Annotated in this window: 54 protein-coding genes, 2 tRNA genes and 1 riboswitch (1 of these 57 cut by a window edge); of the genes, 36 read left to right on the top strand and 20 right to left on the bottom strand. The window is 48.4% G+C overall.

The window, feature by feature from the left end:
• Positions 1–331: 331 nt before the first annotated feature.
• Together ACTHR2_RS00005 and ACTHR2_RS00010 are read left to right on the top strand one after the other, a co-directional pair.
• Positions 332–619 (top strand): ComEA family DNA-binding protein, encoded by a 288-nt coding sequence (locus ACTHR2_RS00005; protein WP_440375215.1) that lies wholly within the window; start codon positions 332–334, stop codon positions 617–619.
• 181 nt (positions 620–800) lie between these two features.
• A complete protein-coding gene (locus tag ACTHR2_RS00010) occupies positions 801–1,295 on the top strand; it encodes a type IV pilin protein (protein ID WP_440375216.1) in 495 nt (164 codons plus the stop codon).
• A gap of 75 nt (positions 1,296–1,370) precedes the next feature.
• On the opposite strand, the gene ACTHR2_RS00015 is transcribed toward ACTHR2_RS00010, so the two are convergent.
• The 6 genes from ACTHR2_RS00015 to metK form a co-directional block, all read right to left on the bottom strand.
• Positions 1,371–2,195: an undecaprenyl-diphosphate phosphatase gene (locus ACTHR2_RS00015; RefSeq protein WP_263340703.1), complete on the bottom strand. Its 825-nt coding sequence runs from the start codon at positions 2,193–2,195 to the stop codon at positions 1,371–1,373.
• A 44-nt stretch (positions 2,196–2,239) separates the two neighbouring features.
• Positions 2,240–2,881, bottom strand: coding sequence for a thiol:disulfide interchange protein DsbA/DsbL (locus tag ACTHR2_RS00020; RefSeq protein ID WP_263340706.1), 642 nt, complete (start codon positions 2,879–2,881; stop codon positions 2,240–2,242).
• An 11-nt stretch (positions 2,882–2,892) separates the two neighbouring features.
• On the bottom strand, positions 2,893–3,960 hold the full coding sequence (locus tag ACTHR2_RS00025; protein ID WP_263340710.1) for an SPOR domain-containing protein: 1,068 nt from the start codon (positions 3,958–3,960) through the stop codon (positions 2,893–2,895).
• Between the two features lie 154 nt (positions 3,961–4,114).
• On the bottom strand, positions 4,115–5,611 hold the full coding sequence (locus ACTHR2_RS00030) for a YifB family Mg chelatase-like AAA ATPase (protein ID WP_263340712.1): 1,497 nt from the start codon (positions 5,609–5,611) through the stop codon (positions 4,115–4,117).
• Positions 5,612–5,624: 13 nt separating this feature from the next.
• Positions 5,625–5,945, bottom strand: coding sequence for an accessory factor UbiK family protein (locus tag ACTHR2_RS00035; RefSeq protein ID WP_003684455.1), 321 nt, complete (start codon positions 5,943–5,945; stop codon positions 5,625–5,627).
• Positions 5,946–6,054: 109 nt separating this feature from the next.
• Positions 6,055–7,224 (bottom strand): methionine adenosyltransferase, encoded by a 1,170-nt coding sequence (gene metK, locus ACTHR2_RS00040; protein ID WP_070583688.1) that lies wholly within the window; start codon positions 7,222–7,224, stop codon positions 6,055–6,057.
• Positions 7,225–7,397: 173 nt separating this feature from the next.
• Positions 7,398–7,508, bottom strand: a riboswitch (SAM-I-IV-variant riboswitch).
• A 108-nt stretch (positions 7,509–7,616) separates the two neighbouring features.
• Here metK and ACTHR2_RS00045 point away from each other — a divergent pair.
• Entirely contained in the window at positions 7,617–8,495 is an 879-nt protein-coding gene (locus ACTHR2_RS00045) for a lysophospholipid acyltransferase family protein (protein ID WP_311476218.1), read from the top strand.
• Between the two features lie 48 nt (positions 8,496–8,543).
• Here the strand turns inward: ACTHR2_RS00045 and ACTHR2_RS00050 are convergent.
• Positions 8,544–8,620 (bottom strand) — tRNA-Pro (locus ACTHR2_RS00050).
• 199 nt (positions 8,621–8,819) lie between these two features.
• Between ACTHR2_RS00050 and recC the strand changes: the two genes are divergently transcribed.
• Positions 8,820–12,119, top strand: coding sequence for an exodeoxyribonuclease V subunit gamma (gene recC, locus ACTHR2_RS00055; RefSeq protein ID WP_440375217.1), 3,300 nt, complete (start codon positions 8,820–8,822; stop codon positions 12,117–12,119).
• A 3-nt stretch (positions 12,120–12,122) separates the two neighbouring features.
• Complete coding sequence (locus ACTHR2_RS00060; protein WP_263340727.1) at positions 12,123–12,629, top strand: thioredoxin family protein; 507 nt, start codon at positions 12,123–12,125, stop codon at positions 12,627–12,629.
• A 114-nt stretch (positions 12,630–12,743) separates the two neighbouring features.
• Here ACTHR2_RS00060 and lapB read toward each other — a convergent pair whose 3' ends face one another.
• Complete coding sequence (gene lapB, locus ACTHR2_RS00065; protein ID WP_003745547.1) at positions 12,744–13,913, bottom strand: lipopolysaccharide assembly protein LapB; 1,170 nt, start codon at positions 13,911–13,913, stop codon at positions 12,744–12,746.
• A gap of 25 nt (positions 13,914–13,938) precedes the next feature.
• Positions 13,939–14,262, bottom strand: coding sequence for a LapA family protein (locus ACTHR2_RS00070; protein WP_263340732.1), 324 nt, complete (start codon positions 14,260–14,262; stop codon positions 13,939–13,941).
• A 213-nt stretch (positions 14,263–14,475) separates the two neighbouring features.
• Between ACTHR2_RS00070 and ilvE the strand changes: the two genes are divergently transcribed.
• Positions 14,476–15,474 carry a branched-chain-amino-acid transaminase gene (gene ilvE / locus ACTHR2_RS00075; protein ID WP_101755255.1) on the top strand — a complete coding sequence of 333 codons (999 nt, stop codon included), beginning with the start codon at positions 14,476–14,478 and terminating at the stop codon, positions 15,472–15,474.
• A 1,093-nt stretch (positions 15,475–16,567) separates the two neighbouring features.
• Positions 16,568–18,808 carry a right-handed parallel beta-helix repeat-containing protein gene (locus ACTHR2_RS00080; protein WP_107723679.1) on the top strand — a complete coding sequence of 747 codons (2,241 nt, stop codon included), beginning with the start codon at positions 16,568–16,570 and terminating at the stop codon, positions 18,806–18,808.
• 92 nt (positions 18,809–18,900) lie between these two features.
• On the opposite strand, the gene metE is transcribed toward ACTHR2_RS00080, so the two are convergent.
• The 3 genes from metE to iscX form a co-directional block, all read right to left on the bottom strand.
• Positions 18,901–21,177, bottom strand: coding sequence for a 5-methyltetrahydropteroyltriglutamate--homocysteine S-methyltransferase (gene metE / locus ACTHR2_RS00085; protein ID WP_263340738.1), 2,277 nt, complete (start codon positions 21,175–21,177; stop codon positions 18,901–18,903).
• 89 nt (positions 21,178–21,266) lie between these two features.
• Complete coding sequence (gene metF / locus ACTHR2_RS00090; RefSeq protein ID WP_049323818.1) at positions 21,267–22,148, bottom strand: methylenetetrahydrofolate reductase; 882 nt, start codon at positions 22,146–22,148, stop codon at positions 21,267–21,269.
• Positions 22,149–22,319: 171 nt separating this feature from the next.
• Complete coding sequence (iscX, locus tag ACTHR2_RS00095; protein ID WP_049349676.1) at positions 22,320–22,517, bottom strand: Fe-S cluster assembly protein IscX; 198 nt, start codon at positions 22,515–22,517, stop codon at positions 22,320–22,322.
• A gap of 311 nt (positions 22,518–22,828) precedes the next feature.
• On the opposite strand from iscX, the gene ACTHR2_RS00100 reads away from it, so the two are divergent.
• Positions 22,829–23,449: a hypothetical protein gene (locus ACTHR2_RS00100; protein ID WP_263340749.1), complete on the top strand. Its 621-nt coding sequence runs from the start codon at positions 22,829–22,831 to the stop codon at positions 23,447–23,449.
• A 74-nt stretch (positions 23,450–23,523) separates the two neighbouring features.
• Here ACTHR2_RS00100 and fdx read toward each other — a convergent pair whose 3' ends face one another.
• The 3 genes from fdx to hscA form a co-directional block, all read right to left on the bottom strand.
• Entirely contained in the window at positions 23,524–23,865 is a 342-nt protein-coding gene (gene fdx / locus ACTHR2_RS00105; RefSeq protein ID WP_003745561.1) for an ISC system 2Fe-2S type ferredoxin, read from the bottom strand.
• 92 nt (positions 23,866–23,957) lie between these two features.
• The gene (locus ACTHR2_RS00110) at positions 23,958–24,320 is read right to left on the bottom strand and encodes a TIGR02328 family protein (protein ID WP_263340754.1); all 363 of its coding nucleotides are present in this window, start codon (positions 24,318–24,320) and stop codon (positions 23,958–23,960) included.
• Positions 24,321–24,399: 79 nt separating this feature from the next.
• Positions 24,400–26,259, bottom strand: a complete 1,860-nt coding sequence (hscA, locus tag ACTHR2_RS00115) for a Fe-S protein assembly chaperone HscA (RefSeq protein WP_263340757.1) — start codon at positions 26,257–26,259, stop codon at positions 24,400–24,402.
• A gap of 245 nt (positions 26,260–26,504) precedes the next feature.
• Between hscA and rpsF the strand changes: the two genes are divergently transcribed.
• The 5 genes from rpsF to mltB all read left to right on the top strand — a co-directional run bounded on the left by rpsF (position 26,505) and on the right by mltB (position 29,169).
• The gene (rpsF, locus tag ACTHR2_RS00120; protein WP_004519252.1) at positions 26,505–26,876 is read left to right on the top strand and encodes a 30S ribosomal protein S6; all 372 of its coding nucleotides are present in this window, start codon (positions 26,505–26,507) and stop codon (positions 26,874–26,876) included.
• Complete coding sequence (gene priB, locus ACTHR2_RS00125; RefSeq protein ID WP_191620531.1) at positions 26,873–27,175, top strand: primosomal replication protein N; 303 nt, start codon at positions 26,873–26,875, stop codon at positions 27,173–27,175. Before rpsF ends, priB begins: the two co-directional genes overlap by 4 nt.
• 6 nt (positions 27,176–27,181) lie before the next feature.
• On the top strand, positions 27,182–27,412 hold the full coding sequence (gene rpsR / locus ACTHR2_RS00130; protein ID WP_003678863.1) for a 30S ribosomal protein S18: 231 nt from the start codon (positions 27,182–27,184) through the stop codon (positions 27,410–27,412).
• A gap of 16 nt (positions 27,413–27,428) precedes the next feature.
• A complete protein-coding gene (gene rplI / locus ACTHR2_RS00135) occupies positions 27,429–27,881 on the top strand; it encodes a 50S ribosomal protein L9 (protein ID WP_003678862.1) in 453 nt (150 codons plus the stop codon).
• A gap of 208 nt (positions 27,882–28,089) precedes the next feature.
• Complete coding sequence (mltB, locus tag ACTHR2_RS00140) at positions 28,090–29,169, top strand: lytic murein transglycosylase B (protein WP_263340776.1); 1,080 nt, start codon at positions 28,090–28,092, stop codon at positions 29,167–29,169.
• Between the two features lie 57 nt (positions 29,170–29,226).
• Here mltB and ACTHR2_RS00145 read toward each other — a convergent pair whose 3' ends face one another.
• A complete protein-coding gene (locus ACTHR2_RS00145) occupies positions 29,227–29,940 on the bottom strand; it encodes an aldose epimerase family protein (protein ID WP_254321551.1) in 714 nt (237 codons plus the stop codon).
• A 198-nt stretch (positions 29,941–30,138) separates the two neighbouring features.
• Here ACTHR2_RS00145 and dnaX point away from each other — a divergent pair, with 198 nt between their 5' ends.
• From dnaX to ACTHR2_RS00160, 3 genes are all read left to right on the top strand, one after another.
• Positions 30,139–32,142, top strand: a complete 2,004-nt coding sequence (gene dnaX, locus ACTHR2_RS00150; protein WP_263340780.1) for a DNA polymerase III subunit gamma/tau — start codon at positions 30,139–30,141, stop codon at positions 32,140–32,142.
• 90 nt (positions 32,143–32,232) lie between these two features.
• The gene (locus ACTHR2_RS00155) at positions 32,233–32,568 is read left to right on the top strand and encodes a YbaB/EbfC family nucleoid-associated protein (RefSeq protein WP_003678854.1); all 336 of its coding nucleotides are present in this window, start codon (positions 32,233–32,235) and stop codon (positions 32,566–32,568) included.
• A gap of 280 nt (positions 32,569–32,848) precedes the next feature.
• Positions 32,849–33,415, top strand: a complete 567-nt coding sequence (locus ACTHR2_RS00160) for a hypothetical protein (RefSeq protein ID WP_263340785.1) — start codon at positions 32,849–32,851, stop codon at positions 33,413–33,415.
• Positions 33,416–33,676: 261 nt separating this feature from the next.
• Here the strand turns inward: ACTHR2_RS00160 and ACTHR2_RS00165 are convergent.
• Together ACTHR2_RS00165 and ACTHR2_RS00170 are read right to left on the bottom strand one after the other, a co-directional pair.
• Positions 33,677–33,752, bottom strand: a tRNA-Asn gene (locus ACTHR2_RS00165).
• 139 nt (positions 33,753–33,891) lie between these two features.
• The gene (locus ACTHR2_RS00170; protein WP_003678851.1) at positions 33,892–34,383 is read right to left on the bottom strand and encodes a hypothetical protein; all 492 of its coding nucleotides are present in this window, start codon (positions 34,381–34,383) and stop codon (positions 33,892–33,894) included.
• Between the two features lie 180 nt (positions 34,384–34,563).
• Between ACTHR2_RS00170 and dapF the strand changes: the two genes are divergently transcribed.
• From dapF to ACTHR2_RS00190, 4 genes are all read left to right on the top strand, one after another.
• Positions 34,564–35,415, top strand: coding sequence for a diaminopimelate epimerase (gene dapF, locus ACTHR2_RS00175; RefSeq protein ID WP_263340789.1), 852 nt, complete (start codon positions 34,564–34,566; stop codon positions 35,413–35,415).
• Entirely contained in the window at positions 35,412–36,014 is a 603-nt protein-coding gene (locus tag ACTHR2_RS00180) for a hypothetical protein (RefSeq protein WP_440375218.1), read from the top strand. The genes dapF and ACTHR2_RS00180 overlap by 4 nt, the downstream gene beginning before the upstream one ends.
• 106 nt (positions 36,015–36,120) lie before the next feature.
• Positions 36,121–37,053, top strand: coding sequence for a cysteine synthase A (cysK, locus tag ACTHR2_RS00185; RefSeq protein WP_440375219.1), 933 nt, complete (start codon positions 36,121–36,123; stop codon positions 37,051–37,053).
• Positions 37,054–37,207: 154 nt separating this feature from the next.
• On the top strand, positions 37,208–37,708 hold the full coding sequence (locus ACTHR2_RS00190; protein WP_371444493.1) for a membrane lipoprotein lipid attachment site-containing protein: 501 nt from the start codon (positions 37,208–37,210) through the stop codon (positions 37,706–37,708).
• 822 nt (positions 37,709–38,530) lie between these two features.
• Here the strand turns inward: ACTHR2_RS00190 and ACTHR2_RS00195 are convergent.
• On the bottom strand, positions 38,531–38,914 hold the full coding sequence (locus ACTHR2_RS00195; protein WP_440375220.1) for a YkvA family protein: 384 nt from the start codon (positions 38,912–38,914) through the stop codon (positions 38,531–38,533).
• Between the two features lie 462 nt (positions 38,915–39,376).
• On the opposite strand from ACTHR2_RS00195, the gene sdhC reads away from it, so the two are divergent.
• The 16 genes from sdhC (at position 39,377) to ACTHR2_RS00275 (ending at position 55,353) form a co-directional block, all read left to right on the top strand.
• Positions 39,377–39,754, top strand: coding sequence for a succinate dehydrogenase, cytochrome b556 subunit (gene sdhC / locus ACTHR2_RS00200; protein WP_004519263.1), 378 nt, complete (start codon positions 39,377–39,379; stop codon positions 39,752–39,754).
• Positions 39,748–40,089, top strand: a complete 342-nt coding sequence (gene sdhD, locus ACTHR2_RS00205) for a succinate dehydrogenase, hydrophobic membrane anchor protein (protein WP_003678837.1) — start codon at positions 39,748–39,750, stop codon at positions 40,087–40,089. Before sdhC ends, sdhD begins: the two co-directional genes overlap by 7 nt.
• 2 nt (positions 40,090–40,091) lie before the next feature.
• Complete coding sequence (gene sdhA / locus ACTHR2_RS00210) at positions 40,092–41,855, top strand: succinate dehydrogenase flavoprotein subunit (RefSeq protein ID WP_004519265.1); 1,764 nt, start codon at positions 40,092–40,094, stop codon at positions 41,853–41,855.
• Between the two features lie 119 nt (positions 41,856–41,974).
• Positions 41,975–42,682, top strand: coding sequence for a succinate dehydrogenase iron-sulfur subunit (locus ACTHR2_RS00215; RefSeq protein WP_003678833.1), 708 nt, complete (start codon positions 41,975–41,977; stop codon positions 42,680–42,682).
• A 3-nt stretch (positions 42,683–42,685) separates the two neighbouring features.
• Complete coding sequence (locus ACTHR2_RS00220; RefSeq protein WP_003678830.1) at positions 42,686–42,934, top strand: FAD assembly factor SdhE; 249 nt, start codon at positions 42,686–42,688, stop codon at positions 42,932–42,934.
• A gap of 124 nt (positions 42,935–43,058) precedes the next feature.
• A complete protein-coding gene (gene gltA, locus ACTHR2_RS00225) occupies positions 43,059–44,342 on the top strand; it encodes a citrate synthase (protein WP_440375221.1) in 1,284 nt (427 codons plus the stop codon).
• 209 nt (positions 44,343–44,551) lie between these two features.
• A complete protein-coding gene (locus ACTHR2_RS00230) occupies positions 44,552–47,380 on the top strand; it encodes a 2-oxoglutarate dehydrogenase E1 component (RefSeq protein ID WP_263340819.1) in 2,829 nt (942 codons plus the stop codon).
• Between the two features lie 99 nt (positions 47,381–47,479).
• The gene (gene odhB, locus ACTHR2_RS00235; protein ID WP_002217383.1) at positions 47,480–48,661 is read left to right on the top strand and encodes a 2-oxoglutarate dehydrogenase complex dihydrolipoyllysine-residue succinyltransferase; all 1,182 of its coding nucleotides are present in this window, start codon (positions 47,480–47,482) and stop codon (positions 48,659–48,661) included.
• 259 nt (positions 48,662–48,920) lie between these two features.
• On the top strand, positions 48,921–50,354 hold the full coding sequence (gene lpdA, locus ACTHR2_RS00240) for a dihydrolipoyl dehydrogenase (protein WP_263340824.1): 1,434 nt from the start codon (positions 48,921–48,923) through the stop codon (positions 50,352–50,354).
• Positions 50,355–50,478: 124 nt separating this feature from the next.
• Positions 50,479–50,766, top strand: coding sequence for a hypothetical protein (locus ACTHR2_RS00245; RefSeq protein WP_004519272.1), 288 nt, complete (start codon positions 50,479–50,481; stop codon positions 50,764–50,766).
• Positions 50,767–50,837: 71 nt separating this feature from the next.
• Positions 50,838–52,004, top strand: coding sequence for an ADP-forming succinate--CoA ligase subunit beta (gene sucC, locus ACTHR2_RS00250; protein ID WP_003675098.1), 1,167 nt, complete (start codon positions 50,838–50,840; stop codon positions 52,002–52,004).
• Between the two features lie 10 nt (positions 52,005–52,014).
• On the top strand, positions 52,015–52,905 hold the full coding sequence (sucD, locus tag ACTHR2_RS00255; protein ID WP_002221113.1) for a succinate--CoA ligase subunit alpha: 891 nt from the start codon (positions 52,015–52,017) through the stop codon (positions 52,903–52,905).
• Between the two features lie 192 nt (positions 52,906–53,097).
• A complete protein-coding gene (locus tag ACTHR2_RS00260) occupies positions 53,098–53,532 on the top strand; it encodes a DUF883 family protein (RefSeq protein WP_049349055.1) in 435 nt (144 codons plus the stop codon).
• Between the two features lie 110 nt (positions 53,533–53,642).
• Positions 53,643–54,050, top strand: a complete 408-nt coding sequence (locus tag ACTHR2_RS00265; protein WP_070632098.1) for a phage holin family protein — start codon at positions 53,643–53,645, stop codon at positions 54,048–54,050.
• Positions 54,031–54,297, top strand: a complete 267-nt coding sequence (locus ACTHR2_RS00270; protein WP_036491527.1) for a hypothetical protein — start codon at positions 54,031–54,033, stop codon at positions 54,295–54,297. Before ACTHR2_RS00265 ends, ACTHR2_RS00270 begins: the two co-directional genes overlap by 20 nt.
• Before the next feature lie 225 nt (positions 54,298–54,522).
• Positions 54,523–55,353 (top strand): phosphatidylserine decarboxylase, encoded by an 831-nt coding sequence (locus tag ACTHR2_RS00275; protein ID WP_263340850.1) that lies wholly within the window; start codon positions 54,523–54,525, stop codon positions 55,351–55,353.
• Positions 55,354–55,437: 84 nt separating this feature from the next.
• Here the strand turns inward: ACTHR2_RS00275 and znuD are convergent, their stop codons facing one another.
• Positions 55,438–56,530: the end of a TonB-dependent zinc receptor ZnuD gene (gene znuD / locus ACTHR2_RS00280; protein ID WP_440375222.1), read on the bottom strand. Its footprint extends 1,196 nt past the window's final position; 1,093 of the gene's 2,289 nt are visible here — the last part of the coding sequence; its start codon lies off the right edge, out of view — the gene reads right to left on this strand; it ends in the stop codon at positions 55,438–55,440.

A 56,530-nucleotide genomic window follows, 5' to 3' on the forward strand; every position in this document is an offset into this window, starting at 1 on the left:
TGTGGTTCTTCCATGTGAAAGTAGGTCACCGCCAAACACCCATTCCGAAGCCCCCGACTGATGTCGGGGGCTTTTTACATGCCTGTCGTTTCTATCGGTTTGGCGATAGGGGGATTATGATTACCTGTTGTTATTCTTGCACAAAAGTACCGAAAGTTACGGTTAACCGTTTGGAATGTTTGAAATCGAACGGTATTTGCGTTATTATGTCGTATGCATTTATATGGAATAGGGCCGTGTTTTACTGTTGTGTGGCAGTGTCTGCGGGGAGGTAAAACCGTCCTGCAGACGGCTCGGTTTATTTAATCCAACACGTTATAGGAAAACCCTGATGAAGAAATTTTTATTTGGTGTAGTTGCCGCCGTGTGTACGGCATTCTCTTTAGCCGCCGTGAACATCAATACCGCGTCTTCTGCTGAACTGGAGGCTTTGCCGGGTATCGGCCCGGCTAAGGCGAAGGCGATTGTGGAATACCGTCAGAAGAACGGTGCGTTCAAATCGGTGGAGGAGCTGAAAAACGTGAAGGGCATCGGTGATGCGGTGCTGAACAAGTTAAAGGCGGAGGCGACGGTTTCTCCTGCTGCGCCTAAGGTCGCCCAGCCTGCCGTGAAAAAATAACCTGACGGACGATCGTGCCGTATACGCCGCCCCGAGGCCGAACTGCTTGCCGGTTCCGGTTGACGGGCGGCTTTGTTTGGGGCCGGGAATGAAGACTTGGACCAATGGGGGCCATTGGGTAAAGGGATAAACGGATAGCCTCTTGTTGGATAGGGATAGAAAAGATAAAGGGAATAAAGATATGTACTCAAATGCATTTGACGGAAAACGGAATAGGGCAACTGTGCAGAGGGGGTATTCTTTGATACAGCTGTTGGTGGTGATGCTGTTGGTTTCGATATTGGCGACGGCGGCATTGACTGCCTATCGGGAATCGGTCCGCTCGGCGAACCTGCGTGCGGCGCATGCCGCCCTGCTGGAAAATGCGCGCTTTATGGAGCAGTTCTACACAAAAAAGGGCAGCTTTAAGCTGACGTCGACGAAGTGGCCGGAATTGCCGGTGAAGGAGGCGGGCGGTTTCTGTATCAGGATGAGCGGTCAGGCTAAGGGCATCCTGGAGGGTAAGTTTACCTTGAAGGCGGTGGCGCTGGACAGGGAGGCGGAGCCGAGGGTGCTGCGCTTGAACGAGTCGTTGACGGCGGTGGTGTGCGGGAAGATGAAGGGGAAGGGCAGTTGTACGGACGGTGAGGAGATATTTAAGGGCAATGATGCGGAGTGTCGGCCTTTTATGGGGTAACAATCGGGTGGAAAGGGAGAAGCGGATAAAGAAAAAGGACGTACATAGGCACGTCCTTTGGTGAATGAAGATGGATTACTCGCTCCAGCTAACCCAGCCCAGCATCCAAGTAAGGAGAATCAGACCGCCAAATACAATACGGTAGTAGGCAAAAGGAACATAGTTTTTACTGGAAACAAATTTCAGCAAAGCTTTTACTGCTAATAAACCGGCGATAAATGCTGCGATAAAACCGATGGCAATTTGTCCGATATCCTGCAAGGTAAAGAGTTTGTAGTTTTTTAAGATGTCGTAACCTGTGGCCGCAATCATCATTGGTACAGCAAGGAAGAATGAAAATTCGGTAGCCGTTTTACGTTCTAATCCCCACAGCATACCGCCCATGATGGTACTGCCTGAACGTGATGTCCCAGGGATAAGGGCACAAATTTGGGCGCATCCTACAACAAATGCGTCGATTGGGCGCATATCATCTACATGATTGACTTTAGGTTTGGCTGTTGTTTGGCGTTTTTCAACCCATAAAATGAAGAAGCCACCCAGCACCAGCATGGTAGCAACAGTAATTGGGTTGAAAAGGTGTAATTTGATTTGTTTGCTGAACAAGAGACCCACAACCGCAGCCGGTATGAAGGCAATAAATAAATTCAGTACAAAGCGATTGGCTGTTCGTTCTTTACCCAGCCCTTTTATGATATGGGTAAATCGTTGGCGATATTCGAATACGACGGCTAATACGGCACCGAGTTGGATAGCAATTTCAAATACTTTTCCGTTGCTTTGAAAGTTCATTAAGTCACCGAATACAATTAAGTGACCGGTACTGGAAATAGGGAGAAACTCGGTTAAACCTTCGATAATACCGAGAATAAGTGCTTTGAATAAAATCAGAATGTCCATAAGTTTTCAGACGGCCTTGAGGCCGTCTTTCTTTTGTTGAATAGTTAAAGTGGTTTTGAGGATTGTTCGCGACGGACTTTGACGATGAGGTCATCTATGGTTTTCATACCGACTTTCCAGTCGCTACCATTGAAATTGACTTTGTATTTACCACCGACAATGACAGTTGGTGTGTTTTCAATTCGATAAGTTTCCGTCAATTGCTGCATTTTTGCAGCAGCCGATGCGGCAGCAGGACTGTTGTAGGCTTGAAGCAGTTTTTTACTTTCAAAACTCGTTTGTTTACCCACCCATGAGCGGAATACATTGGTATCGGCCAGGTTGATTTTTTGTTCGTAAACTGCTTTGAAGATGACTGGATTGGCTTGATATTTCAAACCTGAAAGATTAACGGCTGCGGCAACCTTGGCCAAACCCAACATTTCAGGCATCCAAACGACGTGCTCTGTCCGTAAGGAAACATCTTTAGCGAAGGTTTTGCTGTGTTGCAACAAAACCGGATCGAGATGGTAACAATGAACGCAGAAGTAGCCGAAAAACTCAAGCACTTCAATTTTGCCGGCTTGTTGCTGCGGGATAGGGCGACTGAGGACAGTATAGTCCACGCCTTCGGTAGCAGCCTGTGCACTCAGACTGAGCAGGCTCAGGCTGAGTGCGGCAATAGTTTGTTTCATACGCTGCTTCATCAGTGATTCCATTATTTGGTAGAACGAATCAAGCTGTTGATATTATGGCCTTGCAGGTTTTTTTGCAGTTTTACAGCGGCTTCCTGAGGCATGGTGTTACTTTGAACTCGGTAAATGGTTTTGTCGCCGTTTTGCGATTCAACCACTTTGGAAGAAACACCTAAAATAGCCAATTTCGCACGTTGTGAATCTGCGCTGGAACGGTCTGCATATGAACCAAGTTGCAGGAAGGCTTTTTTACCGCTGTTGGCAGTTGCTTCGGCTTTTTCTGACGATTGTTTGCCAGCGGCGTTGCTGCTTTCTTTTGTTGCAGAGGCATTTGCGGCTTTACGTGCTTTTTCGATGCTGCCGCTGTTGAGGATTTGCTCAGGTGTCGGCTTGTTTTGTTTTTTGGCTTCGGCGGCTTTTTTCTCAGCCAATTTGCGCTCGGCACGCTCTTTTTGTTTGTCGGTCAGTTGGTCGGCCGCTTTTTTATCTTTTGCAGTTTTATCAGCAGCTTCTTTTTCAGCTTTGGCTTTTTCTGCGCGTTTTTTTTCTAATTCGGCTTTTTTCTCGGCCAGTTTTTTCTTAGCGGCTTCTTTTTCTGCTTCCGCTTTTGCGGCTTTTTCTTTGGCTTCACGTTCGGCTTTGTCGGCGGCAGTTTTGTCTGCTCTTTCTTTGGCTTCGCGTTCGACTTTTTCTGCTTCAGCTTTATCCGCTTTTTCTTTGGCTTCACGTTCTGCTTGTTCGGCTTTTTCCTGAGCTTCTTTTTCCGTTTGAGCTTTTTCTTCAGCTTCTTTGGCAGCCTTTTCAGCCTCTTCTTTAGCTTTGGCTTCTTTCTCAGCAGCTTCTTTTTCTGCTTTGGCTTTTTCTTCATCTGCTTGGGTAGATGAAGTGTCGGTGGTTGGGCGTTTCTCTGCTTTGTCCTGAGGTTTCAGGATTTCAGGTTCTTCGCTTTGTTTAGGCTGAGTCAGCTCTTTGAAAACGTTTTGGTTGCCTTGGTTCAAGAAGAACAAAATACCGGCAATAATACCTGTCGCCAGTATCAGGCCGAAAAAGAAACCGGCCAAGCCTTTGCCATATTGTGTAGATTTTTTCATGACTTACCTTGTAATAATGTGTTCAGACGGTCTGAAGGGAGACTGTCTGAGTTTGGATTCGATATTTTATCAATAACCGTTATGGACGGCAAAATCCTGATGCTTTGTTTACTCTAGTTTTACTTAAACATAAAGATTCAGGCCGTCTGACAAGTTAAAGGGCGCGACGGAAGCCGATGGCCTTCATCACATGGGTTTTGCTGACTTCTTCATCGCCTGCCAAATCGGCCAGCGTACGGGCGACGCGCATGATACGGTGGAAACTTCGGGCGGAAAGGGACAGTTTTTCAAGCATGGTTCCCAAGGCTTCTTGCGCTTCTTTTTGGATGCGGGCTTTGCAATCGAGCTCGCTGACACTCAATTCGGCATTAACTTTGCCTTGTCGGCCGTATTGGATTTTGCGCGCTGCGGTAACTCGTTCCAATACGGTGGCACTGGATTCGCCTGCTTCTTGTTGCATTAACTCGGCAGCGGAAAGGCTGGGTACTTCGATGGTTAAATCAATACGGTCGAGCAATGGCCCTGAAATTTTGTTGCGGTAGCGGGCAACGCTTTCAGGCGTGCAGCGGCAAGGTTTGGACGGATGGCCAAGATAGCCACAAGGGCAGGGGTTCATGGCGGCGACAAGTTGGAACTTGGCCGGATAAACTGCTTGGCGTGCGGCGCGGGAAATATGGATTTCGCCGTTTTCCAAAGGTTCGCGCAATACTTCTAATACTTTACGGTCAAACTCGGGTAATTCGTCTAAAAACAACACACCGTGATGCGCCAATGAAATTTCGCCCGGACGCGGGTCTGAACCGCCACCTACCATGGCAGCCGAGCTGGCGCTGTGATGAGGGCTGCGGAAAGGACGGTTGCTGTCGAGTTGCTGTTGATGGTTGGGCAGGAGCGAACGCAATGCCCATACTTCGACTAATTCGTCTTCGGTCAAAGGCGGAAGGATGCCGGGCAAACGTTGCGAAAGCATGGATTTGCCCGTACCCGGAGGACCCATCATCAGCAGGCTGTGTCCGCCTGCCGCTGCGATTTCCAAAGCAAGGCGAGCGGTATGTTGGCCTTTGACATCGGCTAAATCAGGTATTTTACTTTGTTCAGACGGCCTGTGTGTCAGTTTGCATTCAGTTTGTGTCAACGGTTCGATACCGTTTAAATGTGCGGCCACTTCGCCTAAAGAACGCGCACCATAAACCGCGATACCGCGCATAACGGCAGCCTGTTCGGCATTTTCTTGCGGCAATACGAACGAACGGCCAGCCTGCATTCCCTGCCATGCCATAGCCAGCGCGCCGCGTACGGGACGCAGCAGGCCGGACAGTGCCAATTCTCCGGCAAACTCATATTGCGCGAGTTTTTCAGGATTGATTTGTCCCGATGCGGCAAGAATGCCTAAGGCAATCGGCAAATCGAAACGGCCGGATTCTTTTGGGAGGTCGGCCGGTGCGAGGTTAACGGTAATTTTCTTGGCGGGAAAGTCGAAGCCGCTTTGGATGATGGCGGCACGCACACGGTCGCGGCTTTCTTTGACTTCAGTATCGGGCAAACCGACAATATTGAAATGTGGCAAGCCGTTGGCAAGGTGGGCTTCCACTTCGACCAACGGCGCATTCATGCCGCTTAAGGCGCGGCTGTAAACCAAAGCAAGCGACATGTTTCAGACGGCCTTATTCGGCAGCTTCGGTTTGTTGTTTGATTTCGGCAACAGCTTCTTCCGCAGCGGCTTCGGCAGCTTTCAAAGCAGCTTCTTCAGGCTCTTGAGCGGCTTCGAGTTTGGCCAAACGGGCTTCCAATTCGGCAAGTTTGGTACGGGTTTTAATCAAAACCTGTTGTTGGATGTCGAATTCTTCGCGGGTCACCAAATCCATGCGGTTGAACGCGCTGCCGAGCATGGCTTTAACGTTTTTCTCCATGTCTTTGGCAGGGCTGTTGGCGATGGTTTCGCTTATTTTGGAGCTGACTTCTTCGAAAAGTTGTTTGCCGAACATAATCCGTATCCTTTATTCAGAATGTATATAGAAATTCAAGTGGCTATTGTATAAGGAAAAAGGCCGTCTGAAAACGTTTTGCTTTTCAGACGGCCTCAAATGCGGAAGTTTACACGCCTGCGGCTGCTTTCAATGCGGCTGCTTTGTCGGTGCGCTCCCAAGTAAATTCAGGTTCTTCGCGACCGAAGTGGCCGTAGGCGGCGGATTTTCCGTAAATCGGGCGCAGCAGGTCGAGCATTTGGACGATGCCTTTAGGACGCAGGTCGAAATGTTCGCGAACCAGGGCAATCAGTTTTTCTTCGCTGATTTTGCCTGTGCCGAAAGTATCGATGGAAATCGAAGTCGGTTCGGCAACGCCGATGGCGTAGGAAACTTGGATTTGGCATTGGGTTGCCAAACCGGCGGCGACGATGTTTTTCGCAACGTAGCGGCAGGCGTAAGCGGCGGAACGGTCCACTTTGGACGGGTCTTTGCCGGAGAATGCGCCGCCGCCGTGCGGAGCTGCGCCGCCGTAGGTATCGACGATGATTTTGCGGCCGGTCAGACCACAGTCGCCTTGCGGGCCGCCGATAACGAAGCGGCCGGTCGGGTTGATCAGGTATTTGGTTTCGTCGGTCAGCAGTTCAGACGGCAGAACCGGTTTGATGATGTGTTCGATCACGGCGTTTTTCAGCTCTTCGTAACCGATAGACGGATCGTGCTGGGTAGACAGGACGACGGTGTCGATGCGTTTTACTTTGCCGGTTTCGCTGTCGTAAACCACGGTCAGTTGGGCTTTGGCATCAGGGCGCAACCAAGGCAGGCGGCCGTCTTTGCGCAATTCGCTTTGGCGTTGCATCAGGCGGTGGCTGTAATAGATGGCAAACGGCATCAGGGTAGGGGTTTCGTCGCAGGCATAGCCGAACATCAAACCTTGGTCGCCCGCGCCTTGATTCAGGTCGATGCCTTCGCCTTCGTTCACGCCTTGGGCGATGTCCGGAGATTGTTGGTCGTAGTACACGCCGACTGCGCAGCCGTTGGCGTCAAAGCCCAGCTCGGAGGAGTTGTAGCCGATGCGTTTGATGGTTTCGCGGGCGACTTTGATGTAGTCCACTTGGGCAGTAGTAGTAATTTCGCCTGCCAATACACACAAGCCTGTGTTGACCAAGGTTTCTGCGGCGACACGCGCTTTTGGGTCTTGCGCCAAGATGGCATCCAAAATCGCATCGGACACTTGGTCGGCAACTTTATCCGGATGGCCTTCGGATACCGATTCGGAAGTAAACAGATATTCGCTCATTGCTATTCTTTCATTAAAAACAGGCTGCTGTGTTTTCAGACGGCCTTTTATTTCGGACAGCGGAAATCATAACAAAAACTCCGCTTTTTCTCTATACAAGTGAGAAACATTCGCACTTGCCTGCTGTTTCGGAATCCTGTTGCACGTTTCTTACAGGCAAAAAAATTCCCGCATTAAGCGGGTTTGGATTGCTCTGGCGAGCCACATCGGTTTTTCAACCGTCCACCTTACCTTTCCGTTTGAAAAGCAGGTTGGCATGGAATTCCCAACTCTTAATGCAGCGCGGATAGTAGCAGAAAAGCAGGTGTGCCGCAATATATTTGCCCGAAGTCTGTTTTGTTCAGACGGCCTGTTTCGTTTACAATCTGTCCACTTCATTTTGGTAAAACCTTATGCAAACGCTTGTTACCTTTGTTTTTAAATTTTTGGCCGCGCTGCCTTTGGCTTGGTTGCACAAATTAGGCAACCTGCTGGGCGGTTTGGGTTTCCGCGTGCTGTCGAAAGATCGCCGGCGGGTATTCGAAAACATGAAACTTGCCGGATTGAACCCGACGGACGAGGCGGTAAAAAAAGTTTTTCGTGAAACGGCAAAAGGCGGCTTGGAATTGCCGGTGGCGTTTTTCAGACGGCCTGAGGAAATTGAAAACCTGTTTGTCAGCGTCAACGGTTGGGAACATGTTCAGACGGCCTTGAGCGCGGGCGAGGGTTTGCTGTTTATCACGCCGCACATCGGCAGCTACGATTTGGCGGGTCGCTACATCAGCCAGCAACTGCCGTTTCCGCTGACGGCAATGTACAAACCGCCGAAAATCAAGGCATTTGATGCGGTAATGCAGGCAGGACGCGTGCGCGGTAAAGGCAAGACTGCGCCGACCAGTATTCAGGGTGTCAAACAAATTATCAAAGCGCTGCGCGGCGGCGAAGCGACCATTGTGTTGCCGGACCATGTGCCGTCTCCGGAAGAAGGCGGCGACGGCGTGTGGGTAGACTTTTTCGGCAAACCTGCCTACACCATGACGTTGGCGGGCAAGCTGGCGCAAGTCAAAGGCGTAAAGGCTTTGTTTTTCTGCGGCGAGCGTTTGCCCGACGGCAAAGGCTTTGTCCTGCACATCGAGCCTTTGCGCGGCGAATTGAACGGCGATAAGGAGAACGACGCGCGCGTGATCAATGAAAATACCGAATATTGGATACGCCGTTTTCCGGAACAATATTTGTTTATGTACAACCGCTACAAACATCCCGAAGGCGCGCCTTTCCCGCCGGAAATATAGGCTTGCCGAATGTAAAAAACCTGCTTGGACTCAAGCAGGTTTTGTATTTGGTCGGAATGAGAGGATTCGAACCTCCGACCCCTTCGTCCCGAACGAAGTGCGCTACCGGGCTGCGCTACATTCCGAATGTGGGAAATTATAGGATAGGGGAAGCCGGTTTGTACAGGGGTCGATAAATAATTAATAATTGGCTGCCGATGGGTTTGTTTTAGGCCGTCTGAAGCGATGTGTTTCAGACGGCCTGTGTTTTTGTTTGCTGCTTCTGCTGAAGCATTTGTCCTAATGGCATTATAATGTGGGCAATTGTTTTTTAGATTGTCTGCTATGTTTTATCTTTATCAGTCCGACCGTTTGGAAGCGCTTACCGAAATGTGCGCGCATATTCATCAGGCCTTGCCTTTGGATGTGGTATTGGCACAGGAAGAAGTGGTGGTGCAGAGCCAGGGGATGCGGCGTTATCTGAATGTGTTTTTCGCGCGCAAACTCGGCGTGGCGGCGAATTTGAAGTTCAGCCTGCCGGCCGGTTTGGCGTGGCAGCTGATGCGTAAATTGGTTCCCGATGTGCCGCCACTCAGTCCGTTTTCGCCTGAAGTTATGCGCTGGCGTTTGCTGGATTTGTTCCGCAGCGAAGCGTTTCAGACGGCCCCAGAATACGAAAACGTGCGCTTGAAGCTGGAAAGTTATTTGCATAGCTCGGCCTCGGCGGATTATCAGCTTGCCGGACAGATGGCGGATATTTTCGACCAATATTTGGTGTACCGCCCGGATTGGATTGATGCGTGGCAGGCTGGGAAGCTGCTGGGTTTGGGCGATGATGAGGATTGGCAGGCGCGGCTGTGGCGTTATTTGGATGATGGCAGCCAATCTGCGCCGCACCGCGTGGCCTTGTGGGAAAAGCTGTTGGCGCAGTTGGATAAATCGGTCTTGCCGCAAAGGTTGTTTGTATTCGGCATTTCGACAATGGCGCCGATGTATCTGCAACTGCTGCATCAAATTTCCAAGCATTGCGATGTGTTTGTGTTTGCACTCAATCCGAGCAGCCAATATTGGGGCGAGGTCATCGACGAGGCGCAGATTTTGAAAAGGGGCGATGAGGCGGATTTGTCGCAGGCAGGGCATCCGCTGTTGGCTTCTTTGGGCAAGCAGGGGCGCGATTTCTTTGATTTTCTGTCGGAAGTGGAAACCGAGCAGGATATTCAGGTTTATGAAGAAGGAAAAGACGATACCTTGTTGCATTGCCTGCAAAACGATATCCAAAACTTAATCATGCCGTCTGAACGCTTATATCAACAGGAAGAAGGCGAAGCAGGCGCGCAGCCGGCTTTGGTTCAGGTTCACGATGCGGACGGCAATCCAGTGTGTGTCGAGCCGGACAAGCTGTTGAATGACGGCTCCGTCAAAATCGTTGCGGCACACAGCCCTTTGCGCGAATTGCAGATTTTGAAAGAAGAGCTGTCGCTGGTGTTGCAAAATAATCCCGATTGGCAACCGCACGATATTGCCGTGTTAACACCGAACATCGAGCCGTACAGTCCGTTTATCGAAGCCGTTTTTGGACAGGAGCATGCAGGCAGTCAGGCTTTGCCGTATTCGATTTCGGATGTGAAGCTCAGCCGCCGTCAGCCGTTGCTGTATGCTTTGGCTCAAACTTTGGACTTGCTGGAGAGCCGGTTTGAAGTGGACAAGGTTTTGCCTTTGCTGGAAAGCCGGTTGGTGCTGCAACGCTTCGGTTTGAGCGAGGAAGATGTGCCGCTGCTGCATGAGACTGTTGCAGGATTGAATGTGCATTGGGGTTTGGATCAAACCATGCGCGAGGGCAAAGACAACCTCTTTACTTGGCAGCAGGCGATAGAGCGTTTGACCTTGGGCTGGATGCTGCCTGAAGGCAGCAACGGCATGTGGCAGGGCGTGAGTGCGTGGCATAGCAACGTCAACCAGTTGGACGTGTTCAGCGGTTTTGCCGAATTTATCCGTACTTTGGCCGATATGGCGGCGCAATGGCAAGAGCCTGCCGATGTGGAAAGTTGGGTGCAGCGTTGCCGTGATTTACTGGAGAAACTGTTTGCTCCGGATATGGACGACCAATACGCCAAGCAGCAGTTCGAGCAGTCTTTGGCGAAATGGCAGGAAGAGGCGCAGTTGGCCGAATTTGACGGATTGTTGCCGTGTGAAACCGTTATCCGCCATATCCGCCGCTTCTTGGACAGCGAAAGCCAAGCCGGATTTTTGAGCGGCGGCATCACTTTTTGCAGTATGGTGCCGATGCGCAGCCTGCCGTTTAAAATGGTTTGCCTGTTGGGTTTGAATGACGGCGATTTTCCACGCAATACCAAAGCGGCGGTGTTCGACCTGATTGCCAAACATCCGAAAAAAGGCGACCGTGCCCGCCGCGACGACGACCGTTATCTCTTCCTCGAAGCCTTAATTAGCGCACGCGAAATGCTGTATTTGTCTTATATCGGCCGCGATATACGCAATGATGCCGAGTTTGCGCCGTCTTCGTTAATCAGCGAGCTGCTGGATACCATTGCCGCCATGACAGGGAAAAGCGGGCGCGAGTTGACGGAGAAATGGGTGAAATATCATCCGTTGCAGGCCTTTTCACGCCGTTATTTCCAAAAGGACGCGCTTTCAGACGGCCTCTTCAGTACGCGCCAAGATTACGCTGATGCGTTGAACCAACCGCAAGCGGAAGCGCAGCCGTTTTTCCTTGAGGTATTAAGTCAGGAAGAGCCGGACAAGACCATTCATCAAGACGAGCTCATCAGTTTTTGGCGCAACCCTGTCAAAGTTTGGCTGAAGAAAAATTTAAGCTGGGATCAGCCGTATCTGGACGGCGCATGGGAGTCTGCCGAACCGTTTGAGCCGCAACATGGAGGTCGGATTGCCGATGCCTATTTGGATGCGCGGCGCAAAGGGGAAGATTTTGAAGATACGGCCATTCGGCTGAATGTAGAAAGTCTGATGCCGGTAGGCGAGTTGGGCGGTTTGTGGCAGAAGCAGTATCAGATATCTGCGAAAAACGTGGATGCCGAGTTGATACGCAGCAACAAAAGGCCGTCTGAACCTTATGAAGAATCCTTTGACGACTTGGTGTTACAAGGCACCATCGGCAATCTTTACGAATGCGGCCGCATTGTGTTCCTAAACCAAAAAGACAATGCACCCAACCGCATTGCTCGTTTATTGGAGCATTTGATTTTTTGCGCCATTGCCCCTAAATCCGTTGCAAACCGACAAACCTATATGGTCAGCTTGGGGCAGACCGAAACCTATGCCGCCATCGAGCAACAAACAGCAAAAGAACTTTTGAAAGAATGGCTGGTATATTTCCGAATCGGACAAAATACCCCCTTGTCATTTTTTGCCAAAACCAGTCTTGCCGCTGCGGAGGAGTACAACAAGAAAGAGGATTGGGATACTGCCTTGAGAAAAGCCTATGATGTTTTTAACGGCAATAAAATGAGCAAAGCGCAGAAAGAATATACCGAAGTGAAGCTGGTGTTTGGTCATTCGGAAGAATCGCCTCTTGATGAGCCGTTATTTGAAAACCTTGTCGTCAATCTGCTTGTGCCGCTTTTGACTGGCGTGGCAGGGAAAACCGATACAACAGAACAGGAGTAAAGCATGGCCAATTATGCAGAATATTTGGATTTTGATACTGAAGAAGACAAATTGAAACAGCAGCAACTCTATCAGGCAACCGAGCTGTCGGCGCAAACGGTAGCGGCGGTTGAAAAGATCAGCCGTCCGCAAAACTGGCTGCTTGCCGCTGCGCCATATTGCCCTGATTGCCGCGTGTTTGTGCCATTTATTCAAAAAATGGCGGAGTTGAACCCCAATATCCGCGTCAACTATATTGCCCGAAACGATTTTGACGACAGCAGTCGTTTTGAGAATCCGCGCCAACAGGAAATCGTCCGCGCCAATCAAAAAATTCCTGCGCTGTTTTTGATGGGTCGTGAAGAGGAAGGGCCTGTGTTTAACGAGTTTCCGCAAGTGGTGTTAAACCAAATTGCGGCAGATGAAACCCGTCGCACAGAATTGCGCGATGCGTACCGTGCAGGCGAGTTTAATGCCGATATTGAGGCTCAGATTGTAGCGGCGTTGGCATGGGCAGAGCAGCGTTGTTGACAGATATTGCTGGTGTGTACAGCCATGTTTTGAACCGCTTTGATATTTTGTTTCGTAATAAAAAGGCCGTCTGAAAAGATTTCAGACGGCCTTTTTTTAATGCTTAACGCTTTATCAAATCTCGATTTTATTCGGCGTAAAGGTTTGCCATTTATTGCAGGCTGGGCAGTGCCAGAAGAAGACTTGGGATTTGAAGTGGCAGTTGCGGCAGCGGTACATAACGCTTTTTTGCAGCTGGCGGCCGATAATGGAACGAATCATATCGGTATCGGCTTTCCACTCCGGATTCATACTGCTGAGTTTCAAGCCAAGCAGGCGGTACACGCCGTTGAGATCAGGTTTTTGACGGACGAGTTCGACAGCGATTTGCGCCGCTTCGGTTTCGCCTTTGAGCAGTAGGGCCTTCTCGTAGATGACGTTGATCAGGTCAAGATCGGGGAAGGTTTGCATATAGCCGATAAGGCGGTTGAGGCCTTCTTCCTGCTTGCCTTGCGCGGCATAGGCTTCATAGAGTTTCTCGCCGACCATGCTCAGATAGGCGTGGTTTTGCTGCTCGATGGCGGAATACGCTTCCACTGCGGCAGGGAAATTGCCCTGACGGTATTCGATGTCGCCAAGAATGATGTTGGCACGCGTACATTTTTTGTTGGCTTCGAGTGCTTTGCCGATGTTGTATCGGGCGGTGTCGAAGTTGGATTTAAACAGCGCGGCTTGGGCGATTTCGCAATAGAACTGGGCGATTTCAAACTGGTAGGTCTGTTCGTCATGGCTCAAGAGTTGCGCCATTTCGATGGCTTTTTCCCAGTCGCGGTCTTGTTGGTAGATGCTCAAAAGGTGTTGGCGGGCTTCGCGTGCCATATCGCCTTCCTGCAAACCGAGGAAGATTTGTTCGGCACGGTCCACCAAGCCTGCGCTTTGGTAGTTTTGCGCCAATTCAAAAAGCACGCGCGCGCGTTTTTCGTTGACGGTGTCAGGCGAATCGAGCAGGGCGCGGTGCATATTGATGGCTTTGTCGTTTTCGCCGCGTTGGCGGTAGAGCTTGCCTAAGGTCAGGTTCAAGTCGTATGACTGCGGCTGCTGGTCGATGACTTCTGCCAATTCGCGTGCGGCGCGGCCGCTGTTGCGGTCAACGAGGGCGTCAAGGCTTTTGTAAAACCCTGCCGGTATGCTTTTGGCCTGTTTTAGGACGGTCTTCATATCGACACGCGCGGCAAACCAGCCCATAGCGAAGAAAACGGGGAGGAGGACGATGGGTAGTAAGATGACCCACAATTCGTTGTCCATGGTATTCCTTTATTGATTGGTGGCGTTACGCTTTGGGAGCGGTGTCGGAAGCCGTTGCCGGTGTTTCGGTTTTGACCGGAGTCAGGTCTTTTTCGGAAATGTGGGCGTATTTTTTCACTTCGGCACGCAGGCGGTTGTTTTCGCTGCGCAGGGTCAGCAGACGGCCGAAGAGGGCAAACATACCGAACACGATGCCGATAATAAAGGCACCGAAAAGCACGACAATCAGCGGCAGATTGACGTTTTGGCCGGGCAGGTAGAAGAAGGATACGGTGTGGGTATTGGTGATGGCCAGCAGGAGGAAAACAAGAAGAATCAGGATTTTGATGATGGTATAGATGAGTTTCATGGGTTGCTCCGGGTGGGCCGCGGTTGGGGCAGGCCGTCTGAAAAATGGTATCAGTTTAAACGATTTGCCGGATTTCGGATAGGACGGCATGTTTCAGACGGCATGGGAAGAGTGCCTTTAATGCTGACGGGTACTTGTCAAACCCATATTGAAAGGCGTATTGTTCAGTCTTTAGTTATTATCTTACAAATCAGAATAAGAAAGGCAATCATCATGAGCAGACCAGTCCCAGCCGTATTCGGCAGCGTTTTCCACGCTGAAATGCCCGTTATCGCTTATCGTGAAGGTAAATGGCAACCGGTAGAATGGCAATCTTCCAAAGACCTGACACTCGCCCCGGGCGCACACGCCCTGCATTACGGCAGCGAATGTTTTGAAGGTTTGAAGGCATTCCGTCAGGCAAACGGCAAAATCGTGATGTTCCGCCCGACCGCCAATATCGCGCGCATGCAGCAAAGCGCAGATATTCTGCACCTGCCGCGTCCTGAAACGGAAGCTTATTTGAATGCTTTGATCGAATTGGTCAAACGCTCCGCCGAGGAAATCCCTGATGCGCCAGCCGCTTTGTACCTGCGTCCGACTTTGATCGGTACCGACCCTGTGATCGGTAAGGCCGGTTCTCCTTCCGAAACTGCTTTGCTGTACATTCTGGCTTCTCCTGTCGGCGACTATTTCAAAGCCGGTTCGCCCGTTAAAATCTTGGTGGAAACCGAACACATCCGTTGCGCCCCGCACATGGGCCGCGTGAAATGCGGCGGCAACTACGCTTCCGCCATGCCTTGGGTATTGAAAGCCAAAGCAGAGCACGGTGCAAACCAAGTATTGTTCTGCCCGAATGGCGACGTTCAGGAAACCGGCGCGTCCAACTTTATCCTGATTAACGGCGATGAAATCATTACCAAACCGTTGACCGACGAATTCTTGCACGGCGTTACCCGCGATTCCGTACTGACTGTTGCCAAAGATTTGGGCTACACCGTTACCGAACGCAACTTTACCGTTGATGAGCTGAAAGCAGCTGTGGAAAATGGCGCAGAGGCGATTCTGACCGGTACGGCTGCTGTCATTTCTCCGGTAACTTCTTTCGTGATTGATGGCAAAGAAATCGAAGTGAAGAGCCAAGAGCGCGGTTACGCAATCCGTAAGGCGATTACCGACATTCAATACGGTTTGACAGAAGACAAACACGGCTGGTTGGTCGAAGTTTGTTGAATAGAACGCATTTAATAAAAAAAAGGCCGTCTGAAATATTTTTTCAGACGGCCTTTTTTTATTGGTTTTTAGATGGTGGAAGCAATAATAAAATACTAAATTTTGCAAATAAACGGTAGTATTTTAAGATAATCGGTATATAATGAATAGTCATGTTGTAAAAATACATATTGGAAATATCGAATTTTATTGATTTTTCGATGAAGTTAAAAACAGTTATAGATATTTATTCTGTATATTTTGTAAATTTAGTTAAATAGGGAATGCTAAAAGCATATCGTGTTAGAATTTCCCTCCTTTTTGGCTTCGCGGGATTCACTCTGTCAAGTCAAAAAGGAAAAAGATGCAAGATAAAACCATTTTTATTTTGCTATAAAAATCAAAAATAACTTAACTTTGGATGAACTAATCAATTAAAAAGGGACTCTGATACATTTCCGTCAAAAATAACCGGATACATGGTGCGCGGACAGATTGCCTATAAAAGTCATCCAAGGGTTCTGTCTAAACACCATTACCGTTTCCAATTAGAAAACCGGCAGAAGGGGAAACGCTGCCGAGTTTCTCAAAGTGGCCAGCTTCAGTTTGGCCTTTATACAGGCAATTGCTGTTACGACAGAATCCGTCTTACCTCTTTATTCAATCGAACTTTTTTGTTGCACGCTTGTGCGGTGGGAAAGAACGATATTTGATACAAGGAAATACGCTGATTATGTCACATAAACTTGCTCCTCTTGGCCGTACCCATATCCGTCACGGCTCCTCAACTCCTGAAACCACTTCCAAATCATCTTCTCCGCTAAAAGAATGGATACACACTCAAAATTGGGGGGATAGTCCGTCGGTTTTTCCAGAACCCAAGCAATTAAGCGGTAAAAATACTGTAACGAGAGAGGCGGTTCATGTAGCTGAGGCAGAAAGATTGGACAGCACTTCATCATCTTCAGACGGTCTTGTGACAAAAATGCATGTCGCACGAGCCAGCGTTGCTTCTGTAAGCAGCGTTTCCAGTAAAAACACCATTGCGCCTAAAGTAACAAATAAACCTGCCGCTACCGATAAAGCAACGGCAGCCAAACCAGTCAATAAATCGATGGAAAAAGTCCTGGCTGAAAGGCAAAAAATTTACGAAGAGGCTAAAGCAAAAAAAATAGCCGAAGCCGCCGCAGCTAAAGCAAAGGCGGTTGAGCGCGCAAAAGAAGCGCATAAAGCGGCAGTCGAAAAAGCGATTGAAGAGCGTAAAGCCAAACAAGAAGCCGCCCGCAAAGAGAAAGAGGCAGAAGACAGAATTGCCGAAGGAAAAGAAACAGTTGAAATTGCGCATAAAAAGAATCTGAAGGATTCAGACGGCCATGACAAAATAGCGGGCGTTTCTTCCGGCAAAAAAGCAATCAATAGTCACGACGGACACCTCAGTTCGGGTAAAGCAAACAAAATTGACGATCATGCCGAAGGCAGGGTAAGTCTATCTGGAAAATACCGCGTGTATGAATCCAAAGAGTACGGTAATTACATCCGCGTGAATGATTTTGGTGCCGATGCACAGGGTAAGAAAGACAGCCTTCAGGCATTTAAAGCAGCTTTAGAGGCGGCGCACAAAGAAAAAGCCATGGTTTTCTTGGATGGTACTTACTATATTTCCAATCAGATTGTGATGGATAAAACCGTCTCCGGCGCGCGTGGCTTGTTTGGTTCGGGGATGGGCAAAACCAAGGTAACGTTTGATAAGGCGCAGACGGGTGTGTTCAATCCGGACACCAACCATGATGACATTCGCCAATTTGCCGGTATCTTGATTGATGGGCAAAACAATAAAACCATTGCCGACTTGTCGGTTCAATATACCAACCCTGATTTTTACCGCAAAGGCTTAAGCTATTTTGGCAAGGTAAACGGCATTTTAGTGAACGATGCGGACAATACTTTAATCAGCAAAGTAGAGGTTTCCGGTGCCAATCGTGCTGGTGTGATGTTTACGTCAACCGCTTCTTTGGAAACGGAAAAAGGTCAAAAACTGACCTTTAAAGCACGCGTACAAAGCGGCGAAATTGATGAAAAATACGAAGCGCTGCCTTTGGGTGAAAACAACCGTATTGTTGATTCGTATCTACACCACAACCGCGTTGCCGGTGCGCTGATCGGTTTCCAACAAAACTTTATCGGCGAGGGCAACCGTTTGGATTGGAACGGCCACGAAGCGGATGGCGGGACAGGGTACGGTATGGCCGTGGCTGCCGGTAGCTACAATTACGGCATCACATACCGTAAAAACACGACCGACCATAACTACCGCAAGGGTTTGGATGTGCACGATGGTACAGGCATTGTCATTGAAAACAATGTGTTAACGGGTGACCGGCTATATGGTATTGTTGCCTACAACCGCCAGTTTTCTATGGATAAAGTCAAAATTACCGGCAATACCATTATTCAAGATCCGAGCTTCCGTTTGAATGTTGATGATGACTTGGGCAAGTACTACCACATGTATTCAGGTATTCAGGTGCAAACCAATACCCAATACAGAGATTTGCACTCGGCTGACAAAGGCTATTTTGATATAAGCGATAATGTCATTAAAAATCTGACGGTTTATCAAAACAATATTCAGACCTACGCGATTGAGTTCCGTAACCATGAAAGCAAAATGGATTACACGCTCAATATGGCAAACAACAAGATCAGCGGCGAATCCACCAAATATCTGATTGCCGTCATCAACGATACCTATGACCGCGTTTTATCTAAAAACGGCATGGGCAGCGGTACCATTACCATCAGCGGCAATGACGCCGATATCGGCAAGATCATGAAAGGCGCAGTACCGGTTTATGTGGAAGAACACCATGGTAATGTCGCTATGCATGGGGCGGTAACGATTCACAACAACAAAATTTCCGTGCGTGAAGAATCTGCCGGCTATGTCGAATTTGCTTATTTAAAGAGCAATGCTAAAGAGTACAACATCACCAATAATACATTGAAACTTGGCGGTAATTTGAATGATGCTTTGATAGACGTACACAGTACCAACCCTAAGGGTAAGGCATCTTTAAATGTGGCCAACAACAAAATCCTGACGGACATTAAAGGCAAGTTGTATGATTCATGGCTGCGCTTTGAAAATGACATCAACACGTATTCTGAAGGCAATAGCCATAACGGCGCAGCACTGAAAAAAGTGAATACGACCGACAGTAAAGTGGCATTGAGCGATATTTTGTCAGAAGCCAACCATATTGTTGAAACGACTAAAGAGACTGTGTATCACCATACTCAGAACGTGTATACATCAGGAGTGGAAGAACATCATACAACGACAGGGATTTTGTAAGTTGTTGAAGTCGTAATCTTTATGTTTTAAATATTGATAAATAAAAAAAGGCCGTCTGAAAATTTTCAGACGGCCTTTTCATCTAACTCACATTATTTAGCCAGTTCGGCACGCAATTTGTGGGTTACGTTCATCATCACTTGGAGTTGTTCCAGAGTTTCTTTCCAGCCACGTGTTTTCAGGCCGCAGTCTGGGTTTACCCACAGACGTTCAACCGGTACAACCTCGATGGCTTTGCGCAACAGGTGCTCAACTTCAGCTTCAGTCGGTACGCGTGGGCTGTGGATGTCGTAAACGCCCGGGCCGATGTCGTTCGGGTATTTGAACTCGCCGAATGCAGTCAAGAGCTCCATGTCGGAACGTGAAGTTTCGATGGTGATGACGTCAGCATCCATAGCGGCGATGGCAGGCAGGATGTCGTTGAACTCAGAGTAGCACATATGAGTGTGGATTTGGGTGCTGTCTTCGCAACCGGTAGAGGACAGGCGGAACGATTCGCCGGCCCAGTTCAGGTAGGCATCCCAATCGGCACGTTTCAAAGGCAGACCTTCGCGGATGGCAGGTTCGTCGATTTGGATGACTTTGATGCCTGCTTTTTCCAGATCCAATACTTCGTCGTTCAGGGCCAGTGCGATTTGTTTGCACACGGTAGAGCGAGGAATATCGTTGCGGACGAAAGACCATTGCAGAATGGTGACAGGGCCGGTCAACATACCTTTCATCGGGCGTTTGGTCAGGCTTTGCGCGTAAGTAGACCAAGCGACAGTCATGGCTTCAGGACGGCTTACGTCACCGAAGATGATAGGTGGTTTCACGCAGCGTGAGCCGTAGCTTTGTACCCAGCCGTATTGGGTGAATGCAAAACCGCTCAACAATTCGCCGAAGTATTCGACCATGTCGTTACGCTCGGCTTCGCCGTGTACCAGTACGTCCAAGTCCAGTTTTTCTTGTTCTTCAACCACCAAGGCGATTTCTTTTTTCATCGCGGCTTCGTAATCAGCGGCAGACAGTTCGCCTTTTTTGAAGGCTGCGCGTGCTTGGCGGATTTCGGTAGTTTGTGGGAAAGAACCGATGTTGGTAGTCGGTAGCAGAGGCAGGTTCAACCATGCTTGTTGCGCTTTGATACGGTCGGCAAATGGAGATTTGCGTTGGTCCGCGTTGGCAGGCAAATCGGCCAGGCGTTTGGCAACGTCTGCACGGTTGATTTCGCTGCTGTTGGCACGGGAGTCGGCAGCAGCTTGGCTGGCGGCGAGTTCTTCGGCAACGGAATCGCGGCCTTCGTTCAATGCGGCTTTCAGAACGCGCAATTCTTGGGTTTTTTGCAGGGTGAATGCCAACCAAGAGTACAGGTCAGGTTTGTTGGCTTTCAGTTTTTCTTCAACTGACAAGTCAAATGGAGTGTGCAGCAGAGAGCAAGAGCTAGAAATCCACAAACGGTCGCCCAGTTTGGCTTGCAGAGGCTCGACAGTTTCCAAAACTTTGTTCAGGTTGGCACGCCAAATATTGCGGCCGTCGATAACGCCGGCAGACAGAACTTTGTCGTAGTCGGCAAATGCGTCCAGTTGTTCAGGAGCGCGTACCAAGTCGATGTGCAGGCCGTCAACAGGCAGGGATTTCAGCAAAGCAGCGTGTTCGGCAACAGAACCGAAGTAAGTGCTCAACAGGATTTTGGCGTTTACTTTGCTCAAAGTGGCGTAAACGTCTTTGTAGGCTTCTACCCATTCTTTAGGCAGGTCAACAGCCAAAGCTGGCTCGTCGATTTGAATCCATTCGGCACCGGCTTCAACCAAAGCGTTCAGGATTTCAACGTAAACAGGCAACAGTTTAGGCAACAGGCTCAGACGGTCGAATTCGACAGCGCCTTTTTCTTTACCTACCCACAGGAAAGTCAATGGGCCGACGATGGTCGGTTTGGCTTTCAGGCCCAAAGCTTGGGCTTCTTGCAGTTGTTGAACGTAGTGTTTGGCGTTGGCTTTGAATTCGGTATCGGCGTGGAATTCAGGCACCAAGTAGTGGTAGTTGGTGTCGAACCATTTGGTCATTTCGATAGCGAATTGGTCTTTGTTACCACGGGCCAGTTGGAAGAATTGTTCCAAAGACAGGTTTTGGCTGTCGAAGCCGAAACGGGCAGGGATGGCACCGGTGGCAACTTGCAGGTCGAGGATGTGATCGTAGAAAGTGAAATCGCCTACGGCAACGTAATCAGCGTTGGCAGCAGCTTGGTGTTTCCAGTTTTTCTCGCGCAAGTCTTTAGCAACAGCCAGCAATTCTTGCTCGCTGATTTCTTTGCGCCAGTATTTTTCTTGTGCGAATTTCAATTCGCGGAAGGCACCGACGCGCGGGAAGCCTGAAAAATGTAATGTTGTCATGTTAACTCTCCTAGTTGGAATTTTGAATCAGGCCGGTATGGCCTGAATGTTCGATATTGTAAATCAGAATGGTGAGGCCGTCTGTTTTATTAACGGGGACGTACACCCAAAATATGGCAGATGGCGTAAGTCAGTTCGCTGCGGTTGAGGGTGTAGAAGTGGAAGTCTTTGACACCTTCGCGCGAGAGGACTTTGACCATGTCGATGGCGATGCTGGCGGCAACAAGGTTGCGCGTGCCTTGGTCGTCATCCAAACCTTCGTACATTTTAGACAGCCAGCTTGGGATTTTGACGTTGGTCACTTGGGCCATTTTGGTCAATTGTTTGAAATTGGTTACGGGCAGGATGCCGGGAACAATTTCAACGTCAATGCCCATCATCACACAACGGTCGCGAAAGCGCAGATAGCTTTCCACGTCGAAGAAGAATTGGGTAATAACGTGGTTTGCGCCCGCATCGATTTTACGTTTTAGATTGATCAAGTCGGCTTGGGCGGATTTGGCTTCCGGGTGCACTTCTGGATAGGCTGCTACGGAAATATCAAAGTCGGCAACGGAGCGCAACAGTTTGACCAAATCTTCGGCATAGAAAGGTTTTTTCTCGTAGCCGGGCGGCTCGTCGCCACGCAGAGCGACAATGCGGCGGATACCGCTGTCCCAATAATCTTTGGCGATTTGGCGCAACTCGTCAGGGCTGGCGTCGATACCGGTCAGGTGGGGGGCTGCGTCAAGGCCGGTTTCTTGTTTGATGCGTTTAACGATACTGTGTGTGCGGTCGCGTTCGCCGGAGTTTGCACCGTAGGTTACGGAAACGAATTTCGGATGCAAGGTTTGCAGGCGATGGATGGAATCCCACAGCATGGTTTCCATTTGTTCGTTTTTCGGCGGGAAAAATTCGAACGAAACATTGATGTCGCCTTTCAAATCAGAAAGGCTGTTGTTTAAAGCAGCGATTTCTCGAGCGTGATTCATGGTTATGCACCTTCTGCATATCTTTTATTTGTTGTCAGGCTGCATAATAAATTTGAGGTTGGTATGAGTCAATTTCGAAATTTTCCGAAATTGTATGAATAGATTTAATAAAGACCTCAGGCCGTCTGAAAAACAGCCTGAGGTCTTGTTTGATAGGGAAGGGAGGAAAGATTATTCTGTTTCATCTATCCATGCTTGTTGCACGGCTTCGAGAATACGCTCGCCGCAACGCGCCGGATCATCGTCAAATTCAGGCAGAGCCATAATCAAATCACGCAGTTGGGTAAAACGCACGGTTTTCGGGTCGATGCTGTCGCCGTGTAAGTCGTAGAGTTCTTCGGCGATGCGTTGGGTATCTGTCCATTTCATGATGTGTTCCTTTATTGGGTTTCGACTATTGCCAATTATTTTAATCAAGAAGAAGTCGGACTGCCAGATTGTTTTACGGAAGATAGGCAGGTAAATGATGACGCTATTTTTTAACAAAATAGCATAGTTGCGTTAAAATACGGCAAGACACTTAAAATTCACGGCATATTCCCTTTGAATCTGCCGTTTTATACTTTCTATTCCGTTTTGAATGATTTGGTTTCCATGCAAAATTTACATTTCGCTATGCAACCAAATTTTTTGGAACGGCTCTTAAGACAATCCATCGCTTAAAAATAAAAGGAAAAAAGATGAATAACGCGCTCAACGCCAAGCTGTCCAAACTGATTTACGCGCTCGCTTCCGATGATTCGGAGTATCTGTCCAAAGCAGGTGCATTCGACCGTTTGCTGTTGTTGGTTCGCGAATTTTATCGGATGCTGGACGAAACAGAAGGTTTGAAGCAGCTGGTGTTCCGTCTGTATTACGGCAAACACTATGGCTTGATTAAACTGGATGCTGCTTCACCCAACGACGATGCAGGCGCATTGAGGTTGAAACGTTGGATGGTTTATTCGCGCATCGCAGAGCGTATCGAAAATTGCGGCAAGCATTTGTCGGTCGTGCTTGAAGATGCGGTGTTGGAAAATGGCGCGGACAAATCGCGTTATATAGATGAAGCCAATGCCATTATCGAGCGTTTCGGTTTGGTAAGGGATGAGGCTGCACTTTCAGCTATCGAGGCAGAGGAAGCGTTGAAGGCAGAGGCTGAACTGCCGACAGTAAACAAATCTCAGAACGCTGCTCCCCGTTATAACGGCAATCTGCATCAAATCAGAATGCAAGAAAAAATTGAAAATTACTCCGCTACGCAGAAAGTGGCCTCCATGCAAATTTCGCGTATGCGTTTTATTTTCCCTCATATCAAATAGTTTGCCGCATAAGCAACAGGCCGTCTGAAAACCATGAATTTGTGGTTTCAGACGGCCTTTTTTTCAACTTTGTTTTAATGGTCTTCACGTGCATGGTTGATCGTATATTTGGGAATTTCTACGACCAAATCTTCATCGGCAACAACTGCCTGACAGCTCAAGCGTGAATCGGCTTCCAAGCCCCATGCCTGGTCGAGCAGGTCTTCTTCCAGTTCACTCGGCTCTTCCAAGCTGTCAAAACCTTTGCGGATAATCACGTGGCAGGTAGTGCAGGCGCAGGATTTTTCGCAAGCATGATCGACTTCGATGTCGTGGTCGAGCAGTACGTCAAGGACGGTTTGGCCTTCCGGTGCATCTTCGATAACCGCGCCTTCAGGGCATAATGTCGCGTGTGGGAGTACGGTAATTTTTGGCATTTTTATTGTCTCGGTTGTTTAAGAGTGGTTGTGGTTAAAGTGGTTTCAGACGGCCTTGGATATTCAATATTCAGGCTGTCTGAAAAATGGGTTTATAACATGATGCCTTTACTTCTTAAATTTTCCAAACACTCGTCCAGATAAGCATCATCATGTTCGGCATAAATCGGCAAAGTGGATGCTTCAATCACGTGCGAATGGTATGGGGCAGCGGCTTTGCCGCGATATAGTGGGTCTTTCCATAAAACATCCGGTTTGTAACCGCGCTTTTCCATCTCTTCCATAATCAATACGTGATACAGGTAGAGTTTGTAGGGTGAGTGGGTAAAAACGTAATTAACCGTCGCATGCGGTCTGCCCCAGCCCGCTCCGCGTAAAGCAGCGCATTCACGGTGTTGCCCCAAAAGCTGGGCGCGGGGGAGTAGGGGGATAAGGGTTTGGTGCCAGAGTCGCATAAAAGAAATCGTTTCAGTTTTTGGATATTTAGATAGACGACCTTTGTATCTTCCGAGGCCGTCTGAAACTGTTTAGGCATCAAATATTATCAACGCTTTGCCCTGTTAACGCGCGTTGGATGTTGCGGTTCATGCGCTTGGCGGCGAAGTTGTCGGTGCTGTGGCTGAGTTTGGCAACGGCGGCACGGATGTCTTCGGCTTTGCCGTCTTTCAGATGGCCTTGCAAGTTGGCGATGTCTTGTTGAATCTGTTGCAATTCTTCAGCTTCCAATAAATCGCTATCCAATTCAAGAGCAGCGTTGACGGCGTCGGTCAGGCTTTCGGCTTCGACTACGGCTTCGGCTCGGGCGCGGGCTGCCATGTCTTCGGCAGCGTTGCTCATGCTGTCTTTGAGCATTTGGGTGATGGTGCTGTCGTCCAAACCGTAGGAAGGTTTAACTTCGATTTGCGCCTGTGCGCCGGTGCTTTGCTCTTGTGCAGAAACGGACAGCAAGCCGTCGGCGTCAACTTGGAAGGTTACGCGGATACGCGCTGCGCCTGCAGCCATGGGCGGAATGCCGCGCAGGGTGAATTTGGCAAGGCTGCGGCAGTCGGAAACGAGTTCGCGCTCGCCTTGTACGACGTGTATCGTCATGGCAGTCTGACCGTCTTTGAAGGTGGTGAAGTCCTGCGCGCGCGCGGTGGGGATGGTAGAGTTGCGCGGGATGATTTTTTCGGCAAGACCGCCGTATGTTTCTAATCCGAGTGACAAAGGTGTAACGTCAAGTAGCAGCCATTCGCCGTCGGTTTTGTTACCCGCAAGGACGTTTGCTTGTATGGCGGCGCCGAGTGCAACCACTTCGTCTGGGTTGAGGTTGTTCAACGGAGTTTGTCCAAAGAAGGTGGCGACCGCTTGTTGAACATGCAACATGCGGGTCGAACCGCCGACCATAATCACGCCTTTAATGTCGGCTTTGGTCACGCCTGCGTCTTTCAGTGCTTGTTTGACCGGCTCTATGGTTTTTTGCACCAGATTTTGGGTCAGATTGTGAAACTCTTGGCGGGTAATGACGGTATGAACTTTATGGCCGTCTGAAAGTGTGGTCTCGATGACGGCTTCGGTTTGAGTGGTCAGTTTTTCTTTGGCAGTGCGGACAAGGGAAAGTAGAAGTTGACTGTCTTGTTCGTTGAGTTTGGAAAGGTCGTTTTGTTCGAGCAGGTGGCAGAATAAACGATGGTCGAAGTCGTCGCCGCCCAATGCGCTGTTGCCACCGGTGGCTTTTACTTCAAACAGGCCTTTGGTTAGTTGCAATACGGATACGTCGAATGTACCGCCGCCCAAGTCGTAAACGACAAACGTGCCTTCTGATGCGTTATCCAGTCCGTAGGCGATTGCGGCGGCTGTTGGCTCATTGAGGAGGCGCAATACATTCAAGCCTGCCAAGCGTGCGGCATCTTTGGTGGCTTGACGTTGAGCATCGTCGAAATAGGCAGGAACGGTAATGACGGCGCCAACCAAATCGCCGCCCAATGTTTCTTCGGCGCGCAATTTGAGGGCTTTGAGGATTTCTGCCGATACTTCGATAGGCGTTTTCGCACCTTGACGGGTGTTTAATTCGACCACGCGCTCATTGGGGGTAAATTGATAGGGCAGGTATTGCGCATCTTGTGTAAGGTCAGTAAGGGTGCGGCCGATCAGGCGTTTGGCGGAGCTGACCGTATTCAGAGGATCAGTTTTTTGTGCGGAAAGGGCGTTTTTGCCGACTTCGACTCCGCCATCCAAATAACGGACAACTGAAGGTAGGGTGGTGCGGCCGTCTGAATCGGGCAGGCAGACTGCGCTGCCGCTGCGTACGGTGGCTACCAAGCTGTTGGTTGTGCCTAAATCAATGCCTACGGCGAGGCGGTGTTGATGGGGGGCGGCGGACATGCCGGGTTCGGAAATCTGCAAAAGAGCCATGATTGTGTGCCTTCTGATGCTGTATTTATTAGGATGGGGCAGATTTTAGCAGATTTTTGGCAGATAGTTGAGTGGATTGCTAGGAAATAACCATAAGGCCTAATGTTGTTTTTTGATTGAAAAGAAAGTGGATTTTGAATCCGGACTTGTATTTTTTAAGAAATGCGGATAAAATTCAGCCTCTTTGCCTTGCCTTTTACTTCGCATGGTGAAAGGCTGTTTTTAATCATCCATAAGGAGATAACATGCGTCATTACGAGATCGTGTTTATCGTTCATCCTGATCAAAGCGAGCAAGTGCCTGCTATGGTTGAGCGTTACAAAACCATGATTACTGAAGCCAACGGTAAAATCCACCGTTTGGAAGACTGGGGCCGTCGTCAATTGGCTTACCCCATCAACAAAATCCACAAAGCACACTATGTTTTGATGAATATCGAAACTACTCCCGAAGTGGTTGAAGAGTTGGAAACTGCTTTCCGCTTCAATGATGCCGTACTGCGTCACCTGACCATCAAAACAAAACACGCTGTAACTGAAGCTTCCCCAATGCTGGGCGGCGAAAAAGCAAAAAACTTGCTGAACGGTGCAGCTGAAGAAGTTGCAGCAGCTGAATAAGATTGAACAATCTGATTAAGCTTACCGCCCGTATCTTGCAGGTTCAGCCTTTGAGATATACGCCGGCAGGAATCCCTGTTTTAGATGTTGTGTTACAACATGAATCTTGGCAGGAAGAAAACGGACAAAAATGTCTGGTCAAATTTGAAATTCCTGCGCGGATTTTAGGTAAGCAGGCTGAGGAATGGCAGTATCGGCAAGATGCCGTCATCGAGTCGGAAGGTTTTTTGGCGCAACGCAGCCAACGCTTCCCAAAGCCGGTACTACGCATACAGAACATTAAAGAATATAAAGGTTAAACGACAATGGCTCGTCAATCATTCAAACGTAGAAAATTCTGCCGCTTTACGGCTGAAAAAATCCAAGAAGTTGATTACAAACAAGTTGATTTGTTGAAAGACTTCATCTCTGAAAACGGCAAAATTATCCCTGCCCGCATTACTGGTACTAAAGCACACTACCAACGTCAGTTGGCTACTGCTGTGAAACGTGCCCGTTTCCTGGCTCTGTTGCCTTACACCGATCAACACAAATAATTTTGGAGTTTAAATCATGCAAATTATTCTGTTAGAAAAAATCGGCGGTCTGGGTAACTTGGGTGACATCGTTACCGTTAAAAACGGTTACGCACGCAACTTCCTGATCCCTGCCGGTAAAGCAAAACGTGCAACCGAAGCCAACATGAAAGAATTCGAAGCACGCCGCGCTGAATTGGAAGCCAAACAAGCTGAAATCTTGGCTGATGCTAAAGCACGTCAAGAAAAACTGGAAGGCCAAACCATTACTGTTGCTCAAAAAGCCGGTGTTGATGGTCGTCTGTTCGGTTCTGTTACCAATGCTGACATCGCTGAAGCGATTGTTGCTGCCGGTATCCAAGCTGCTAAAGCAAACGTACGTCTGCCTAATGGCCCATTGAAAGCTGTTGGCGAATACGAAGTTGAAGTGGCTCTGCACACTGACGCTGTTGCTAAAATTACCGTTGCTGTTGTTGCAGCCGCTGAGTAATTGATTCATTCAAGGCCGTCTGAAAATCAAGGGTTTCCTTGGATTTCAGACGGCCTTGTTTATGTGCTTGAGCCGAAGCAAATAGGTGTCGAGTTGTCTATATTTTTGGCTGATTAAAAAGTATGGCGGTTGGCATAGAGAGATGATGTGTTAGACGAATATTCTTTCGTATTCGGATTTATCATAGTATTTAATAAAGAGATTATTTATGAATAAAATCAAAATCTTTGGGATGGGTCTGGCTGCTTTGGCTCTGGCTTCATGCGGCACTCCGCAAAAGCCTGCTGTTGATACGGCAAAACCGGTTGAGCCTGTTTCCTCTGCAAAACGACCTGTATTTGATGCTGCGGCTGAATCTGTTGCCAGCAGCGGTTTTAATGAAAACGTCAATGTTCAGCAGTTTATCCAATATGAAGTGAAAAACCGCCGTTTCAGTGCGGAAGAGTTGCGTAACTTCTTCAATGGCGTGGTGTATAAAGGCAACATTATTACCATTATGTACCGCCCAAGCACTTCGCGTCCTTGGTATGAGTTCCGTACCGGTAACTCCGGTGCGACCAAATTTAATGGTGGCAGACAATTCTATGCGGCAAACCGTGCTGTAATTGATGATGTGGCACGCAAATACGGCGTACCTGCGGAATTGATTGTGGCGATTCTTGGTATTGAAACCAATTATGGCAAAAATACGGGTAGCTTCCGCGTTGCCGATGCTTTGAGTACATTGGCCTTTGATTACCCCCGCCGTGCCGAATTTTTCCAAAACGAATTGAGCGAACTTTTGCTGATGGCAAAAGAAGAAAAAGAAAATATCTTTGACTTCAAAGGCAGCTATGCCGGCGCGATGGGCATGCCGCAATTTATGCCTTCAAGCTACCGTAAATGGGCGGTGGACTATGATGGTGATGGTCATCGCGATATTTGGAATAATGTCGGCGATGTGGCGGCTTCTGTCGCCAATTATATGAAACAGCATGGCTGGCAGCTCGGCGGTAAGATGGTTGTGCCGGTAAGTCTGTCGATTACTCCGCACTTGCAGGCGATTATCGATGAGAAAACTGCCTTGACGCGCACTGTCGCAGATTTCAAAGCTTTGGGTGTCGTGCCTCAAGCTGCTGTTGCGGATAATGAAAAGGCTGTATTGTATGCTTTGGAAACCAGCCCGGGCGTATTTGAATACTATTTGGGCCTGAATAACTTCTACACGGTATGGCAATATAACCACAGCCGCATGTATGTAACAGCGGTACGCGATATTGCGAATGCAATCAATAACAATGGTCTGTAAGCCATAAGAGAACCACCCTTCGGGGTGGTTTTTGGATATTGAGGATTTGTAAGGGGATTAAGCCATCAGTCTGATTTTCATGGCGTAACGTTTTTTACTGTGCCCTGAAACAAATTGTCCGCCTCGGGCAGGGGATAAAAACGCATTGCCTTCTGCGGTTGGTTCTGCACAAGTATATTGGCCGTTTCGATCGCTCCAGAGTGCGTACACAGGCAGATTGTGGGTGCGGATATCTAGTTTCAAGCCGTCAAATGCAACGTGTGCATCCTGGTCGGAGGAAACAAATTCGGTATGGGAGATATAGTCGGCATCGTATGGTGCGCCGTTGAAATCAAATTGTGTGCCGGCAGCGGTAAAGTAGGGGTGGAATCCTGGGGACGTGCGGACGGGCGATTCGCCGTAATTGCAGACGGTCAGGATGGCAATGGCTTCATTTTCGTTAGGTAGGCTGTAATCGAGCAACCATTCGACGTGTTCATAGCCTTTTTCTGTGCTGATTAATTTCAAGCCGATATCCGATTCATTTTGATGACGGATTTCCCAGTCTGAAGTTCTGCCGAAACCATGTTGGGCCAGATGATTTTTGCTGTCCGGTCCGAATTGGGGTAAGCAAACGTGCATGCCGCCGCGTAATTTTGTATCATCGCCCACGTGGACGCTGGTTTTCGGAAATAAGACTTCCCGTCCTTTTAGAATCAGGGAGTCAATATATCCGCCTATTGTATTGACTTGCATAGTGGCTGATTTGTTGTGTAGTATGATTTCAGTCATAATGATTTAAGTTTCAAATTGTTTATCATTTATGTAGTATTATAACATTACGATGACATGCTGTCGCTGTCGGCTTGATAGAAAATCCTTAATAAAAATCAAAAAAATGCTAGAATATATGCCATTTTCTGAGGCCGTCTGAAAAGCGGATAATTCTTTTCAGACGGCCTTCCGATTTATTTCCCGTAGAGAAACAACATGGCTTATCAAGTTCTTGCACGAAAATGGCGCCCGAAAACCTTTGCCGATTTGGTCGGTCAGGAACACGTCGTCAAAGCCCTGCGCAACGCGCTGGACGAAGGCCGTCTGCACCATGCCTATCTGCTGACAGGGACGCGCGGTGTGGGTAAAACCACGATTGCCAGGATTTTGGCCAAGAGTTTGAACTGCGAAAATGCCGTGCATGGCGAACCATGCGGTCAGTGTGAAAGCTGTACGCAAATCGACAGCGGCCGTTATGTGGATTTATTGGAAATCGACGCGGCATCGAATACCGGTATCGATAATATCCGCGAAGTGTTGGAAAACGCCCAATACGCGCCGACAGCGGGTAAATACAAAGTCTATATCATCGACGAAGTGCATATGCTTTCCAAAAGCGCGTTCAATGCCATGCTGAAGACTTTGGAAGAACCGCCTGAACACGTTAAATTTATTTTGGCGACCACCGATCCGCATAAAGTCCCCATTACCGTATTGAGCCGCTGTTTGCAGTTTGTTTTGCGCAACATGACAACCCAGCAGGTTGCCGAGCATTTGGCACATGTCTTGGATCGTGAAAACGTTCCTTATCAGCCACAGGCTTTGCAACTTTTAGGCCGTGCCGCCGCCGGCTCGATGCGCGATGCGTTGAGCCTTTTGGATCAGGCGATTGCCATGGGGTCGGGTAAAGTGGCCGAACAAGATGTCCGCCAAATGATCGGAGCAGTCGATAAACAATACTTGTTTGAATTGCTTGAAGGAATCATCAATCAAAACGGTGAGGCCTTGCTGGAAAAAGCTCAGGAAATGTCCGCCAGAGCGATTGGTTTTGACAGCGCATTGGCAGAATTGGCCATGTTGTTGCAACGTTTGGCTTTAATTCAAACCATTCCTTCCGCCTTGGCAAATGATGACCCTGAACGTGAAACTTTGCTGCGATTAAGTCAGGCTTTGAGTGGAGAGCAGATTCAGCTTTATTATCAATGTGCTATTCATGGCAAACAGGATTTGCCGCTGGCTCCGGACGAGTATGCCGGTTTTGTCATGACGCTTTTGCGCATGCTTGCATTTGCGCCGTTGGCCGCTTCGGGTTGTGATACGCAAAGTCAGATTGAACACACGGATTTGCATTCCGATCATCAGAAAGCTGAGGCCGAAAAAAAGCCTTTTCAGCTGCCGAAATCTGAGCCGATAGCAGCACCGGCGGTTGAGAAAGAGGCTGTTCCGACTAAACGGGATATCGTTGAAAGGCCGTCTGAAGAAACCGTTCAGCCTGTTCAGCAACAACAGGCGGATGTACCGCCTTGGGAAGACATGCTGAGCCAAGTATCGGCTGAGCCGCCTCAAACTCAAGCGGTGCAGATGCAAGAAACTGCGGAGTCATTGCCTGTTGCAAAAGTTCAGATGGCCTCTGAGCCGGAAGAATATCCGCACATGGATGAGGAAATTCCGCCTCCGTTTTTTGATGAAGCATATACATATGAAGATTCACATCATGCTAATGTGATGGAAGTACCACAGCCGGTTGCATCTGCTGAGTCTGAAGAAGAGGAGGGGGATGATGAAGAGCTTCAGTTCACTCCTTTGCCTGAGTTTAAAACAGAGAATTGGCACAGCATTATCGAACGCTTTGCCCGTAAATTAGGCGCAGCGCAGATGTTGGCGCAAAATGCGGCATGGACGAGTTATGATGCGGAAGCAGGTTTAATCATGCTGTCGTTGACGGATGAAGCCAAAGCCACTGCCAATAAAGAGCGCTTGGACAAAATCTGCCAGACGTTGAGCGAGGCATACCATCTTGGCAATTTAAGGCTGCAAACCGAGCCTTGGCAAGATGATAAAGGCTGGGAAACGCCGGTGATGCGCCGCAAACGTATTCAAGAAGAAGGGCGGCAGCAGGCGCAAGATTTTCTGGAAGCGGATACAACGGCGCAGAAAATCTTGCAAACCTTTGAAGCACAATGGCTGCCGGATTCTTTAGAGTTGGCAGGGCATTCTTAAAATACTGATATACAAGGCCGTCTGAAAGGCAATAGCGTTTTTCAGACGGCATGAGTGAAACCCATTTATTCAAACCCATAGGAGTAAAATATGTTCGGAAAAGCCGGATTAGGCGGCCTGATGAAACAGGCTCAACAAATGCAGGAAAATATGAAAAAGGCACAAGCCAAGCTGGCTGAAACCGAAGTTGAAGGCGAAGCAGGCAATGGTTTGGTAAAAGTTGTGATGACGTGTTCGCACGTTGTCCGCAAACTTGAAATCAGCCCTGATTTGATTCAAGAAGCCGCTGACGACAAAGAAATGTTGGAAGATTTGGTATTGGCCGCTATCAATGCCGCTTCTGAAAAAGCCGAAGAAACCACCAACAAAACCATGGGTGCGTTTACCCAAGGCCTGCCTGCAGGCATGGGCGACTTCTTCCGCTAAACCCGCGCCGCAAAGCAAACAAAGGTCGTCTGAAACACTAAAAATCAGTTTCAGACGGCCTTTGGATTATCTGTTTTGCAGATTGAAAAGTTATTCCGCCGTAGGTATATTGAGTGTGCCACTGCATTCAAACCCGCTCAATCAATATTATAGTGGATTAACTTTAAACCAGTACGGCGTTGCCTCGCCTTGCCGTACTATCTGTACTGTCTGCGGCTTCGTCGCCTTGTCCTGATTTAAATTTAATCCACTATAAAAACCAACCGATACACTAAACAAAATGAAACCGTCCCTTCCCATCCGCTCACTTCTTTTAAGTTGTATGTTCGCCGCAGCAAGCGTAAACAGCTTTGCCGCCGAAACCGTCATTACTTCTCCGGATAAGCAGTTCAGCGTCAAAAAAGTCTGCAACCACAAAACCCAAGAATGCTCTTTCTACGCAGGCAAAAAAGTCATCGAAAAAAATCTTCCCGAAGACAGGACAAGCTATGAATGGCTTGGCAATACCTTCGCATTAAGAACCAGCTTCGGGTCGTATGATTCCTACACCACCTTCGCCGACCGTACCCACAAGCCCCATACGCTTTCCTCCGTCATCGCCACTGACAGCAAAACGCAATGCGCCGTGACTGCAGATAATAAAGGCGTGTCTTTCTACTCGCTGTTCCATGAAAAACCGGTCAAATTCATTTCCGCAAAAGACAAAAAATTCAGCTTCATCCAAGATGTCGCCACGCTGGAATCCGTCATCGAAGCAGAATTCAAAGGCAAGAAAATACACATGACATATATGAACAAAGCCGAACGCAATGTCTCGGTCGTTTTAGATAATCCGTGTGTGAAATGATGTGCTAAATTTGATGGACAAGGCCGTCTGAAAAGATGCCGTTTGTTCAAAAAAATGAAACAGCCCGAAACCTGACTGAAAAAAGGTTACGGGCTGTTTGCACCTGTTCGCCAAACTAAGCTGGTAGGGCGTAAGGTTGCCAGTTTGGCGGATAGAGACTTTTACAAAGGTCTCATGAGGATTCAGGGCTTTCTTTGAGAAAGAACAATCGTTCCTTATTGATGTAAAAAAGCCTGAACAGCAGTTCAGGCTTTTGAAATTTGGCTCCCCGACCTGGGCTCGAACCAGGGACCTGCGGATTAACAGTCCGTCGCTCTACCGACTGAGCTATCGGGGAATGGGGCGTATTATAATGGCTGGAAAAAATGTGTCAATCCATATTTTCAAGAAAATGGTACAAAATATTTCAAATGTTTGAATGTTAAAAATATTTTGTAATCAAGTTTCACATGTTCCCCAGCCGTTTCAGACGGCCTTTAGTATTTGGCGTTAACCAATTTGCCGTTTTGGAATACTTGTTGCTGCATTACCGTGCCGTTGTAGGCGTAAGTGGTCAGCGAGCCGTTGCTTGGCGTGGCGCGGAACTGCATCAGTTGGTTGCGGCTGAGGACGTAGGGGTCCGTGCGTTTTTGGCTGTTGTCGCTGTAAAAGTCTTGGACGACATATTCGTTGTTGCGTTTGCTGATCAGTTGGCGATGGAAGCCGCCTTTGACTGCGCTGTTGCTGGGTGTGCCGTGTGCATCAAAATAGGTCACGATTTGTTCTTCTGAGATACGGATGCCGTCTGAATCCGTGCCTTTGGTGGTTTTGGTTTTATCCAAGCCGACAGGGATGTTGATGGATGTACCCAAGCCGACGTGGCGGCCGATGCTGGTGCCGACGCCTAAGCCGACGGAAACGCCGGGCGTGCCGACTGTACATGCGCTGAGTGAAGCTGCCAAAAGGGCTGGTAAGAGAACTTTTTTCATAATGTGTATCCTTGTAATAAAAAATGTTTGTAATGTGGGAAGTATAGTATTTTTGCGGGGTAGCTGGTGTTAGTATTGGTAAAAGGGCGCAAGGCCGTCTGAAAAACAAGATAGAAACGAATATATCATTCTAGTGTAGAATGTGCCGAAATAATGATTTAATAAGAATGTGAATGAATAATGAAAACTTTGAAATTTACGAAGATGCACGGCTTGGGCAATGATTTTATGGTGGTCAATGCCATCGAGCAGGACTTTGATCCGTTGGCTGCGCCGCTTGCCCAATGGGCAGACCGCTATCGCGGCGTGGGTTTTGATCAGTTTTTGGTAGTGGAGAAGCCTTCTTCTGATGCGGTCGATTTTCGGTACCGCATTTTCAATGCCGATGGTCGGGAAGTAGAGCAGTGTGGCAATGGAGCGCGTTGTTTTGCGCGTTTTGTCGCGGATAAGGGTTTGACGAATAAAACGGAAATTTTAGTCGAAACGGCCAAAGGGATTATTGTGCCGAAGCTGTTGGATAACGGTTTGGTTACCGTCAATATGGGTAAACCGCGTTTCATGCCGTCTGAAATTCCGTTTGTGCCTGCACATGGTGAAAATGAAGATGCGTTGACACATATTGTCTTGGTCGGTTTGGAGTCTGTACCGGTAAGCTGTGTGAATATGGGTAATCCGCATGCGGTGATTTTGGTTGATAATGTTGAAACCGCACCGGTGGAGCATTGGGGCGGCGCTATTGAATCACACGAGCAGTTTCCTGAACGGGTAAATGTCGGCTTTTTGCAGGTTGAAGATGAGTTGTCAGTCCGCCTGCGTGTGTTTGAACGCGGGGTAGGGGAAACTCAGGCTTGCGGCACCGGAGCGTGTGCGGCGGTGGTGGCAGGCGTGCGCAATGGTTTGCTGAAAGCGGGTGCGCCTGTGCGTGTTACTCTGCCTGGCGGCGAATTGTTTATCAGTTGGGAAGAAGGTGGCGATGTGCAAATGACCGGCCCTGCTGAAACCGTTTTTGAAGGCGAGTTGCAGTATTCATGATGGTTTCTTTGGATTTTTGGTTTGCTGTCGCGTATGCTGCGGTATCGTTGGCGTTTATTTTTCGCGCGCAGCGGTTTCAATGGTTGTGGGCTACGGTGTTGTTGTGGCTGGGGATTTCGGCACTGGGCGCACGCTTGTTGCCCGGAATGTGGGGCTTTACGCATACAGGCCCTTTGTTCATCCCCCATTTTTATCTGACAATCGCCAGTATTTTCTTCTTTATTGATGATTGCAGTAAAACGGAAGACAAAAAGTTTTGGTCGGCAGGCGAATATGCCGGTTTGACCTTATTTGCGGTTTCCAATGTCGTCATGACTTTGGCTTTTGTTTTCTTGGCAGGCGTGGTTTATTTCATCTTGCCGCTGGCTGGCGCGGTTTTTGCATGGGCGGCCTTACTGAAAATTTATGCTTTGAAACCTATTTATTGGTTTGCATTGCAGGGCGTCCTGATGCTGGTGTTTTATCTGCACAGAGTGGTTGTTTGCAAGCAGTCTGCCTCTCTTTTCAGTATGCGGCAGATGTGGGCAGGCTGGATGGTTGCCGTCGTGATGCAGGCTGTGGTTGCCGTTGCATTGATTTTTGAGCGCAGTGGATATTGACCGCGCTTGAACCAAAAGTTATAAAGAAAGAAATTTTCGATATTGGTTTTTCAGACAGCCTGAGTTTAATATGCAGGCTGTATTACATCTAAATCAGGAGCAGGAAATGAAAATTGCAAATAATATTACCGAGCTGATCGGCAACACACCTCTGGTGAAACTGAACCGCCTGACCGAAGGTTTGAAAGCGCAAATCGCCGTTAAACTTGAATTTTTCAATCCGGGCAGCAGCGTAAAAGACCGTATTGCCGAAGCCATGATTGAAGCGGCCGAGCAAGCCGGTAAAATCAATAAAGATACCGTTATCGTTGAGGCAACCAGCGGCAATACCGGTATCGGTTTGGCAATGGTGTGTGCGGCCCGCGGTTATAAATTGGCGATTACTATGCCTGAAAGCATGAGTAAAGAACGCAAAATGCTGCTGCGTGCGTTTGGTGCAGAATTGATTTTGACTCCTGCTGCTGAAGGTATGGCAGGTGCTATCGCTAAAGCCCAGTCTTTGGTGGACGAACATCCAGATACTTACTTTATGCCGCGCCAATTTGATAACGAGGCTAATCCTGAAGTTCACCGCAAAACCACTGCCGAAGAAATTTGGCGCGATACAGGCGGTAAAGTGGATATTTTCGTGGCCGGTGTAGGTACGGGCGGTACGATTACCGGCGTGGGCGAAGTGTTGAAAAAATACAAACCCGAAGTTCAAATCGTGGCTGTCGAGCCTGAAGCTTCCCCAGTATTGAGTGGTGGCGAGAAAGGCCCGCATCCGATTCAAGGTTTGGGTGCAGGCTTTATCCCCAGCGTTTTGAATACGACTGTTTACGACAGCATTTCCAAAGTACCTAACGAGGCAGCGTTTGAAACTGCGCGCGCTATGGCTGAAAAAGAAGGCATTTTGGTAGGTATTTCTTCCGGTGCCGCGGTATGGAGCGCATTGCAACTGGCTAAAAAACCTGAAAACGAAGGCAAGCTGATTGTTGTCTTGTTGCCATCATATGGCGAACGCTATCTTTCTACGCCTCTGTTTGCCGATTTGGCATAATATAGGATTGTCGTTAAAAGGCCGTTTTCAGACGGCCTTTTTTGCGTATGGGCTTGAGATATCGTATGAAATCTGTTGTAATTCAGTTAATCTGTTTTGAATACCGTTATTCAAAAGTTGGTTTCTTCAACGAATCATGCTTATAATGCGCATTATGAAAAAATACATTCTTCCTATCCTTGCTGTAGCGGCACTTGCCGGTTGTGAATCGATTTATGTTCCGACTTTGAAAGAAGTGCCAGTTCGACCAACCAACGTCAAAAAGCCTAAGGCTGATTCACAAGTTTCAGCTACCGGTTATCATTTGGCTCCTTCGCATTGGGCAGATGTTTCCAAGATTCATGATGAAGCACGTCGCTTGAGTACCCAAGTGAGCCAAGGTAGTCTGACCAAAGTTCAGGCTGCACAATATTTGAACCGCTTCCGTATCCAACAAGTGGGACGCAACTCTGTCGATGACAGTATGTACGAAGTTTATCTGCGTTCTGCCGTTGACAGCCAGCGTGGTGAAATTACTACCGAGCAATCCAAACAGTACATCCAAGGTGCTTTGCGCGGTTGGCAGCAACGTTGGAAAAACATGGATACTAAGCCAAGCAATCCTGCATTTACCAACTTCCTGATGGAAGTTATGGGTATGCAACCTTTGAAATAAAAAAGTCATAAACTGAGAAGGCCGTCTGAATATTCAGGCAGCCTTCTTTTTATATGTATGTGTGTCGTTGAATTCTATTTAATATGATGTTTTTAAAATTTCAAAACAAACAACAGCGTTTTTTCTATTTATTGACTACGGCTGTTTTTATTTCTGTCGTTATGGTTATATGGTCTTATGCATGGTCGAAATATTTTGATTTAGGAGCGAATGAGTCAAGAGAGGCTGTAGAGATTGCAGGATTGAGTCTGTTATTGCAGTTTTTTTTATGCCTCCCCTATTTTTGTTTCAAGAGATATATTTTTACTTCTCTTGCGATTACATCGATTATTAATGGAGTATATCTGTATTTGTATTGGATGTCTTCTACGCCTCCCTGTTGTGGAGATATGGGGCAGGGTTTGATTACTATGCTGTATATGTTTATTTCAGGTGTATATTTCGTTGTTTCATGTGGGATTTTTATTGACTATTTGTATTCTAAGAAGGTTCAAAAAAATAGGAAGTCATCATAAGTTGAGATATGATGGAGAAAAGGCCGTCTGAAACCTAGATTTTAGGTTTCAGACGGCCTTTTATTTTGCTGTATTGTAAACGTTGTTTGCCGATGCAACACGAGTCTGTCTGTTCTAGTGGTGCACGATATCGCCAGTAATAAGCCTATAAGGTTTTTCGAAGTGAAATTCTTACACTGCGAGAGCTAAGGTCAGGGAATCACCCTGGCTGTTGTTAAGGTAGGCAGAAAGTGCAGAGTGGTTTTTCATAGGCGATTTAGGTGTATTTGAAGAAAAAGTGTGTCCGACTTGTGGTCGGTGCATGTTGTTAAGAACCAAACAGCTTGTCAGCCGCTTGACGGGCTTTTTCTTGAATATCTTCGGTCAGATAGTTTTTCATCTGAGAATAAACCAGCGCAATGACGGCAATGTCATCGCTGAAGCCAAATGGAATCAGAAGGTCGGGAATGCTGTCGATAGGGCTGAGGAAATAAACCAGTGCGCCGACAATAATCATTTTAGCCCGTTTGGGCGTGTGTTCGGATTCCCAAAGGTAATAAAGTGCATAAAGCTGTCGGACGACAGGTTTGCCCAGACGGCCGGCAAAGCGTCCGAGTTTTTTCATAAAGCCGGATGTGTCTAAATTTCGACGGCGGAAGGAGGGGATGTAGTTCTCTGGATCGGGTGTATTTTGATGAGGGGAGTGTGTCATGATGCAGCTTCCTTATAAGGTATGGAAACATTGTTGGTATTGCACTGTATTTTAGTCCATCTAGGGATAGATGAAATGTCTTTGAATGTATAACTATGTAAGAGTAATGATGATAATGCAATGGTAATAAGTTAAGAATAGCTTATGCCTTTGTAAAGATTAGGTATCAAGAGTGAGAATTTATCTCACAATAGATACAATTCTCAAATCATAATGATGTTATTGTAAGTGCTTTGATGGGGAGATGGCTTAATTGCAGGAAAGTAACAAAAAAGGCTAGCCACGCAAAAAAAAATCTAAGAATGATTGTTTGATTTTATTGGTCTTTTGGTAAAAATCATTAGAGCATTCATAAATTGCACTGTTCAAAATGAGATAAAACAGGTAAATTATGGTTTATGTAGCTTATTGTAGTGCTGAGCTATAGGTTTTGAGCTGATAATAAATCTAGAGGAACTGACCATGTCCGCCAAATCACGCCCGGTATTTTTGGAAATTCCGAATATCCGATTGCCCATACCGGGGATTGTATCTATTCTTCACCGTATCAGCGGCGTCGGCTTGTTTGTGATGCTGCCTGTTCTCTTGTATTTCTTCTCTGGAACGCTGGATCGCGAAGCGTCGTTTGAAGCATATCGTTCTGCTATCTCCAATCCGTTTGTGAAGCTGATCCTCATCGGTCTGTTGTGGGCATATCTGCACCATTTCTTTGCCGGCATCCGCTTTCTGTTTTTGGATGTGCATAAAGGCCTGGAATTAAATACTGCCCGTACTACTGCTAAAGTTGTATTTGCTTCTGCTTTGATTCTGACCGTCGTTTTGGGAGCTTTGTTATGGTAGAACGTAAATTGACAGGTGCGCATTACGGTTTGCGCGATTGGGCAATGCAACGTGCAACTGCGGTCATCATGCTGGTGTACACCGTGGTTCTTTTGGTTGTTTTGTTTACGTTGCCTAAAGAATATTCGGCATGGCAGGCATTTTTTGATCAGACTTGGGTGAAAGTATTTACCCAAGTGAGCTTCTTGGCCGTATTCCTGCATGCATGGGTAGGTATCCGCGATTTGTGGATGGACTACATTAAGCCTTTCGGCCTGCGTTTGTTTTTACAAGTTGCCACCATCGTTTGGTTGGTAGGCTGCTTGGTGTATTCAGTTAAAGTAATTTGGGGGTAAATATGGGTTTTCCTGTTCGCAAGTTTGATGCCGTGATTGTTGGCGGTGGTGGTGCAGGTTTACGCGCAGCCCTCCAATTGTCTAAATCCGGCCTGAATTGTGCTGTTTTGTCTAAAGTGTTCCCAACCCGTTCTCATACTGTAGCGGCTCAAGGCGGTATTTCTGCTTCATTGGGTAATGTGCAGGAAGACCGTTGGGATTGGCATATGTACGATACCGTGAAAGGTTCCGACTGGCTGGGCGACCAAGATGCGATTGAGTTTATGTGTCGCGCTGCGCCTGAAGCCGTAATTGAGTTGGAGCACATGGGTATGCCTTTTGACCGTGTGGAAAGCGGTAAAATCTACCAACGTCCTTTCGGCGGTCATACTGCCGAACACGGTAAACGTGCGGTAGAACGTGCATGTGCAGTTGCCGACCGTACCGGCCATGCGATGTTGCATACTTTGTACCAACAAAACGTCCGTGCCAATACACAATTCTTTGTGGAATGGACAGCACAAGATTTGATTCGTGATGAAAACGGCGACGTAGTCGGTGTAACTGCCATGGAAATGGAAACCGGCGAAGTTTATATTTTCCACGCTAAAGCTGTGATGTTTGCTACCGGTGGTGGCGGCCGTATTTATGCGTCTTCAACCAATGCTTATATGAATACCGGTGATGGTTTGGGTATTTGTGCACGTGCAGGTATTCCGTTGGAAGACATGGAATTCTGGCAATTCCACCCGACCGGTGTAGCCGGTGCCGGTGTATTGATTACTGAGGGTGTACGTGGTGAGGGTGGTATTCTGTTGAATGCCGATGGCGAACGCTTTATGGAACGTTACGCTCCAACCGTAAAAGACTTGGCTTCCCGTGACGTGGTTTCCCGTGCGATGGCGATGGAAATTTACGAAGGTCGCGGCTGTGGTAAAAACAAAGACCACGTATTGCTGAAAATCGACCATATCGGTGCAGAAAAAATTATGGAAAAACTGCCGGGCATCCGTGAGATTTCCATTCAGTTTGCCGGTATCGACCCAATTAAAGACCCGATTCCTGTTGTGCCGACTACCCACTACATGATGGGCGGTATTCCGACCAACTACCATGGCGAAGTTGTTGTTCCGCAAGGTGAAGATTACGAAGTGCCTGTAAAAGGTCTGTATGCAGCAGGTGAGTGCGCTTGTGCTTCCGTACACGGCGCGAACCGCTTGGGTACCAACTCCCTGTTGGACTTGGTGGTATTCGGTAAAGCTGCCGGCGACAGTATGATTAAATTCATCAAAGAGCAAAGCGACTGGAAACCTCTGCCTGCTAATGCCGGTGAATTGACCCGCCAACGTATCGAGCGTTTAGACAACCAAACCGATGGTGAAAACGTTGATGCATTGCGTCGCGAACTGCAACGCTCCGTACAACTGCATGCCGGTGTGTTCCGTACCGATGAGATTCTGAGCAAAGGCGTTCGAGAAATCATGGAGATTGCCGAGCGCGTGAAACGTACTGAAATCAAAGACAAGAGCAAAGTATGGAATACCGCGCGTATCGAAGCTTTGGAATTGGATAATCTGATTGAAGTAGCGAAAGCGACTTTGGTGTCTGCCGAAGCACGTAAAGAATCGCGTGGCGCACACGCTTCAGACGACCATCCTGAGCGCGATGACGAAAACTGGATGAAACATACCCTGTATCATTCAGATACCAATACTTTGTCTTACAAACCGGTACATACCAAGCCTTTGAGCGTGGAATACATCAAACCGGCTAAACGCGTTTATTGATGAGTTTTCAGACGGCCTTTACCTTAAAGGCCGTCTGAAACCTAACCATACCCACATTGAACTGCTTGAATTCATAATACAAAATCATTGAGCAGTTTATGAGAAAAGGAACACTTCTCATGGAAAAAATGAGTTTTGAAATTTACCGTTACAACCCGGACGTTGATGCCAAACCTTATATGCAACGTTACGAGTTGGAATTGGAACCAACCGACGTTAAGCTTTTGGACGCTTTAGTGCGCCTGAAAGCACAAGACGATACATTGTCTTTCCGCCGTTCTTGCCGCGAAGGTATTTGCGGTTCTGACGGTATGAACATCAACGGTAAAAACGGCTTGGCATGTCTGACCGATCTGCGCAGCCTGAAACAGCCGGTTAAAATCCGCCCTCTGCCAGGTCTGCCTGTTATCCGCGACCTGATTGTGGATATGACCCAGTTCTTCAAACAATATCACTCAATCAAACCTTACGTTGTCAACGACAACCCTATCGATGCGGACAAAGAGCGTCTGCAAACTCAGGAAGAGCGTAAAGAGTTGGACGGTTTGTACGAGTGTATTTTGTGCGCCTGCTGTTCGACTGCCTGCCCGTCATTCTGGTGGAATCCTGATAAATTCGTTGGTCCGTCTGGCTTGCTGAATGCTTACCGTTTCATTGCGGATAGCCGTGATACCATCACTAATGAGCGTTTGGATAATCTGAACGACCCATACCGTTTGTTCCGTTGCCACACCATTATGAACTGCGTAGACGTATGTCCTAAACACTTGAATCCGACCCGAGCCATCGGTAAGATTAAAGAGATTATGTTGAAACGAGCCGTTTAAGAAATGATGGTTTTTGACGATATTGCCAAACGGAAAATCCGTTTTCAAACCCGCCGGGGATTGTTGGAATTAGACTTAATCTTCGGTAGGTTTATGGAAAAAGAATTCGAGCACCTGAGTGATCAGGAGTTGTCCGAATTTTCCGAAATCCTCGAATTTCAAGACCAAGAGTTGCTTGCCTTGATTAACGGACATTCGGCAACGGACAAGAAACACCTGATTCCCATGCTTGAAAAAATCAGACAGGCATGACGTGTTATAGAGCTTGTTTGCGATGCCAATCCGAACAAGCTCTTTCCATACTGAGGCTGTCTGAAAAAAAGGACCGTGCCGCTTGAGCGGCAACGAAAGCCCCAACTTACAAAGGAGTTTAAGAATGTCTAAATCAGTCAAGCTCACCACCCCAAATCAAGAGACCTTGGAACTGCCAGTATTGGAAGCAAGTATCGGCCATGATGTGGTTGATATTCGTACTTTGACTAAAAATACAGGTCTGTTTTCCTTCGACCCCGGATTCGTGTCAACCGCAAGTTGCGAATCCAAAATCACTTATATTGATGGCGATGAAGGTCTATTGTATTACCGTGGTTATCCTATCGAGCAGCTGGCCGAAAAATCCGATTACTTGGAAGTTTGCTATCTGTTAATTTACGGCGAACTGCCTACCTCTGAACAGAAAAAAGAATTTGATACCACAGTCGGTCGCCATACTATGCTGCATGAACAGCTGACTTGGTTCTTCCGCGGTTTCCGTCGCGATGCGCACCCAATGGCGATGATGGTTGGCGTGGTTGGCGCTTTGTCTGCTTTCTACCAAGACAGCTTGGATATTGCCAATCCTGAGCACCGCAAAATCGCGATTTACCGCTTAATCTCCAAAATTCCGACCATTGCGGCAATGTGTTACCGTTATTCCAACGGTCTGCCGTTCAATTATCCTAAAAATAACCTTTCCTATGCTGAAAACTTCTTGCACATGATGTTTGCCACACCATGTGAAGAATATAAACCTAATCCAGTATTGGCCCGCGCGCTCGACCGCATCTTTATTTTGCATGCCGATCACGAGCAAAACGCGTCAACTTCAACCGTGCGTTTGGCTGGCTCTTCAGGCGCGAACCCATTTGCCTGTATCGCTGCTGGTATCGCCTGTCTGTGGGGTGCTTCACACGGCGGTGCAAACGAAGCTGTGTTGAAGATGCTGGACGAAATTGGCGATGTGTCTAATGTTGCCGAATACATGGAAGGTGTGAAACAACGCAAATACCGTTTGATGGGCTTCGGTCACCGCGTATACCGCAATATGGACCCACGAGCCAACATCATGCGCGAAACCTGTTATGAAGTCTTGAAAGAATTAGGCTTGGAAGACAGTCCTAAATTCAAACTGGCGATGGAATTGGAACAAATTGCACTGAAAGATCCATTCTTTGTTGAGCGCAAGCTGTATCCAAACGTCGATTTCTACTCCGGTATTGTCTTGTCCGCATTGGGTATTCCAACTGAAATGTTTACCGTTATCTTCGCATTGTCGCGCAGTGTAGGTTGGATTTCTCATTGGCATGAAATGATTAGCGATCCGGCACTGAAAATCGGTCGCCCACGTCAACTGTATACCGGTGCAGAGCGTCGCGATTACGTTCCGGTAGATAAACGCTAATAGACAATACATTAATATATTGTTGAAAAGTCGTTTGAAAAAATCGAATTGCTGTTTTCAATGAGGTTGGTCGTAATTAATTAAGTTGATAGCAGGTAATTTGATTTGAAATAGGGTAGAATAAAGTGTCATTTCAGACGGCCTGAATTCCGTTCGGAGAACACGGGATTCTACCCTTTGTTTATATTTTAAAGAAAAGAGCTCACGCCATGATGGACGAAAAACTCAATTTCTCTTATCTGTTTGGTTCTAATGCGCCATACATCGAGGAGTTGTATGAAAAGTTTCTGGATAATCCGGAATCTGTCGATGAAAAATGGAAACAGTACTTTACCGATTTGAGTAAACAGCCGGGCGCAGTCGCTGTCGATGTTGCCCATACACCGATTCGTGAATCATTTGCCACTTTGGCTAAAAAGAAAATTGCCGCAGCCGTCGCAGGCGGTGTGGATGAGGCGATGATGAAAAAGCAAGTCAGCGTTTTGCGACTGATTTCTGCTTATCGTATCCAAGGCGTGGGTGCAGCCCAACTTGATCCGCTCAAACGTATTCCTCCTCAAAATATCGAAGCTCTCGATCCTAAATTCCATGGTCTGTCAGATGCCGATATGGCGCTTCAGTTCAATATGGGTGAGGGCGATTTTTCCGGTCAGAGCAAACTGCCTCTGTCCCAAATCATCAGCAACCTCAAACAAACCTACTGCGGCCATATCGCGGTAGAGTACATCTACATTCCAAATACCGAAGAGCGCCGCTGGGTTCGCAATTATTTTGAAAGCGTACTGTCTACGCCAAGCTACAACGTTGAACAGAAACGCCGTATCTTGAAAGAAATGACTGCTGCCGAAACTCTGGAACGCTACCTGCATACCAAATATGTCGGTCAAAAACGCTTTGGTGTAGAAGGCGGCGAAAGCGCTATTGCCGGTTTGAATTACCTGATTCAAAACGCTGGTAAAGACGGCGTGGAAGAAGTCATCATCGGTATGGCACACCGTGGCCGTCTGAATGTTTTGGTTAACATTTTGGGCAAAAAACCGGCTGATCTGTTTGCTGAATTTGAAGGCCGTGCCGAAATCAAATTGCCTAGTGGCGACGTGAAATACCACATGGGCTTCAGCTCCGACATCGCCACTCCGCACGGCCCAATGCACGTTTCTTTGGCATTTAACCCGTCACACTTGGAAATTGTTAACCCAGTAGTGGAAGGTTCTGCGCGCGCCAAACAAAAACGTTTGGGCGAAAACGGCCGCGATAAAGTTTTGCCAGTATTGATTCACGGTGACTCCGCATTTATCGGTTTGGGTGTTAACCAAGCAACATTCAACCTGTCTAAAACACGCGGCTATACCACCGGCGGTACTGTTCACATCGTGATCAACAACCAAATCGGCTTTACCACTTCCGATACCCGCGATACCCGTTCTACCGTATACTGTACCGATATCGCGAAAATGGTTTCCGCTCCAGTTATCCACGTGAACGGCGATGACCCTGAACGCGTTTGCTTTGCTATCCAAGCCGCTTTGGATTACCGCAAAAAATTCCATAAAGACATCGTGATCGACGTTGTCTGCTACCGTAAATGGGGCCACAACGAGGGCGATGATCCGACCCTGACCCAACCGATGATGTACAAAAAAGTATCGCAACACCCGGGTGCGCGTGCTTTGTACACCGAACAACTGATTGCCGAAGGCGTGGTAACCCAAGCTGAGGCTGACGGCTACATCCAAGCCTACCGTGATGCTTTGGACAAAGGCGAACATGTTGAACAAACAACTTTGAGCAACTTCCAACGCACACAAATCGACTGGAGCAAATACCAAGGCAAAGATTGGCGCGAAAAAATCGAAACCGGTTTGCCTGCCGCCGACATCGAGCGCCTTACCGAGAAATTTACCGCCGTACCGGAAGGCTTTGCTCTGCATCCGACTGCAAAACGTGTGATCGAAGCGCGTAAAGCCATGGCATCCGGCAAACAAGCCATCGACTGGGGTATGGCCGAAACCCTCGCATACGCAAGCCTGCTGACCAAAGGTCATGGCGTGCGTATCTCCGGTGAGGACTCCGGCCGCGGTACATTCTCACACCGTCATGCAGTATTGCACGATCAAAAACGCGAAAAATGGGACGACGGTACTTATGTTCCTCTGCGCAACATGGGCGAAGGCTTGGGCGAGTTCCTGGTTATCGACTCTATCTTGAACGAAGAAGCCGTGATGGCGTTCGAGTACGGCTTTGCCTGCTCCGCTCCTGACAAGCTGACCATTTGGGAAGCTCAATTCGGCGACTTCGCCAACGGCGCGCAAGTAACTATCGACCAATTCCTGTCTTCAGGCGAAACCAAATGGGGTCGTTTGTGCGGTCTGACCACCATCCTGCCGCACGGTTACGACGGTCAAGGCCCTGAGCACTCTTCTGCACGCGTGGAACGTTGGTTGCAACTGTGTTCTGAGAACAATATGCAAGTTATCATGCCGTCTGAAGCGTCGCAAATGTTTCACCTCTTGCAACGTCAAGTCTTGGGTTCATACCGCAAACCACTGGTGGTTTTCATGTCCAAACGCCTGTTGCGCTTCAAAGGTGCAATGAGCCCGCTAGAAAACTTCACCGAAGGTTCGACTTTCCGTCCGGTTATCGGCGATACCGCAGAACGTGCAAGCAATGACAGCGTGAAACGCGTGGTATTGTGTGCCGGTCAGGTTTACTATGATTTGGAAGCTGGTCGTGCCGAGCGTAAACTGGAAGATGATGTTGCTATCGTCCGCGTTGAGCAGCTGTATCCGTTCCCATACGATGAGGTTAAAGCTGAACTGGCGAAATATCCGAACGCAAAATCTGTGGTTTGGGCGCAAGAAGAGCCGAAAAACCAAGGCGCGTTCTACCAAATCCGCCACCGTATCGAAGACGTTATCAGTGAAGAGCAAAAACTGTCTTATGCCGGTCGTCCAAGCAGCGCATCGCCTGCAGTGGGCTACTCAAGCAAACACATTGCTCAATTGAAACAATTGGTTGAAGACGCTTTGGCGTTGTAAATCAAGTAGCATTCCGTCTGAGGTTGCTCAGGCGGAATGCCCATATGCAGAATTAAAAACACACAACAGGCCGTCTGAAAGGGCCATTGGAGACACAAAATGATTATTGATGTAAAAGTACCTATGCTGTCTGAAAGCGTATCTGAAGGCACGCTCTTGGAATGGAAGAAAAAAGTTGGCGAAGCAGTTGCCCGTGACGAAATCCTGATCGATATCGAAACTGACAAAGTGGTTTTGGAAGTACCTTCTCCACAAGCCGGCGTATTGGTTGAAATCGTAGCTCAAGACGGTGAAACCGTTGTTGCCGACCAAGTTTTGGCACGCATCGATACAGCTGCTACTGCCGCTGCTGAAGCACCAGCCGCCGCTCCTGCCGAAGCTGCCCCAGCTGCTGCTCCTGCTGCTGCACAAAACAACGCCGCTATGCCTGCCGCTGCCAAACTGGCTGCCGAGACCGGTGTTGACGTGAACGCATTGCAAGGTTCCGGCCGTGACGGTCGCGTATTGAAAGAAGACGTACAAAATGCCGCTGCCAAACCTGCCGCAGCCGCTGCTCCTGCTGTTGCACTTCCTGCCGGCGCACGTCCTGAAGAACGCGTACCAATGAGCCGCCTGCGTGCCCGTGTTGCAGAACGCCTCTTGGCTTCTCAACAAGAAAATGCCATTCTGACTACATTCAACGAAGTCAACATGAAACCAATCATGGACTTGCGTGCGAAGTACAAAGAAAAATTCGAGAAAGAACACGGCGTAAAACTGGGCTTCATGTCCTTCTTCGTTAAAGCCGCTGTTGCCGCCCTGAAAAAATATCCGGTTGTGAATGCTTCCGTTGACGGCAAAGACATCGTGTACCACGGCTACTTCGACATCGGTATCGCGATTGGCAGCCCACGCGGTTTGGTTGTACCTATCTTGCGCGATGCCGACCAAATGAGCATTGCCGACATCGAACAAGCAATTGTTGATTACGCGAAAAAAGCCAAAGACGGCAAAATCGCTATCGAAGATCTGACCGGCGGTACATTCAGTATTACCAACGGCGGTACTTTCGGTTCTATGATGTCCACCCCGATCATCAACCCGCCTCAATCTGCGATTTTGGGTATGCACGCCACTAAAGAGCGTGCTGTGGTTGAAAACGGCCAAGTTGTTGTCCGTCCAATGATGTATCTGGCTCTGTCTTACGACCACCGTATCATTGACGGCCGCGAAGCTGTATTGACCTTGGTAGCCATTAAAGACGCATTGGAAGACCCAGCTCGCCTGTTGTTGGATCTGTAATCGTTTCAGACGGCCTTTTATTTATTAATGAAAAGGCCGTCTGAATTTTTATTTAGATGTAGCGTAATGTAGTATCGTGCTACAATAGGCTCAACGAACGATTGAGGCCGTCTGAAACATTTGATTCGAATGAATCGGCAGATATGGACTTTCAGACGGCCTTTTCTTAAAACCATCAAAACGCAGTCATTCAAAATAAAAAAGAAACACAAAGTATCGTTTTTATTTTGAGATACTGCCAAAAGCAAAGGATGACACGATGTCTCAATATGATGTAGTAGTGATTGGTGCAGGCCCGGGCGGATACGTTGCCGCCATCCGTGCCGCGCAACTGGGTTTCAAAACCGCTTGCGTCGATGCAGGCGTCAACAAAGCTGGCGATGCCCCTGCCTTGGGCGGTACTTGCTTGAACGTAGGCTGTATTCCTTCCAAAGCCCTGTTGCAATCCAGCGAACATTTCCACGCAGCGCAACACGAGTTTGCCGAACACGGCATCACTGTCGGCGACGTGAAATTCGACGCGGCCAAAATGATTGAGCGCAAAGATGCCATCGTGACCAAACTGACCGGCGGCGTGAAATTCCTGTTCCAAAAAAACAAAGTAACCAGCCTGTTCGGTACTGCTTCTTTTGCCGGTAAAAATGGCGATGCTTACCAAATCGAAGTCGATAACAAAGGCGAGAAAACCGTTATCGAAGCCAAACACGTCATCGTAGCAACCGGTTCCGTACCGCGTCCGCTGCCACAAGTCGCTATCGACAATGTGAACGTATTGGACAACGAAGGCGCATTGAACCTGACCGAAGTACCTGCCAAACTCGGAGTGATCGGTTCCGGCGTGATTGGTTTGGAAATGGGTTCCGTATGGAACCGCGTGGGTGCGGAAGTTACCATTCTTGAAGCTGCGCCGACCTTCCTGGCCGCCACCGACCAACAAATCGCCAAAGAAGCCTTCAAATACTTTACCAAAGAGCAAGGTTTGAACATCGAATTGGGCGTGAAAATCGGCGACATCAAATCTGAAGGCAAGGGCGTTTCCGTTGCTTACGAAACTGCTGCCGGCGAAGCCAAAACCGAAGTATTCGACAAACTGATCGTTGCCATCGGCCGTATTCCAAACACCAAAGGCCTGAACGCCGAAGCTGTCGGCTTGGAAAAAGACGAACGCGGCTTTATCAAAGTGGACGGCGAATGCCGTAGCAACCTGCCTAATGTATGGGCAATCGGTGACGTGGTTCGCGGCCCGATGTTGGCACACAAAGCCAGCGACGAAGGCGTTGCCGTTGCCGAGCGCATTGCCGGTCAAAAACCGCATATCGACTTCAACAACGTACCGTTCGTGATTTATACCGACCCTGAAATCGCTTGGGTGGGTAAAACCGAAGAGCAGCTCAAAGCCGAAGGCGTAGAGTACAAAAAAGGTACTTCAGGTTTCGGTGCAAACGGTCGCGCATTGGCAATGGGCAAAGCCAAAGGTACAGTTAAAGTATTGGCAGATGCCAAAACCGACCGTATCTTGGGCGTACACATGATCGGCCCGGTTGTCAGCGAATTGGTTACCGAAGGCGTGACTGCGCTCGAATTCTTCGCCAGCAGCGAAGACATCGCACGCATTATCCATGCCCACCCAACCTTGTCCGAAGTGGTTCACGAAGCTGCATTGGCGGCCGACAAACGCGCTTTGCACGGTTGATAGACATTAAGGCCGTCTGAAACTTTTCAGACGGCCTTAAGGCCTCCGACAAATTGAATGTTTCGAGAGCTCCGTTTTCTGATTTATAATTCCGTCAGACAAACAAACAGCATTTACATTCATTATGAACAAAGAAATAGTCGGTATTTTCTTTATACCGATGGGCATCATCAGCATGTGTATGGCCGCATTGTGGCAAATGTATGTGATGATGACCGAAACTTATACGCTCAACCGTTTCAAAGATAAAGAATTGGTTTGGCGCGTGGCATTGTTGTTTATCAGTTTCAGCCTTGCCGTTTATCTGCTCTGCCCGAATTCGCGTAAAAAAGGCATTGTCTTTTTTATTCTCGGAGGAGGCGGCGCAACCATGTATCTGCTTGCGCGGATGTGGTTGCCCTTCAGTAAATAGTAGGGCCGTCTGAAAATATGGGATTGGCCGAAGGGCGATTCCTAAAACCCACTCACCTTAAGGAGAAATCCATGAATTTACACGAGTATCAGGCTAAAGAACTGCTGGCTAGCTACGGTTTGCCCGTACAAGGCGGTATTTTGGCACACAACGGCGAAGAAGCCGCTGCAGCTTACGACAAATTGGGCGGCAAATTCGCTGTTGTCAAAGCACAAGTACACGCCGGCGGCCGCGGTAAAGCGGGCGGCGTAAAAGTCGTTAAAAGCCGCGAAGAAGCTAAAGAAGTGGCTGAAAGCCTGATTGGCACCAACTTGGTAACTTACCAAACCGATGCCAACGGCCAACCTGTCAACAGCGTTTTGGTTTGCGAAGACATGTATCCGGTTCAAACCGAGCTGTACTTGGGCGCAGTGGTTGACCGTTCTACCCGCCGCGTTACATTCATGGCTTCTACCGAAGGTGGCGTGGAAATCGAAAAAGTTGCTGCCGAAACTCCAGAAAAAATCTTCAAAGTAACCGTTGATCCGCTGGTTGGCCTGCAACCTTGCCAAGCTCGCGAAGTTGCGTTCCAACTGGGCTTGAAAGACAAACAAATCAACGAGTTCGTCAAACTGATGACCGGTGCGTACAAAGCGTTTATCGAAAACGACTTCGCCCTGTTTGAAGTAAACCCATTGGCAGTTCGCGAAAATGGCGCGCTGGCTTGCGTAGATGGCAAAATCGGTATCGACAGCAACGCGCTCTACCGCCTGCCAAAAATCGCTGAATTGCGCGACAAATCTCAAGAAAACGAACGTGAGCTGAAAGCTTCTGAATTCGACCTGAACTATGTTGCCCTGGAAGGCAACATCGGCTGTATGGTTAACGGTGCCGGTTTGGCGATGGCCACTATGGACATCATCAAACTCAAAGGCGGCCAACCTGCCAACTTCTTGGACGTTGGCGGCGGCGCAACCAAAGACCGCGTGGTTGAAGCGTTCAAACTGATTCTGGAAGACAAATCCGTTAAAGGCGTATTGATCAACATCTTCGGCGGTATCGTACGTTGCGACATGATTGCGGAAGCCATCGTGGCAGCCGTTAAAGAAATCAACGTCAACGTTCCTGTCGTTGTTCGTTTGGAAGGTAACAACGCCGAACTCGGCGCGAAAATCCTGAACGAATCAGGTCTGAAACTGACTTCTGCAGACGGCCTGAATGACGCAGCCGAAAAAATTGTTGCAGCCGTAAACGCCTAAGGAGAAAAGAATGAGCGTATTGATTAATAAAGACACCAAAGTATTGGTTCAAGGTTTCACCGGTAAAAACGGTACTTTCCACTCCGAACAAGCTCTGGCTTACGGCACTAAAGTTGTCGGCGGCGTTACCCCAGGCAAAGGCGGTCAAACCCACCTGAACCTGCCTGTATTCAACACCATGAAAGAAGCTGTTAAAGAAACCGGCGCTGACGCGTCTGTAATTTACGTTCCAGCTCCGTTTGTTTTGGATTCTATCGTTGAAGCAGTTGATTCAGGCGTAGGCTTGGTCGTTGTGATTACCGAAGGCGTGCCAACTCTGGACATGCTCAAAGCCAAACGTTACTTGGAAACCAACGGCAACGGTACCCGCTTGGTCGGCCCTAACTGCCCTGGCGTGATTACTCCGGGTGAGTGCAAAATCGGTATTATGCCGGGCCACATCCACACTCCGGGCCGCATCGGTATTATTTCCCGTTCCGGTACATTGACTTACGAAGCCGTGGCACAAACCACCAAACTGGGCTTGGGTCAATCAACCTGTATCGGTATCGGCGGCGACCCGATTCCTGGTATGAACCAAATCGACGCACTGAAACTCTTCCAAGAAGACCCAGATACCGACGCCATCATCATGATCGGTGAAATCGGCGGTACTGCGGAAGAAGAAGCAGCCGAATACATCCAATCCAACGTAACCAAACCTGTTGTCGGTTACATTGCTGGTGTTACCGCTCCTAAAGGCAAACGTATGGGCCACGCCGGTGCGATTATCTCTGGTGGTAAAGGTACTGCCGAAGAAAAATTCGCCGCTTTCGAAAAAGCCGGTATCGCTTACACCCGCAGCCCTGCCGAGTTGGGCACTACCATGCTGGAAGTGTTGAAAGCAAAAGGTTTGGCATAAGACTTAAGTCTTTAAGCTGAATTGAAAAGGCCGTCTGAAGTTTTCAGACGGCCTTTTTTAAATTCCATTGGGTTGTTTTCAGAATAAGGACTTAATTTTATTTAAATTAACGTTTATTTTAGAATAAACGGTTATAATTTATTAACAGATAAATATTCTGTAACCATATCAACCTATATCAAGGAGAGAAGCATGAAAAAACACGATTTTGAAGCACGTCGCGAGGCTTTGCTGAAAGACATCCGAGAAGTGATGGATGATGTGGAAGAATTGTACCGCAATGGTGTTGAAGCCGGTTCGGAAGAGGGCAGCAAAGCCCGAGCTAAATTGGAAGAGAAATTGGCTGTGGCCAAAGAGCGTTTGAACCGTTTTGAAGAAGAGGCCGGCGAGCGTTTGCGCCATCATGCCGAGCGTGCGCGTGAAAAATACGAGCAGTTTGAAGAAGCGGCTCAGGAACGTTTTAAAGAAGGCAAAGAGCGTTTTGCCGAATTTGAAGCCGATGCAGGTGCGCGTTTGAAACGCGGTGCCAAACAAGCTGATGAAGTGGTGCATGAAAAACCATATTATGCGATGGGTTTTGCCGCATTGGCCGGTTTGGTTGTCGGTGTGTTGTTGAACCGTCGTTAATGTGAATATGTTAAGGCCGTCTGAATAGGCGTGCACATGAAATCATGGATTTCATTGCGCCGTGCAGACGGCCTCTGCCTTATGTTTTCCTGAAAAAAAGGATAGTTAAGATGGGAATTCGCCAGCGTTTTGAACATGGCAAGGCTTTGTTGAATCAGGGCGCGGATTTGCTGCTGTTGCGTTTGCAGGTATTGAGCTTGGATTTGACGCGTCAGGCGGAGAATGTGTTCCGGTTGGCGATCTGGTTGGTGTTGTCCGGCGCGCTGTTGATGGTGGGCTTGGTCGGTTTGCTGTTCGGCTTGAACCGCGTGCTGTCGGATGTGGCGGCGTTGTGGGTGTTTTTCGGCATTTTCTTTGTAAGCCTGCTGATTATTGCTGTATTGTTCCGTAAAGTATCGGCGGACTATCGGGAGCAGGGCAGCCGTGTGGCTGAAACCTTGCAGGATATTCGATCGGACATTGCGTATTTGCGCGGTGAGATAGACAAGGATGCGGACGATGAAGCAACAGGAGTATGAAGAAGCGCGCGAGCTGCTGCTTTTGGAAGCCAAGTTGGTGCGGCTGCGGATTGAAGCGGAAAATTTGAAACTGCGTAAAGCGGAAGAAGGTAATGCTCGGCAGACTAATCGCTTGGTAATGTTGGCCGATGTGGCGTATCAGTTGAGTCAAACGCGTTTGCTGTCTCAACGTGCTTTGTTTTCTACATCGCGCCGTCGGCATTGGATTTGGCTGGTATTGGCGGTCATACTGGGCTTGTCGAGATAATCGAGGGCGGAGGTTTGGTCAAAATGATATTTGCGGCGAGTTGTTGGCTCGTGTGAGCCGCTTGTTGAGGACGCTGCGTCATTGTGTTGCCGAAACTGAAACTTTATCTATGTTGAGTATTTTTTACAAAAGACACCGGCCGTCTGAACATTTCAGACGGCCTCAATGTTTGGAGTTTCAGATATAATGGCGGCAATTTTGAAATTATTAAATGAAGGATAAGTGATGAACCGTTTGTATCCCCACCCGATTATCGCCCGTGAGGGCTGGCCGATTATCGGCGGCGGTTTGGCTTTGAGCCTGCTGGTGTCGATGTGTTGCGGCTGGTGGTCTTTGCCGTTTTGGGTGTTTACTGTATTTGCTTTGCAGTTTTTCCGCGACCCTGCGCGTGAGATTCCGCAAAATCCTGAAGCGGTGTTGAGCCCTGTTGACGGCCGTATCGTGGTGGTCGAGCGCGCACGCGACCCGTATCGTGATGTCGATGCTTTGAAAATCAGTATTTTTATGAACGTGTTCAACGTGCATTCGCAAAAATCGCCTGCCGATTGTACGGTAACGAAAGTGGTCTATAACAAAGGCAAATTCGTGAATGCGGATTTGGACAAAGCCAGCACGGAAAACGAACGTAATGCGGTTTTGGCAACTACGGCTTCTGGTCGTGAAATTACTTTTGTTCAAGTGGCCGGTCTGGTGGCACGCCGTATTTTGTGCTACACCCAAGCAGGTGCGAAACTGTCTCGCGGCGAACGCTATGGCTTTATCCGCTTTGGTTCGCGCGTGGATATGTATCTGCCTGTCGATGCGCAGGCGCAAGTGGCGATTGGCGATAAAGTTACCGGCGTTAGCACTGTATTGGCGCGTTTGCCGCTGACTGCGCCGCAAGCTGAATCTGATCCTAAAGCCGCAGCTCCACAAGCCACGCCAGTTTCACAAGCGACTCCGGCTTCTCAAGCTGCTCCGGTTGAAACCGTGGCAAACCAATCTACCGAACAGCAGCAAATCGAGGCAGCAGCGGCTAAAATTCAAGCGGCTGTGCAAGATGTGTTGAAAGATTAATAGTCAGTTTTAAATGATTGGCTAAAACAAGAAAAAGGTTTTCAGACGGCCGTCTGAAAACCTTTTTTGTTTGCCTGTCCGATTTTAAAACTTCACGTTCACGCCGCCGGTAAAGCTGCGGCCCATTTGCGGCGTATCAGAGAGGAAGCTGCTGTGGGCGTAAACGGATTGGTTGAGCAGGTTGTCGGCTTTGACGTACCAATTCCACTCGCCATAGCGCGTATTGCGGCGGTAGTTTGCGCTGAGGTTGAGCATATGGTGTCCGGGTGTGCGCGTTTCGTAGCGGGCGAGTTTGTTTTGGGCGAACACGCGGTAGTAGTCCAAATTGGCATCGATACGGTCGGTCAGCGACGCTTTCAGGTGGACGCCAAGGCGTGCAGCCGGAACGCGAGGGGCGTTTTGGTCATCCTGTGCGATGAAAGGACGGTTGCCGTAGGCATCTTCCCTGCCGGGAAGGGATGGCAGGTTTTTCAGACGGCCTCGTACATAGTCGCCGGAAACGCCGATGCGGTAGCGCGGTGTCGGTTTGAAGTAGATTTCGCCTTCCGCGCCGTAGAAGTCGGCGCCGGATTGGTTGTAGCGCACGAGCTTCATTTCGCTGTCGTCTTCGATGGATTTGGGGCCGCGTCCGTCGTTTAAGGTTTGGGCGTAGATGTAGTTGCCGAAGCGGTTGCGGTAGAGCGCCAGATTGTATTGCCAGCGGTCGCCTTCGTAGCCCAGCGCGAGTTCGATATTGTTGGAACGCTCTTTGTTGAGGTGTTTGTTGCCGACTTCAAAGGTGTTGGTGGCAACGTGTTTGCCGTGTGCGTACAGTTCTTGCGTTGACGGCAGGCGTTCTTGATGGGAGGCGGTCAGGCTGAGTTTGTGGTATGGCGTGAAATACCATTTGCCCGAAAGTGCGAACGAGCGGGCGGTTTGGCGGTGTGCGCCGAGGTCGGGTAGGGGTTGGTTGTAGTAGTTTTCTCGATCAATCAATGCTTTGTCGTACTGGATGGAGGCTTTTTGTTTTTCCACGCGTACGCCGCCTTCAAGCGTGAAGTTGTCCCAGTTTGCCTGTTCTACACCGAAAAAGCTGTAATGGCGGACATTGTTGTCAATCAACATCGGTTGTTGGACGGTTTTGGGAATGGCGGAAAGCGCGCTGGATTTTTGTCCCAAATATTGCACGCCCCAGCTG

Source organism: Neisseria sp. P0006.S004 (assembly GCF_051963015.1).
In the GTDB taxonomy this organism is placed as follows: Bacteria; Pseudomonadota; Gammaproteobacteria; order Burkholderiales; family Neisseriaceae; genus Neisseria.

Excerpts from the sequence above, each read along its gene's own strand:
- ACTHR2_RS00110 (WP_263340754.1), bottom strand. The coding sequence starts at position 24,320 with ATGCGACTCTGGCACCAAACCCTTATCCCCCTACTCCCCCGCGCCCAG.
- ACTHR2_RS00025 (WP_263340710.1), bottom strand. The coding sequence starts at position 3,960 with ATGAAAAAATCTACACAATATGGCAAAGGCTTGGCCGGTTTCTTTTTC.
- metE (WP_263340738.1), bottom strand. The coding sequence starts at position 21,177 with ATGACAACATTACATTTTTCAGGCTTCCCGCGCGTCGGTGCCTTCCGC.
- gltA (WP_440375221.1), top strand. The coding sequence starts at position 43,059 with ATGTCTAAATCAGTCAAGCTCACCACCCCAAATCAAGAGACCTTGGAA.
- metF (WP_049323818.1), bottom strand. The coding sequence starts at position 22,148 with ATGAATCACGCTCGAGAAATCGCTGCTTTAAACAACAGCCTTTCTGAT.
- ACTHR2_RS00270 (WP_036491527.1), top strand. The coding sequence starts at position 54,031 with ATGAAGCAACAGGAGTATGAAGAAGCGCGCGAGCTGCTGCTTTTGGAA.
- sdhD (WP_003678837.1), top strand. The coding sequence starts at position 39,748 with ATGGTAGAACGTAAATTGACAGGTGCGCATTACGGTTTGCGCGATTGG.
- cysK (WP_440375219.1), top strand. The coding sequence starts at position 36,121 with ATGAAAATTGCAAATAATATTACCGAGCTGATCGGCAACACACCTCTG.
- lapB (WP_003745547.1), bottom strand. The coding sequence starts at position 13,913 with ATGGACAACGAATTGTGGGTCATCTTACTACCCATCGTCCTCCTCCCC.
- ACTHR2_RS00195 (WP_440375220.1), bottom strand. The coding sequence starts at position 38,914 with ATGACACACTCCCCTCATCAAAATACACCCGATCCAGAGAACTACATC.
- ACTHR2_RS00080 (WP_107723679.1), top strand. The coding sequence starts at position 16,568 with ATGGAAAAAGTCCTGGCTGAAAGGCAAAAAATTTACGAAGAGGCTAAA.
- ACTHR2_RS00160 (WP_263340785.1), top strand. The coding sequence starts at position 32,849 with ATGAAACCGTCCCTTCCCATCCGCTCACTTCTTTTAAGTTGTATGTTC.
- fdx (WP_003745561.1), bottom strand. The coding sequence starts at position 23,865 with ATGCCAAAAATTACCGTACTCCCACACGCGACATTATGCCCTGAAGGC.
- lpdA (WP_263340824.1), top strand. The coding sequence starts at position 48,921 with ATGTCTCAATATGATGTAGTAGTGATTGGTGCAGGCCCGGGCGGATAC.
- ACTHR2_RS00005 (WP_440375215.1), top strand. The coding sequence starts at position 332 with ATGAAGAAATTTTTATTTGGTGTAGTTGCCGCCGTGTGTACGGCATTC.
- rplI (WP_003678862.1), top strand. The coding sequence starts at position 27,429 with ATGCAAATTATTCTGTTAGAAAAAATCGGCGGTCTGGGTAACTTGGGT.
- ACTHR2_RS00230 (WP_263340819.1), top strand. The coding sequence starts at position 44,552 with ATGATGGACGAAAAACTCAATTTCTCTTATCTGTTTGGTTCTAATGCG.
- ACTHR2_RS00260 (WP_049349055.1), top strand. The coding sequence starts at position 53,098 with ATGAAAAAACACGATTTTGAAGCACGTCGCGAGGCTTTGCTGAAAGAC.
- rpsR (WP_003678863.1), top strand. The coding sequence starts at position 27,182 with ATGGCTCGTCAATCATTCAAACGTAGAAAATTCTGCCGCTTTACGGCT.
- ACTHR2_RS00015 (WP_263340703.1), bottom strand. The coding sequence starts at position 2,195 with ATGGACATTCTGATTTTATTCAAAGCACTTATTCTCGGTATTATCGAA.
- sdhC (WP_004519263.1), top strand. The coding sequence starts at position 39,377 with ATGTCCGCCAAATCACGCCCGGTATTTTTGGAAATTCCGAATATCCGA.
- metK (WP_070583688.1), bottom strand. The coding sequence starts at position 7,224 with ATGAGCGAATATCTGTTTACTTCCGAATCGGTATCCGAAGGCCATCCG.
- ACTHR2_RS00170 (WP_003678851.1), bottom strand. The coding sequence starts at position 34,383 with ATGAAAAAAGTTCTCTTACCAGCCCTTTTGGCAGCTTCACTCAGCGCA.
- ACTHR2_RS00145 (WP_254321551.1), bottom strand. The coding sequence starts at position 29,940 with ATGACTGAAATCATACTACACAACAAATCAGCCACTATGCAAGTCAAT.
- ACTHR2_RS00155 (WP_003678854.1), top strand. The coding sequence starts at position 32,233 with ATGTTCGGAAAAGCCGGATTAGGCGGCCTGATGAAACAGGCTCAACAA.
- ilvE (WP_101755255.1), top strand. The coding sequence starts at position 14,476 with ATGAGCAGACCAGTCCCAGCCGTATTCGGCAGCGTTTTCCACGCTGAA.
- ACTHR2_RS00060 (WP_263340727.1), top strand. The coding sequence starts at position 12,123 with ATGGCCAATTATGCAGAATATTTGGATTTTGATACTGAAGAAGACAAA.
- ACTHR2_RS00070 (WP_263340732.1), bottom strand. The coding sequence starts at position 14,262 with ATGAAACTCATCTATACCATCATCAAAATCCTGATTCTTCTTGTTTTC.
- odhB (WP_002217383.1), top strand. The coding sequence starts at position 47,480 with ATGATTATTGATGTAAAAGTACCTATGCTGTCTGAAAGCGTATCTGAA.
- sucD (WP_002221113.1), top strand. The coding sequence starts at position 52,015 with ATGAGCGTATTGATTAATAAAGACACCAAAGTATTGGTTCAAGGTTTC.
- ACTHR2_RS00010 (WP_440375216.1), top strand. The coding sequence starts at position 801 with ATGTACTCAAATGCATTTGACGGAAAACGGAATAGGGCAACTGTGCAG.
- dnaX (WP_263340780.1), top strand. The coding sequence starts at position 30,139 with ATGGCTTATCAAGTTCTTGCACGAAAATGGCGCCCGAAAACCTTTGCC.
- ACTHR2_RS00020 (WP_263340706.1), bottom strand. The coding sequence starts at position 2,881 with ATGAAGCAGCGTATGAAACAAACTATTGCCGCACTCAGCCTGAGCCTG.
- ACTHR2_RS00275 (WP_263340850.1), top strand. The coding sequence starts at position 54,523 with ATGAACCGTTTGTATCCCCACCCGATTATCGCCCGTGAGGGCTGGCCG.
- ACTHR2_RS00265 (WP_070632098.1), top strand. The coding sequence starts at position 53,643 with ATGGGAATTCGCCAGCGTTTTGAACATGGCAAGGCTTTGTTGAATCAG.
- sdhA (WP_004519265.1), top strand. The coding sequence starts at position 40,092 with ATGGGTTTTCCTGTTCGCAAGTTTGATGCCGTGATTGTTGGCGGTGGT.
- recC (WP_440375217.1), top strand. The coding sequence starts at position 8,820 with ATGTTTTATCTTTATCAGTCCGACCGTTTGGAAGCGCTTACCGAAATG.
- dapF (WP_263340789.1), top strand. The coding sequence starts at position 34,564 with ATGAAAACTTTGAAATTTACGAAGATGCACGGCTTGGGCAATGATTTT.
- mltB (WP_263340776.1), top strand. The coding sequence starts at position 28,090 with ATGAATAAAATCAAAATCTTTGGGATGGGTCTGGCTGCTTTGGCTCTG.
- ACTHR2_RS00245 (WP_004519272.1), top strand. The coding sequence starts at position 50,479 with ATGAACAAAGAAATAGTCGGTATTTTCTTTATACCGATGGGCATCATC.
- sucC (WP_003675098.1), top strand. The coding sequence starts at position 50,838 with ATGAATTTACACGAGTATCAGGCTAAAGAACTGCTGGCTAGCTACGGT.
- ACTHR2_RS00030 (WP_263340712.1), bottom strand. The coding sequence starts at position 5,611 with ATGTCGCTTGCTTTGGTTTACAGCCGCGCCTTAAGCGGCATGAATGCG.
- ACTHR2_RS00215 (WP_003678833.1), top strand. The coding sequence starts at position 41,975 with ATGGAAAAAATGAGTTTTGAAATTTACCGTTACAACCCGGACGTTGAT.
- hscA (WP_263340757.1), bottom strand. The coding sequence starts at position 26,259 with ATGGCTCTTTTGCAGATTTCCGAACCCGGCATGTCCGCCGCCCCCCAT.
- rpsF (WP_004519252.1), top strand. The coding sequence starts at position 26,505 with ATGCGTCATTACGAGATCGTGTTTATCGTTCATCCTGATCAAAGCGAG.
- ACTHR2_RS00035 (WP_003684455.1), bottom strand. The coding sequence starts at position 5,945 with ATGTTCGGCAAACAACTTTTCGAAGAAGTCAGCTCCAAAATAAGCGAA.
- ACTHR2_RS00180 (WP_440375218.1), top strand. The coding sequence starts at position 35,412 with ATGATGGTTTCTTTGGATTTTTGGTTTGCTGTCGCGTATGCTGCGGTA.
- ACTHR2_RS00220 (WP_003678830.1), top strand. The coding sequence starts at position 42,686 with ATGATGGTTTTTGACGATATTGCCAAACGGAAAATCCGTTTTCAAACC.
- ACTHR2_RS00190 (WP_371444493.1), top strand. The coding sequence starts at position 37,208 with ATGAAAAAATACATTCTTCCTATCCTTGCTGTAGCGGCACTTGCCGGT.
- iscX (WP_049349676.1), bottom strand. The coding sequence starts at position 22,517 with ATGAAATGGACAGATACCCAACGCATCGCCGAAGAACTCTACGACTTA.
- ACTHR2_RS00100 (WP_263340749.1), top strand. The coding sequence starts at position 22,829 with ATGAATAACGCGCTCAACGCCAAGCTGTCCAAACTGATTTACGCGCTC.
- ACTHR2_RS00045 (WP_311476218.1), top strand. The coding sequence starts at position 7,617 with ATGCAAACGCTTGTTACCTTTGTTTTTAAATTTTTGGCCGCGCTGCCT.